The organism is Vibrio sonorensis (assembly GCF_001854765.1).
In the GTDB taxonomy this organism is placed as follows: domain Bacteria; phylum Pseudomonadota; class Gammaproteobacteria; order Enterobacterales; family Vibrionaceae; genus Vibrio; species Vibrio sonorensis.
Genome location: NZ_LJJE01000109.1, coordinates 1 through 49677, shown reverse-complemented (window position 1 = coordinate 49677; position 49677 = coordinate 1). Strand labels below are relative to the sequence as shown.

The following is a 49677-nucleotide window of genomic DNA, read 5'->3' as shown; positions in this document are numbered from 1 at the left end:
CCAGAGCAGCGGATTCCCCTGTATATCAAAAAGAAAGCGCGTGTTGGGGGTTCGAATCTCCGGAATGCCGGCCCAGTCCACCCCTGCCATCTTAAGTAGCCTCAGTCGAAAGACTGGGGCTTTTTTTATGGTTTTATGAGGGTAAATAGTAATTGGATCATAGTAGACCAATTACTATTTTGGACATTACAGGATGTTTTTGGGGACGACCCTTCTTACTTTTACTCTCAATTGTTTGGTCAATGTGACTTGGTCGTCCGGATTAAAGTCCTTAGTTACTCTCCAAGCATTTTCCGGTTCCATCTCTGCTAACATGCCCTCACGGACGTCTTTGGTAATCCCCTTGGATGGAATGATGGTAATACTCTCTGTATTAAGATTGGCACTTCTAGGGTCTAAATTGTAGGTACCTATAACAGTAATATCGTTATCGATCGTCATTGTTTTCGAGTGCAAACCGAAGATGGGAGTACTTGGTAAGCGCTTATACATTTGTTCGTTCATAACCCTCTGCCGTATTTTGGCGTTGGGGCGAAACTCGTAGATATCTACTCCTGTTGCCAACAGCGCTTTTCGGTCTCTCTGATAGCCACTAAAAGCCTCTAGGTTGTCATTAGAGGCAAGACTATTTGTTAATATTCTGATGTCGATTCCCTTGTTCACGAGAGCGGTGAGAAACTTCCTGTCCTCTTTTGTCGTGACTAGGTAAGGGGTTTGAATAATGATGCTTTTTTTAGCTTGGTTTGCTAGTTCTACTAAACGATCTTTAGTCACGCTTCCTCCCCCTAAGAAAGTGGTTTGATCGTTTTTACCTGGTTGGTCTGCGAGATATTCAACATCGTCAACAAAGTGAAGTTTGCCCTCTTTAATCAATTTATCGAACGTATGTGGTACTTGCTCTATTTCGTTTCTGATTTCTGGATGGAAGTTTTCTGGATCGCAGGCATATTGATGTAGGGGGGTGAAGTTAGGTTCTTTTTGATCTTTACCGGATTCGATCAGCTCTTCTACAGATACAGCGATCTCATGATTCCAGTATTCTTCAAACGATCTACTCATGCTGTCGATCACTTCCCCAGCTAAAAGTACATCTCTATCTCTAAAGTTATAAGTGTGGTCAAAGCCAAAATATTCGTCGGCGATGTTGCGTCCACCAGTGATGGCCACTTTGTTGTCGACTAAGAAAATTTTGTTGTGCATTCTTTGGTTTAAACCATGGAAGTCGGTGACTAAAGTAACGAGCTTTTGGGCAATGTTCTTTCCGACATTTGCATTGGGGTTGTACACCTTAATGTGTATGTTCTCATGAGAAGTAAGAGTGACTAACTCATCTCCACTGGCTTCTAACATGATGTCATCGACCAATACTCTTACTTGTACCCCGCGTTCAGCAGCTCTGACGAGGTAATCTGTTGCTATCAATCCGATGTTGTCGACAGAAAATATGAAGTATTGAATATCTATAGTTTTCTCAGCACGCTCTGTTAGCCATGCTCTTGACATCATTGCTTCTGTACCTTGCTCTAAAACGTATACTCCACTTTTCCCTTTGAGTTGCTCAGCATATGGAATAAGGTGCTTTGAGAGCGGTTGTCGGTCCAAAATGGGTACATCTGCGCAGTAGTCATGAGTAGGTAAAGGAACACTGTGTGATGTTGTTGCGCACCCTAATGACATAATGGGTAGTAGTAGCCATGAAAAATTGAGTTTCATTATTCAGTCCATATTTTTTATTAGCTATATCGTATTGACTTGTTTGCCTTTGGTGCAACTAGTGCCTTATATAGTTTTACTTTTCCATCTTTTTTCTTATGTTGTTGTGATCAGTATCTTTGCTGTTGTTAACAGGCTGCGTATTAGGTGGCTAACATGGTTTCTACTTCTTTCTGCATCTGATCTAGTCTTGGCTGTTGCATAGATTGACCAATGCGTATGTCTATCTTTGACCAAAATCTGCTTGGGAGTTTAAAGCCGAACTTCTTTTTTCTACTAAAAAACGAACCCCATAAGCCTTTCAGTACTACCGGATAGACAGGAACAGGTCTTTGGTTGAGTATTTTCATTACACCAGGCTTAAACTCGTTGAGCTCGCCGGTTTTAGTCAGTTTTCCTTCTGGAAAGATGCAAACGATCTCTTGTTTGAGCAATGCTTCATCAATTTTAACGAAGGCCTGTTTGTATGTGTCTGAGCAAATTTTTGGTGAGCAGATTGGTATCACGCCTACATGTCTAAACAGATGCTTAAGAAATGGAGTTTCACTAATCGCTTTGTCCATAACAAAACGAATTGGTCTAGGTGACGCACTCATCAGTAGGATTGCATCAACAAAGCTCACGTGATTAGCAATAACTAAGGCGCTTCCAGTTGTCGGCAAGTTGTCTTTCCCCTTTGTTTTTACTCGATACATGAGTTTGGCGAGTAAATGACAGATACAACGATGGGTGCTGCTTTTGGTCTTTTTATACACTAGATAGGCCATAACTAAGTTCATAATGGACACCCAAACAAACAGTTGAGTGACTGATAGGCTTATCACGTTTAGTACAACGATAGAAACGACGGCAGAAATTACCATAAAAAGTGCATTAACTATGTTGTTTGCTGCGACCATTTTTGCTCTATCGCCTTTGGGACTTTGGACTTGAAGGTAAGCATACAAAGGTACTATGTATAGCCCTCCACCAAAGCCAATCATGGTTAGATTGAGCATAAACCGGTAGTTGCTAGTATCAGAGAGGTAGTTCATCACATGGTTGAGCTGGTGTGAATCTATGGCAGATGCTGACCAAAGCATGTCTAAACCAAAATAGCTCATTACTAACAAAGCCAATGGCAGTGTGCCAAGTTCTACCCTCGAACCAGACAGCTTTTTTGACGCGATTGAACCCAACGCTATACCGATGGAAAACAAGGCCAGAAGAATGGATACAACACTAGGGTTAGCATTAAGAACGTTTTTAGTAAAATTCGGAAATTGAGTGAGATAGGTGGCGCCAACAAACCAAAACCAGCTAATTCCCAAAATGCTTAGCCATATACCTTTTTGCGATTTTGCTTGTTTTAGTATCGATGAAGTCGAGGTATAGGGTTCGTTCGATTGTTGAGCGGGCAATGAAGGGATAAGGGTGCTAGATAACCACCCTGTCAAAGCTATGATTACCAAGGTAGCAGCGGCCATGGATTCACTGTTTGGCAAGCTCACTATCAGGCCCGCAGAGAGTGTGCCGAGTAAAATGGAAAGAAAGGTGCCCATCTCTACCCAAGCATTTCCAGCTACCAGTTCCTTACTCTTGAGAGCTTGGGGTAGCAAAGCATACTTAACGGATCCAAAGTAGGCAGATTGTGTACCCATTAAAAATAGTAGAGCCAACATAGAAAGGTAACTTTGTGTAGTGATGGCGACCGCACCAGCCAGCATAATTACCATTTCACCTATTTTTAAGCGCCTGATAAGCACTGCCTTATCCATTCGATCGGCGATGTTACCCGCATGCGCTGAAAAGAGAAAAAACGGCAATATAAAAAGAGCGGCTGCGAGATTAATAAACAAGCTTTGCGAGACAGGCATAACGGAAGTCTGGCTGTAAGCCACCATCAGGATTAAAGCGTTTTTGTATAGGTTGTCATTCAGCGCTCCTAAACATTGAGTCGTAAAGTAAGGCAAAAAACGTCGGCTAAAAAACATGCTTATCTCCATATATCGCAATAGTAAGTAATGAGCCGATAATGCAAGTAAGCCCGTTAAAGTTCGATATGCAATGAATAAGTATCGTTTTATAAGACTTGAAGCGCTGTAGGATGAGACTTGTTGATGTGAGGAGAGCACTTGGAACAGTACCCTTACTTTCAAATTCTATTTTCCAACTAACGATGGCTCGTCTCGTGAAATACTGGTTTCTCCGCTATTCGTAAGGAGAGCTAGGTATGCATCAAACTTTCTATTTTGTCTGCGCTTGTTTCGCTTTGACTGCATGTCAATATGATGATAGTGAAGTGTCAAGTGATACGACAGGCAGCAATACCACCCCTGAATATAGCCAAAGTAATGTTATCGACGATTTACCGCCAGATCCCGGTTTAGAAGGGAAGTTAACCCTTGAAGGAATCGACTCAGATAATGACGGAGTTCGGGATGATATTCAGCGTTATATTGCCCAACAAGAGTACCCTTCTCAAGAATTCGAAAAGGCCGTCACAGCAGTGGCAAGGTCGATGCAATACGAAATCGTTAATTCTTTTGATAGAAACAAAATAGTTTCACAGGTGAAGGTTCAACCAACTCCAGTAGCCTGCCTCGTTTTCTATGATATAGGTAATCGCGCTTTTGTTGATCTGCAGCGCCTAAAGGCTCAGGTCTTTAATACCGAAGAAAGAATAAGGGCAAAACTTCGCTCAGACTCATATTTAGGCGGAATGACAATTTCGCTACCTAGTTTAGAAGTCAGACAAAAATATTGCTCTGAGCTGACTGCAGAATCCACATTCACTTACTAAAAGCCGGTTAGGAAAAAGGACGGGAACCATGAGGTATGTATTTATATTATTGCTCTGTAGTTTTGATGTTATAGGTAGCCAGTGTGACCCCCAATCAAATAAACAATCCATTTATTTTAGCAATGGTATGTTTAATGAAATAAATGACATTTCGATTTCTGTTTACCAACTGGAAAAAGAGCTTTCAGCCTTTATAAATCCATCTGCTATCAACTATGAAATTTCAGTTAACGATAGTGAGCAATGGTTACTACAGATTTTAGAAGTGGCCAAACAGAAACTAGGTGATGAACTTAGTATGTTTTTCATTTACTTAAGTAGCATTGATAAAGCTCCAGAATGGTTTTTGGAAGCGGTAGATGAAGTTGTTCGTAGTTCTTTTGGAAATGTTAATGACCAAGATCTTCGCCAACACGTAAGTGAATATCAGAGGGCGATAGATAATTGTAGTAAAGTGTTAGTGATTGCTCACTCTCAGGGGAACTTTTATGCAAATTCAGCATGGAGTCAAGTTTATAGTCGTAGTTTCGGTAATAGTATGTTTGAGCAAAGAAACTTTCGCTCTCTTGGTATACTTTCCGTTGCAACGCCTTCAAACTATGTAGGTCATCAACTTCTAGATGAAGGCGATCATTTAGACATTACGGATTATGTGACGCTTACAAACGATGCAATTATCAACATTGTACGTAACAGCTTTCCTGCTACATTAGCGGGAAATGTGACCAATAGTAACTCATCTCAAGATCCTCTTTATCACAACTTTGTGAGTGCTTATTTAGCAGGTGATGTATCAGGCTCAGTTATAGGTGTTAAAACACTGGCGATACTCGATGGATTAGAGCCAGGACCATTAAAAAGAGCACCAGTGGCTTCTAGTTCGTTAAAGTCTTTGGCTTATTTGCCAAACGAACAGATCCTTGAAGCTGAGTTCGTTAGTGATGGTAGTATTTATCGTTACTACGGTGTGCCCAAGTCAACATACGATGCTTTGATGACAGCAACTTCACTAGGTAGTTATTTTTACTTTAATGTTCGTTCATCATATAGGTACAAAAAAGTGTACGAGGGGAATCCTTGAGCTTTATTTGGAATTTTGGCGTTTCGCCCAATGAGTCGCGGTTATTACTTTCAAATAACAGAATTTGAATGGCATTTTTAATAAATACTTTAAACATTCCATTAAAAGTGACCCCTGTAACATTTTTAATTTCCTGTTATTCAAAGGCTTAGTACTTAACATTTTTTCTGTTTTTTTTGATGAAATCTCGACCTAATTCGTGTTCGAGTTACAATAACGATAAGAATTACTCGGAGGCGGATATGGGTCAGTTGTCCATTTTAGGTTTTATCGCACTAGGTGGTGCGTTTGGTGCGTGTTCTCGATACCTGATATCAGAACTGTGCGCCACTTTATTGGGGAGGGGATTTCCTTACGGAACGCTCACTGTTAACGTTGTTGGCTCGTTGGCGATGGGACTCTTAGTGGCGGCCTTCGAAAATGGTGCGCTTGCTACTGAGCCATGGCGGCAGATTATTGGGCTTGGTTTTCTTGGTGCCCTTACAACGTTCTCAACGTTTTCGATGGATAATGTTGTTCTTATGCAGCAGGGTGCGTTTGTAAAAATGGGCTTTAACGTTTTACTTAATGTGCTGCTGAGCATCTCAGCGTGTTGGGTTGGTTATCAATTGCTAATAAAAAGTTAACAAAATCCATCAGGTCGCTTGGTTTCACAATGCCGATTGCCTATAATCTAGTCCACTTGTCGGAGTGCCATTTGGCTGAGACCGTTAATTCGGGATCCGTTGAACCTGATCAGGTTAACACCTGCGAAGGGAACAAGAGAAAAGACCCTACACCTCATTCTGGTGATTGTCCTATTGCTGTTACTGTATCGCTCAACACAGTAGAAGCCCCTCTTGTAGCATAATTCCGTCAAGCATTTATCCAATAAATTATTTCTAAGGAAGAATGCTATGTCGAATCGTAAACAAGCCAGACTGGAAGCCAAGCAATTTATAGATACGCTTTCAGTACAACCATATCCAAACTCGCGTAAAGCATACATAGAGGGCTCTCGTCCTGATATTAAAGTGCCAGTACGTGAAATCGAGCTTTCAGACAGTTTAGTCGGCGGTACCAAAGAAGCGCCTATTTTTGAATCAAACGATCCTATTCACGTCTACGATACTTCAGGTCTATATACGGATCCTACTCACCAAATCGACCTTTACAACGGTCTACCAAAACTAAGAGAGCAATGGATTAGCGAACGAAGCGATACCGAAGTTCTTGATGATGTGAGTTCGGTCTACGCAAAAGAGAGACTAGAAGATGAAACATTAGATGAACTGAGTACGGAAACCTACCACGCATTAGACGTGCATCAGAAGGCAAATGTGTTACTCAATTGCACTATGCAAGAAAGGGAATCGTTACCCCTGAAATGGAATATATTGCGATTCGTGAAAACATGGGACGAGCTAAGTTTAAAGACGAAATGCTTAATCAACAGCACCCCGGCCAAAGCTTTGGCGCCAACTTACCAAAAGAAATTACACCTGAGTTCGTACGAAAAGAGGTCGCGGAGGGTCGCGCAATTATTCCTTCGAACATCAATCACCCTGAATCTGAACCTATGATTATCGGGCGAAATTTCCTAGTAAAAGTGAATGCTAACATAGGTAACTCTTCAGTAACGTCTTCTATTGAAGAAGAAGTAGAAAAGCTAGTGTGGTCTACTCGCTGGGGCGGGGATACCGTAATGGATCTATCGACGGGTCGAAACATTCACGAAACCCGTGAGTGGATACTTCGAAATAGTCCAGTGCCGATTGGTACGGTTCCTATGTATCAAGCGTTAGAGAAAGTAAACGGCATAGCGGAAAACCTTAACTGGGAAGTGATGCGTGATACGTTAATCGAACAAGCAGAGCAGGGTGTTGATTACTTTACCATTCACGCGGGCTTGTTGCTCCGTTACGTGCCTATGACGGCTAAACGCGTTACAGGCATTGTTTCTCGCGGTGGCTCGATTATCGCTAAATGGTGTCTTGCTCATCACCAAGAAAGTTTCTTGTATACACACTTCCGTGAGATCTGTGAAATCTGTGCAAAGTACGATGTTGCGCTTTCTCTCGGTGATGGCCTTCGCCCCGGTTCAATTGCCGATGCAAACGACGAAGCGCAGTTTGCGGAACTTCGTACCTTGGGCGAGCTTACCAAAATTGCTTGGGAGTACGATGTTCAAGTTATTATCGAAGGCCCGGGTCATGTTCCAATGCACATGATTAAAGAGAATATGGAAGAGCAGTTAGAGCATTGTCATGAAGCGCCTTTCTATACATTAGGCCCACTTACCACAGACATCGCTCCGGGTTATGACCATATAACTTCGGGTATTGGTGCCGCTATGATTGGTTGGTATGGGTGTGCGATGCTTTGTTACGTAACACCAAAAGAGCACCTAGGCCTTCCAAATAAAGAAGACGTTAAAACTGGCTTAATTACCTATAAGTTAGCTGCTCATGCCGCAGATTTAGCTAAGGGGCATCCAGGAGCTCAAGTTCGTGATAATGCTTTGTCAAAAGCACGATTTGAATTCCGTTGGGAAGATCAGTTTAACTTAGCATTAGACCCAGACACTGCACGTTCATTCCACGATGAGACACTTCCTCAGGAATCCGGAAAAGTCGCTCACTTTTGTTCTATGTGCGGGCCAAAATTCTGTTCTATGAAAATCTCTCAAGAGGTTAGAGAATACGCGAAAGACACTAAGCAAGTTGCCGCTGATCAGGCCATTCAAGTTAAAATGCTTGATGATCCATTAGAAGGGATGCGTCAGAAATCGAAAGAGTTTAGAGAAACTGGATCTGAACTCTATCACCCAGCTGTTGCAGCTGATGTGGAGGGTTAATGGCACAGTTATTAATACCTTCTTGCTTTGACGAGTTGCAACAACGAGTTGAACAAGTTCTAGAACTAGCAAAGAAGCACGGTTTTTCTGTAGATCATATAGAGTTGGGCGTAAGCCCAGCTCAAACAATTGTCTTACAGCAAGGTGAATCAAGCACATCTATTGCCATTAGTCGCTCAACTACTAGTATTGGTGATGTCGCTGCTGATATAGATGTCATTATTGGTTCGCTTGTTTCGATAGATGATATTGAGTTTAGCGAAGGCCAACTGTTCCTAAATGCTAGAGACGGGAATCATAGTGTTGATGTATGGCATGATGGGGAAATTAAAGCCATACGAAGTTCACGCGTTGATGACTACGATGAACTGACTCAGATTGGTACCATCGTTGCTTGATGGCTATAGATTTTCCTCTTGAAGATGCGGTTACCCTCTCAAGGGCTCTTGAAAATGTTTCACGTGAAACATGGCCGAGTGATTACACTTTATTCCCAATTCCAATTCTTGAAGATGAGCGTCTAGCTATCAAAGTCGGCTGGCATGTAGCGACAATGACATATCGTTTCCGGAAGTGGAAAACAAGTTTCTAGGGTTATATCCAGTTGTCCACTCTTCTGATTGGATCGAGAAAGTTCTCAAATCAGGTGTAAAAACTGTACAGTTACGAATCAAAGATACTACCGATCCTAACTTAGAGAATGAAGTCGCGCGATCCATCAAGCTGGGTCGCCAATATGATGCTCACGTTTATATTAATGACTATTGGCAACTTGCGATAAAACACGGTGCCTATGGTGTCCATTTGGGACAAGAAGATTTAGAAGAAAGTAACCTTATATCTTTGTCGCGTGCAGGCATTAAGTTGGGGCTATCTACTCATGGCTATTATGAGTTATTAAGAATCGTGCAAATTAACCCTAGTTACATAGCACTAGGACACATCTTCCCCACAACAACTAAAGATATGCCTTCTAAACCTCAAGGTTTGCTAAGACTAGAACTCTATCAAAACCTGATTAGTACTATTCCTTACGGTGACAGTTTGGGTGTCCCAACAGTTGCAATTGGCGGTATCGATTTAACCAACGCCGAACAAGTATGGGAGTGTGGCGTATCTAGCCTTGCCGTAGTTAGAGCTGTAACGCTTGCTACAGATCTGAACCGAGTGGTTTCTGAGTTCAACAAGATTATGTGTAAATAGATGATGTTAAGCGATAAAGATTTTTTGCGTTATCAACGTCAGGTAGCACTACCTGAGATTGCTGAACAAGGGCAAGAAAGGTTGTTGCGATCCACTGTTCTAATAATCGGCTGCGGCGGTCTTGGGAATATAGCTGCGCTTTATTTGGCCGCTAGTGGCGTAGGCAATTTGATTTTGGTTGATGATGACGTAGTTGAAGACTCTAACTTGCAACGACAAATCGCTTATCGAGAAACAGATTTGAACAAAACTAAGGTGTCTGCGCTTGCTGGTCAAATCGGAACTCTGAATAGTAGTATTCGTGTTCGGACTATAGGCAAACGTATTGGCGAGCAACAGCTTAGTATCGAGGTTATGTTGGCTGATGTTGTGCTCGATTGCACCGACAATTTTGAGTCACGACACCTAATAAACCGAATTTGCTTTGCGCAGAGCAAACCACTTATTTCTGGAGCTGCTGTTGGGTGGAGTGGCCAATTTGCTATTTACGACTATTCAGTTTCTGACAAAGAGAACTGCCCTTGTTATCAGTGTTTAGTACCTGAAGAAGAAAGCCCTAATGATAGAAACTGTTCAACATTAGGTGTGATGGGTCCGGTTGTCGGAACCATTGGTAACTATCAATCGATAGCGGCGATCCAGAAGTTAGCATTAGGTAAATTTTTGGCCTCGACCAATACGCTACATCTATTTGAAGCGAAAAATATGGTTTGGCAAACATTTGAGATTAACAAAGACAAGCAATGTCCAATCTGCTCGGGAGTAACCGAATGAGCAAAGTAACTATTTTACTGAATGACCTAGCACAGGAGGTTGATTCAGGGAGCACTCTACAAGGTATTATCGAAAAATTTGATTTACCAGAACTTGGTTGTGTTTTTTCAATAAATAATAGTGTTGTCCCAAAAAGCGAGTGGGGAAAAACAGTACTTTCAGATGGCGATAGCATTTCACTTTTCCAAGCTATTGCAGGAGGTTAACAGTGTTAAAAATAGCGAATAAAGAATTCAGTTCACGTTTGTTCACTGGTACTGGAAAGTTTTCTAATAGCGCAGTAATGGCAGATGCTATCAAAGCGTCTGGTTCGCAGTTAGCAACCATGGCTTTGAAGCGCGTAGATGTGAACGACAAGCAAGATGACATCCTTAAGCCAATTGTCGAAGCTGGTGTCGAGCTATTGCCCAATACGTCTGGTGCAAAGACTGCAAAAGACGCAATCTTTGCAGCACAACTGGCTCGTGAGGCTTTGGGAACAAATTGGCTAAAGCTAGAAATACATCCGGATCCAAAGTATTTAATGCCCGATCCTATCGAAACTCTTAAGGCTGCAGAAGAACTAGTAAGAGATGGTTTTATCGTTCTACCTTACTGCCATGCAGACCCAGTCCTTTGTAAGCATCTTGAAGAAGTTGGATGTGCGGCAGTAATGCCGTTAGCGCGCCGATTGGTTCAAACAAGGGGCTAGCGTCTAAGGATTTCTTAGAAATCATTATCGACCAAGCTAAAGTTCCCGTTGTTGTTGATGCGGGGATTGGCTCTCCGTCAGATGCGGCCCAAGCGCTGGAACTCGGAGCTGATGCGGTTTTGGTAAATACCGCAATAGCATCGGCTGCTGATCCTATTGCTATGGCTAAGGCATTCAAATATGCAGTTGATGCAGGTCGCCTCGCATACGAGGCTGGGCTGGCAGGGAAGGTTAACCACGCAGTTGCCTCAAGTCCGCTTACTAGTTTCCTTGATGATATGTAAGGGACGTGACGATGACATTTGCCAATGAGTATGAAAAGCTCGATTGGGACGATATATCTATGTCGATCTACTCAAAAACGTCCAAAGATGTTGAACGCGCGCTTTGCAAAGAAAAACGTAATTTGGAAGATTTTAAAGCTTTGATATCTCCAGCTGCTGAACCATACCTCGAAAAAATGGCTCAGATGTCGTACGCGTTGACGAGAAAACGATTTGGAAATACGGTCTCTTTATATATCCCACTTTACTTGTCTAACCTTTGCGCTAACGCGTGTACTTATTGTGGTTTTTCTATGGAAAATCGCATCAAAAGAAAAACACTTGATGTTAATGAAATCAAACTAGAAATTAAAGCGATCAAGGCGATGAAGTTCGACAGCGTTTTATTGGTTACGGGGGAGCACGAAACTAAAGTAGGGATGAAGTATTTTCGAGAGATGGTTCCAGTGATAAAAGAGCAGTTCAACTATCTTGCTATGGAAGTACAACCCTTAGATCAAGAGGAGTACGCTGAGCTCAAAACGCTAGGTTTAGATGCGGTTATGGTTTATCAAGAAACTTACCATCCTAAAACCTATGGGGAACATCATCTAAGAGGGAACAAAACCGATTTTCTATATCGATTGGAAACTCCAGATAGGTTAGCCTCCGCTGGTATCGATAAAATAGGTATTGGGGCTTTGATTGGTTTAGAAGAATGGAGAACAGACTGCTTTTACGTGGCTGCCCACCTTGATTATCTGGAACGCACCTATTGGAAAACACGATACTCGATTTCATTTCCAAGGTTAAGACCGTGTGAGGGAGCCCTTCAACCAAAATCAGTTATGACAGATAAACAGCTGGTTCAGCTAATTTGCGCCTATCGGTTATTGAATCCAGAGGTCGAACTGTCTCTTTCTACCAGAGAGTCAGAAAGTTTTAGGGACCATGTTTTTCCTATTGGAATTACGAGCATGTCGGCGGCTTCTAAAACACAGCCTGGTGGTTATGCAGAAGGTAAAGAAGAGCTAGAACAGTTTGAAATCAGCGATGAACGGAGCGCGCAATCCGTAGAGCAAATGATACGAAACCGTGGTTTTGACCCTGTTTGGCGCGATTGGCATAGTGCTTACTCAGGATAGAGAATGTTTCACGTGAAACATAAAAAAGGCTCCTTTTTGCAGGAGCCTTTTCTCTACCCGAAACTATCTATTTAGTGGGCTGGTGGCCTTCTGGAGCCAATCGAGAACTTCGCCTTCCAATGAAGGTTTAAGTTCATTGTAGACTTTTTCATGGTAGTCATTTAACCAAGCTAACTCGTTGTCTGTTAGCATGCCTACTTCAATAGCACGCTTGTCAATTGGGCAACGTGTCAGAGATTCGAAAGACAATAATGACAAATCCCCTTGAGATTTGGCTTCAACAACTAGTTCTAAGTTTTCAATGCGAATGCCAAATGCATTAGCACGGTAGTAGCCGGGTTCGTTGGACAACACCATTCCTTCTACCAAAGGAACATCAATTTGGCGTTTGGAAATGCTTTGCGGACCCTCGTGTACATTAAGGAAATGTCCAACTCCGTGGCCAGTTCCATGGTCATAATCGAAACCCTCTGCCCACAAGAATTGACGAGCAAGGGTGTCAATTTGGTAGCCTCTAGTACCTTTCGGGAATCGTGCTTGCGCAACGCTAATATGCCCTTTAAGTACCAGCGTAAACTGATGTTTCATTTCGTCTGTTGGATTTCCAACGGCGACGGTTCGTGTAATATCTGTTGTCCCATCCAGATATTGGCCGCCTGAATCTACTAAATAGAGGGAATTCATTGTTAGTTGGCCGGGTGTAGGCTCGTTTTCGTGATTGTAGTGACACATGGCCGCATTCCCACCGGCTGCTGAAATGGTATCGAAGCTCAAATCGCGTAGGCTAGGGTCGCGCTGACGAAAAGATTTAAGTTTGTCTGACAATACGGCTTCATTGTGGAGGTGACCAAGTTCGATCTCTTTGTCCAACCAATGAAGAAAGCTTGTCATAGCCAAGCCATCTCGAATATGGCATGCCTTCATTCCTTTAATTTCAGTTGCGTTCTTAGCAGCCTTTAACATTAAAGTCGGGTCATTCGAATTAACTACGTCAGCGCCTGTGTTTTGAAGCTGAAGTTTAAACCAAGCGTTACTGGTCGCTGGGTCAAGGGCTACACGTTTTGAGTTCAACGAACTGAGTGTGGATATTAGTTCGTTAGGGTGAAGTACTTTGATTCCTTCGCCAACGTGTTTATGGAAATCTGAAGGTAGAACAGCGGGATCTAAGAATAGGTCTAGGTTGCCTTCAGAATAAAGAATAGCGTGGCACAACACTACAGGTAGGCGAGCAATATCGCTTCCGCGAATATTGAGCAACCAGCAAACAGAATCTAAAGATGTAAGTAGTGCGCAATCTGTACGTGTATTGGTTAGCACCTGACTTGCCGCTAATCGCTTATCGGTACTCGACTGACCCGAATGTTCAAGTGGCATTAGATAGACATCTGAAGGTTTTGGTACTGGGCGATCTTCCCACAAGTTATCAATTGGTGTATCGATCATCACAAGCTGAAAGTCTGGGCTTAGCAAGGAAGTGGTAGATTCCAGCCAATTGGCACTGTGCATACGGGGATCAATTGCTATTTTACTGCCCTTGGGTAACGAGTTCGTTATCCAGCTTACTGGTGGCTCATCGATGAGGTGACGATACTCAAACAGCTCACTAGGCACCTGTTTAGTGACTTGCACTGTATATCTGCCATCGACAAACATCGCGGCGGTGTCTCGACACACTATTGCGGCTCCAGCTGAACCAGTAAATCCAGTTAACCACAGTAAACGTTCATTATGAGCGGGAACGTACTCGCCAAGAAACTCATCTTCGTGGGGTACTAATAATGCGTCGATGTCATTATTAGCAAGCCATTCTCTTACGGATTCGATTCGGCTAGCTACCGTCATAGTCATACTAATTTCCTTATTTTCGTTCTGGCGCATGGAATAATGATAGGAGATTAAACTACTCCTTTTACTCGATGCCTGCAATTATCTTAAAGATTCTGTTTTTTCTTGAATTATATTTTTTAGCCAAGTTAGGGCGGGATCACTAGCACGATTAGAGTGCCAAAACAGCGTATAAGCCATCTCAGGGAAGTGTAGCGGAAGATCTAAAACTACAAGATCCATTTGCTTAGCGGTTAAAGTGACAAAGTGGTTGGGCGCAGTAAAAACGAAGTCGGTATAAGTACAAAGACTTGCTGCGCTATTGAAGTCGGGAACGGAGATGGCGATATCTCTCTGTTTTCCAAGTTCAGCCAGTTTGTAATCGAGTAGCCATCTCTCATTACCATCACACCTTACCTGAACATGCCGCTGACGAAGGTAGGTATCTAAGCTCCAGTTTTCGCTTAGAACCGGGTGATCTCTGCGAACTAAACACATTTGTTTGTCTCGATAAATCTCTTGTTCGCAAATATCGGGGGGCGGAAGCATAGTCAATTTTGCATCGTTGATATCTATGTCCTTTCCGGTAATTCCTATGTCTATATCGCCAGATTGCATTTTCTTAAACGTATCTTCACTCCAAGCATGAGTAGATAAGGTTATCCCAGGAGCGTTAGAGAAAAGATGAGGCAAAAAGTGGGGAAGGATAAGTGGGTACACACTCTCTACCGCGGCGATATTAAAACGGTGCTGAGTCGTGGAAGGATCGAAGGTCTCAGGAAGGCTAAGTTGTTCAAGGTGATGGATTAACGAATCGAGTTTAGGACGTAAAAAAAGGGCTTTAGGTGTCGCTCTTAACCCGTGTGAGTGACGAACAAAAAGCCGGTCGTTGAACTGAACTCTAAGTTTCGCTAGGGATTTACTGACAGCAGATTGGCTCAAGCACAAGCGGTTGGCTGCTCTAGTCACATTGAGTTCCTCTAGCAATACACGCAGACAAATCAATTGGCTTAAATCGAGTCGAGCAAGATTCTCTATATTCATCTGTTTTTCCAATTTGGAATATCTTGAATGAGTATACATCATTAGCTCTCATATCGGGATTGTGTTTAGATATTGCTCAATAACACGATGTAGGACTGGAAACGTGATAAATAAAACGAGTAAGAATGAAGTGAGTATTCACAAACAACTGGTATTCTTATTGGTGTTGTTTAGTCCTCTCGCTATCGATATCTATCTACCGGCATTAACACAAATTGCGCACGCGTTTCACGTGGAACATGCTCTGGCACAAGATACTATCACTTGGTTTCTATTTTCTATGGGTGTCGGTCAGCTGTTTTCTGGACCATTAGCTGACCGTTATGGACGTCGAACTGTTGCATTGGTAGGGATTAGTATCTATTTAACGAGCTCTTTATTGGCGTGGAGTGCTCAGAACATTGAATGGATGTTGATTTCTCGTGTGCTACAAGGCTTAGGTGCTTGCGCAACATCTGTAGCAGCCTTTGCAACAGTTCGCGATATTTATGGACCAGAAAAAAGCGGCAAGATGATTAGCTACCTAAACGGAGCTATCTGTTTTATCCCAGCGTTAGCACCAATCTTAGGTAGCTGGTTAACCCAGCAGTTTGATTGGCGTGCTAACTTTAGTTTTATGGCTGCCTTTGCTTTTATTGTCGGTATACTTATGGTTTTTGGTTTTAAAGAAACCAACCCTAAACCTGAGACTAAAGCACTTTTTAAGCCCAGTCGTTATTGGGCGGTACTAAGCCACACTTCATTTCTATTTCACGCTTCACTTTGCATGATGGCAATGGCGGTGATCTTGGCTTATGTCACTTCTGCACCTGTTGTACTAATGGAAACAATGGGTCTTACCATGAATGAATTTACCTTTTGGTTTGCCATTAACGCAGTAGTTAACATTGTTGCATGTTTGAGCGCGCCAAAATGTATGGACCGATTGGGCACGCGATTAACATTAATCATTGGTATTTTTGTATTGTCATTGGGCGGAGTGATGATGCTCGTTAGTGAAAAGCAAGTACACGCCATTGAATTTATGTTGCCAATCTTCTTATCTTCTATCGGGTTTGCTTGGATCTTAGGGGCTGCTGCTGGGAAGGCATTGGCACCGTTCGGAGAAAAAGCAGGGACCGCGGCAGCCTTGCTAGGGTTGTTTCAAATGAGTGGTTCGGGCTTAGTCGTTGGAACTATGCAAAGATTACAGTGGGAGCCGCAGATGTTAATTGGTGTCCTTATGATTGCTTTGCTCCCCGGATTGATCGTTTTATTTAGCAAGATAGGAAAAGCGTGGCACGTCATGCCTCAAGAGGCTTAGAGGTGTTTACAAAAAGGCAAAAGGTTGTATATTCTACGCTTAATTAAAACCTGTAGCGGAATATACAATCAGAATGTCGATGACTACTTACGAAATGGCTCGTCTATTAGAGCAGTTGGACAAAGCACCTGAAAAGGTGATGTTTGGAAAAATTCTAATAGAGCTAGGCAGTCAAAGTGGTGAGCGAATTCGCAGTGCAGCAAAACAAGTTCCGCTAGATATGTTAAAGGATTTGATCTACCAGTTTCAGCAAGTGGCTGAATCTAGGAAAGATGAACAGGTTGAATCCTTAGCTCAGTTAGCAGCACAACAGGGCATCACAGCCGAAGAACTTAAGCAGTATCTTCTCGATCAAAAACAGAAATAAAAAAGGCTCCACTAGGAGCCTTTCTTATGGGTTTACATTCCTATTGATGGGGTTTTGAAGAGAAATCAGTGTTTCGGTTGATTGTACTTCGTCAATTGCCTGTAACTTGTCTATCAAAACATATTGCAGCTCTTCGATAGAGCGACACATAAGTTTTACAAAAATATTGTATGCCCCAGTGGTGTAATACGCTTCGACCACTTCTTCTAATGCGTTCAACTTTTCGAGTGCCGAATGGTAATCTCTCGCGGCGTTCAGGTTGATACCAATAAAACAACACACGTCATAGCCGAGCTTTTTGGTATCGACGATAACCTCAGTACGTTGAATCACCTCAGCGGCTTTCATTTTTTCTATGCGCACGTGAATGGTTGCGGGGCTGACGTCGAACTGTTTCGCCATTTCTGCATACGGCTTTCTCGCATCTTCCATCAGGGTTTTCAAAATAGCTCTGTCTAAGTCATCCAATTTAGCAGTTTGGGTATGCATCGCTTTACACTCATAGAGGTCGGTCTTTCTAGTAGTACAATTTAACATCAAGAGTGGTACTATTAATAGCACTAGTCGCTTAACTCTTCAGGACTTATATCAGTGCGCTTTTGTCTTGCTCTCCTTGCTGTATTTTGCAGTCTATTTGCGGTTGCAAAAGACCAAGATGTGCTCGTCGTTCACTCATATCATCAGGGTTTCTTTTGGACCGATGATTTTCAAACTGGGCTCGACCAAGTTTTAGATATAACCGACATTTCCTCGCGAGTCGTCTATTTGGATACCAAACGACTCCAGAGTGAAGACTATCTAAATCAGTTGTATTTACTGTATCAAACCAAATTCAGAGAAGAGCAATTTGGAGCCATTGTGGTCAGTGATAACAATGCGCTGCAGCTGATAGAGCAATTGGGAGATGTCATTGGAGACACTCCTGTCATCTTTGGCGGAATAAACGATTACACCCCCTCGCTACACAAAAATATCAAAGCGACAGGCGTCATTGAAGATATTGATCTTCTCAGTAATATTTCACTGATAGAGCGGCTGCAGCCCGACGTGAAAAAAATCGTCGTGGTCAGTGACTATTCTACGACAGGCGAGTCGGTTAGAAGACAAGTCGCTAAGTTTCTTGATAAGCATCCCGCTTACCGATCGTTAGTTACCAACCTCATCCCGAATAGCCACCAGCAGCTACTGCGTGAGGTGGCGTCATATGGTGCTGAAGAAGCCGTTTTGTTCTGGGTTTACTATCGCGATAAAGACGGAAAAGTAAATGGTCAAAAAGAGTGGATAGAGCTCAACCAAGTCGCGACGACACCCATCTACATGGTACATGACTTAGGGTTGGGCCACGGAGCGGTGGGAGGAGTGCTGCAAAGTGGGCAAGCTCAAGGAAAAGCGGCAGGTGAGTTACTTATCGAAGTCTTACAAAATCCACAATTAGCGCTACCCGAAGTCCAAATAGGTAGCTCAGAAGTGAAGCTCGATTACAAAGCGTTACTCAAATGGGGTTTGGGGGCAGAGAATGAACCTGCGTCGGTTTTTCTAAACAAACCAATGAGTTTTACTAGTCGTTACCAGAAAGAGCTGCAATGGCTTCTTGCCATTGCACTGAGCTTAGTTTCCGTCATTGTGTTTTTGGTTTACTACTTAAGCCGTTTGAAAAAGAGTGAACAAGTTGCGGTAGAAAGCCAAATGCTAACAGAAATGGTTTTCGACCAAAGCTATCACTTTATCGGCTTGTTGGACGAACACGGTTGCCTCGTCTCTAGCAACAATAAGCTTCAATCGCTTTTGCACTATCCAGAGATAAGTGAAGCACTACCCATTTGGAGTAACCAGCACTGGGAAAAAGAGACAGCATCAAACCTTAGAAAATATTTTGATAGTGATGACAAGCTGAAGACGGCTCATCTAGAAGCAGAAGTTTGGAGCCCAGAGCAAGGGTATATGCTTTTAGAAGTCTCGATAAAACCGTTGAGTATTGAGAGTGAGCGCTGGAAGTATTTGATTGAAGCAAGAGATATCACGCGGAGCAAAGAGACGGAAGAAAAGCTGTTCCAGCGAGAAGCTAACTTAAGTCACTATTACGATCAGCAGCCAGTGATGATGATTACATTAGATGATCAGAATCGAATCCAGCAAGTGAATGAGTTTGCGCAAATACAACTGGGCTACCAAACAGGAGAAATATTGGGGCATAAGATAAAAGATTATTATGTTCATCAAGATGCTCTTACACCCCGACAAGTTCTTTTACAGCCGGCCCAGTTAGCCAAAGGGGTATGGCAAAGAGAAGTAGAATATCGCCATGCAGATGGTGGCTATTTGTGGATTAGAGAGAACATTAGGCCCCTTGTCGAAACAGGGTATTTATTAGTGGTTGGTGAAGATATCACTGCCATGAAAACCCTATCTGCCCAGTTAGAGTTTCAGGCTAAACACGATTTGCTGACAGATACCTTTAACCGTAACCATTTTGAACTAGAGCTAGAGCGCGCACTAAAAGAAGTCGCAGGATATACACGAACTCATGCCATGTTGTACTTGGATATGGATCAGCTAAAAGTGCTCAATGATACGGCGGGTCACGAGGCAGGAGATGCGGCGATACAATTTTGTGCCAGCATGCTGCAAGATGTGTTGCCTTACAATACGACCTTAGCGCGTATGGGGGGCGATGAGTTTGCCATACTAGTACGCGACTGCACCGAGAGAGACGCCAAGTTAGTTGCAGAGGACATCTTACGTACGTTAGAAGAACACCCATTCATTTGGATGATATACGACTCCATCTTACCTGCTCTATTGGTATTAGGCTTATTGATCACACCGCGTCATCGCCCCAAATGGTGCATGCTCAAGCTGACACCGCTTGCCACGCAGCCAAGGAAGAGGGAAGAAACCGATTTAATCTCTACAGCTTGAATGACGAAGACTTGAAGCGCAGAGAGCAAGAAATGGAATCAGTGAACCTTGTTCACCATGCGCTGGCCAATGAAAGAGTAGAACTCTTTGCGCAAAGAATCGTATCTCTGCAATCGGACCGCAGAGAAATGTATTTTGAAATACTGGTAAGAATCAAAAATGCGCAAGGCCAATACATTTCGCCGGGTATTTTTATGCCAGCTTCGGAACGTTACAATATTGCACACTTGGTGGATAAGCGAGTGGTTTGTCAAACCCTTGACTGGTTAGAAGAGAATGAAGCGCACCTCACCAAGCTAGGCCGGTGCTCGATCAATCTGTCGGGCCATTCGATAGGGAATCCTGCTTTCTTTGATTTCTTACTTTCTAAGCTCGATAGCAGCCGAGTTCCTTGCAATAAAATTTGCTTTGAAATCACCGAAACTGCAGCGATACAAAACCTTTCACAAGCGATTGAAAAGTTTGAAAAGCTAAGATCACTGGGCTGTTTAATTGCTCTTGATGACTTTGGCTCCGGCTTGTCTTCGTTTGGGTATCTGAAAAAACTGCCTGTCGATATCGTCAAGATAGATGGACTCTTTGTTAAGGATATGAAAGACAATCCGGTGGATAAAGCCATGGTTAAAGCGATTAACGATTTAGCCAAGCAAATGGGCAAGGTAACAGTGGCCGAGTTTGTTGAAAATCATCAAATCATCGACCACTTAATCGACATGAACGTCGACTACGCGCAGGGCTATGCCATAGGAAAACCCAAACCTTTGGCTGAACTCGTTGAAGAGTTGGTAAATGAGCTGTAGTTTTTAGCAAAAAACATTACACTCGCAGCGTAAAAACGAAGACCAGAGGTTCATCAATGCAATTGCAACTATTGTGTGAAGATAATAATCAACAAGAAAAGCTCAATCAGTTAGCACAACGCTGGTCGTTGGATCACGATGACAAAAGTACTTTTGCTTTAGTCATGACAGCGCAAAGACTGGAACTGAGAAAGCTTGATGAGCCCAAGCTAGGGGCTATATTTGTAGACTTCGCTGGAGGTGCGGTCGCCCATCGCAGAAAGTTTGGTGGCGGTAAAGGGCAGGCAATAGCAAAGGCTGCTGGCCTTAATAAAGGGGCAGTACCAAGGGTGCTCGATGGCACGGCTGGTCTTGGTAGAGATGCATTTGTACTTGCCTCGCTGGGTTGCCACGTGCAAATGATAGAGCGAAATCCTGTCGTGGCGGCGCTGTTGGATGACGGTTTAGAGCGAGCGTACGCAGACATTGAAATTGGCGAGTGGATGAAAGAGAGGATGTCCCTTATCCACGCGTCTAGTCAAACCGCCCTAGAAGAGTTAGCGAACAACCCAGATTTCATCAAGCCCGATGTCGTTTATTTAGATCCTATGTATCCACATCCGACCAATAAAAAACAGACAGCACTGGTCAAAAAAGAGATGCGAGTGTTTCAGTCATTAGTTGGTGCTGATGATGACGCTGATCTTTTGTATCATCCAGCCATATCTCTGGCTAAGAAGCGCGTCGTCGTTAAAAGACCAGACTATGCAGAGTGGCTTTGCGGCGAAAAACCCTCCATGTCGATAGAGACGAAAAAAAATCGTTTTGACGTCTATGTAAAGGCATCAATGACTTAGCTTATGCGAACATTATGTGTTGCAAATTAGCACTTGCGAAAGCGCACAAGCGTAGGTATATCTAAGTAAGAATTATTGCCTTTTAGCTGGTGGAGCTGTTGCATGGCTAAGCGTTTTTGCAAACTAAATCGTAGAGATATCATCGCCAATCTTGGAGAAATCCATAGCTTGGTGACTGAGCCCAAATACTTATGCCGTTCATGCGCGCGCTCGTCATCATCAAAAAGCTCTCTTTGTAAACCCGCTGCTATTCCACCAGCATCTTGCCAGAACAAGCCTCTTGAACAGCAGAAAGAGTGTGGTTTGTTAGCCGAAGCGTTAGCGCTATCGGCGACCGAAAATCAGGTGAAAGAGGAGAGTATTGTTGTAGAGAGCTTGGCAGTCGATCCACAAGAGTCGCTAACTCAGCAAGCGGCACCAGTGAATAAAAAGGTACTGAAAAAAGCCAAGAAGACAGCGAAGAAGCAGAAGAAGCACCTTAAAAAACTCAATAAGGTATTTAAGAAGCAACGCAAACTACTGAACAAACAGAAAAAGCTCGAAGGTAAGTTTCAGGCCATCAATCAACGCATTGCCTTTCTACAACAGAATGGTGTTGATGTAAGCACTTCCCAACCTTCCGTTCATTAATTATTCTTGGTTCGTGGATAAGCGAGTCGAAAGATAAAAGTAGGGCGGTTCACCTTTCACTTTCGACAGACGCAAAGAAGCAGCACCATCTAAAGGCACTGTTTCTCTGTTGAGCTCTTCCCTAATCCGCCAAAGGAACAACGAGCATGTCGACCGGTGAGCAGTTAATTAACTGACGAGTCGAAGAAAGCAACTTGCTCCAAAAATCCTGATGATGACCACAAACCACCATGTCGATATTGTACTCAGCAATGGTTTCACAGAGTTCACTACTCAAATCACCCGCGCCAACTAAGGTGTGCTTAATCGGGTAGTTGGCGTGTTCGGCGTAGCTTTGCAACTGACGTTGAGAAGATTCGAGAGCCTGATGTTGGGTCTCTGCAAGATTAATATCGATTAAGCCTGTATAGAGTTCTGCGTAGTTAATATCGATATGAATGAAAGAGACTTCCGCACCAAGCGGTTTGGCTAAAGCAACGGCTTTATCGACCAATTGCTTACTGTCTTCAGACAAATCAACCGCCACCAGAATATGTTGATAACTCATAATGCTATCTCCTTTTTAACGGGCTACTTAAAGGTTAGCACTGCCCACAGAGTTTTTATGTTGTTGTGATCCCATATCCACATCCAGAGTACAAAGTGTTATGGTGTCTAAACGGATACAGTAGATTCAAATACATACAATAATTAGGAGTAGTAAATGTTGTCTCAAGCGATGATCGACCAACTGAATGAGCAAATTAATCTCGAATTCTTCTCATCCAATCTATACTTACAAATGAGTGCTTGGTGTGAAGATAAAGGTTTCGACGGTGCAGCCGAGTTTTTAAGAGCTCACGCAGTGGAAGAAATGGAACATATGCAACGCCTATTCACTTATGTGAGCGAGACAGGAGCAATGCCTATTTTGGGTGCGATTGATGCTCCGCAGCACCAGTATGAAAGCTTAGGTCACGTATTTCGCGAAACCTATGAGCACGAGCAGATGATCACGGAAAAGATCAACAAGCTGGCTCATGTAGCCTTCACTTCACAAGATTACTCAACGTTCAACTTCTTGCAGTGGTACGTGGCAGAACAGCACGAAGAAGAGAAGTTATTTAAAGGGATTTTGGACAAGCTAGAGTTGGTTGGTGAAGATGGTAAAGCACTATTCTTTATCGACAAGGACCTAGCAGTAATGGCAAAAGAAGGTTCATCTTCTATCATGGATGCCCCGGCTGAATAATTTTTAGCCACAAGACTTCATCGATCGTCTTTTCTTTCGGGCATGTTGGAAGATGTAGGGAGGAAAAGATGATCAATGCAGACACCATTCTTTTTGTGCTAATGCTGGTAACTGGCGTCAATATGCTACGTTATTTAACGGCACTTCGTTCTCTGATACACATCATGCGAGAAGCACATCCGTTGCTTTATCAACAAGTCGACGGCGGCGGTTTCTTTACCACCCACGGCAATGTCACCAAACAAGTTAGATTGTATTACTATCTGAAAAGCAAAGAGTATCATCACCACCACGACCCAGTGTTTACGGGGAAATGCGATCGAGTCAGAGAGCTCTTTATTCTGTGCACTTCGCTGCTTGGTGTTACCTTGTTTGCAGCCATCATCCTCTGATTGGCTTTAGCGGCAATAGTCGGTAAAATGTCGACCTGTTAGGTAAGGATGTGCATCGGCACATCCTTTTTTATTGCATTAGTTAGTGGTCGTCATGAAAGAAAAATTTGATGTAGTGATTATAGGTGCGGGTGCTGCTGGCTTAATGTGTGCAGCAGAGGCTGGACGCAGAAACCGGAAAGTCCTCGTACTCGATCACGCCAAAAAGCCCGGTAGAAAAATCCTGATTTCGGGAGGCGGCCGCTGCAATTTTACTAACTACGATGTTTCCGCGCATAACTATCTTTGCCAAAACCCCCATTTCGTTAAGTCGGCACTGTCTCAATACACAAACTGGGACTTTATCGCCTTAGTCAGTAAGTATCAGATTGAGTTTGAAGAGCGCAGTCACGGACAGTTATTCTGCTTAGATTCGGCAAAAGATATCGTCAATATGCTGCTATCTGAGTGCGACCAAAAAAACATCACTCAGCGCTATCAGCAAGATATTCACATTATCGAGAAGACAGACAGCGGCTTTACTTTGATGGCCAATACCACTGACATCGAGTGCGAATCCTTAGTGGTGGCAACGGGGGGGTTATCCATGCCTAAGCTAGGTGCGACACCGTTTGGCTACAAGGTTGCAGAACAGTTTGGCCTGCCTGTAATCACAACCACGGCGGGTTTGGTTCCCTTTACCCTTCACTCAGAAGACAAAAAAGATTTTGCTGAACTCTCGGGTATCGCTGTTCCCGCTGAAATTACCACGCAAGATGGCACAAGTTTTAAAGAAGCATTGCTGTTTACTCACCGAGGTCTATCAGGTCCTTCGGTTTTGCAAGTTTCTTCCTACTGGAAAGCGGGACAAACAGTGTCGGTGAACTTGGTCCCTGAAACTGACATTCAGACCTTGCTGGAAAGGTCGTTAGAAAAACACCCCAATCAGACTTTGAAGAATACACTGAGTAAAGTACTGCCAAAGCGTTTGATAGAAGTGCTCATAGAGCGCAAACTTATAGTCGATAAGCCGTTAAAACAGCTGACACCGAAAGAGCTTAAACAAGTCGAAGAAAATTTGGAAAACTGGCAAGTGTTGCCAAACGGAACCGAAGGATACCGAACGGCTGAGGTTACGCTGGGTGGCGTCGACACCGATACCTTGTCATCTAAAACTATGGAGTGCAAAACCGTATCAGGGCTGTACTTTGTGGGAGAGGTAATGGATGTAACAGGTTGGCTAGGCGGCTATAACTTCCAATGGGCTTGGAGTTCTGGTTACGTGGCTGGTCAATGGGTGTAGCTATACTCACTTTTCTCCTCTGTTAAACTCTTTATGGTTTTTACTGAAAACGTTTGAACAACTCGGTTTTGAACGTGAGAACAGGCGACACTAACCAAGTGTCGCCAAGTCGATAGTTAAAGTATTTTCTTTGCTGGTAATGCCCTAGTTGCTGAAGCATTCCAAATCAGCTCGGTGACGTCTCCCTTTTCATCTTTCACAAAGGTGAAGTAGTCATCGATATGTTTAAAGAAGAAGCGCTCTTCACCCTCGTAGTGCAGGTGGCTATTCTCCATTACTGGAATGACGTCCTTGGGAAATTCCATTTTTAAGCGTTCACCGTCCAACTTGACCTCGACATCATAGTTGGGAAACACATTGTACTTTCCTATGTAAGCCTGCAGTTGCTCTTGAGTGGCTGCTTGCTCTTTGCGCTCGGTGGGAATGGTAACAGGCTGGTCATAAATGAGCTTTTCGATACCTAGGCTGATCACACCAGAACTTCCGCCAAATACGTTACTCAGAATAATGATAGTGACATCGTCTTCAACCACTCGCGTCATATACGTTTGAAAGCCATTGACCATACCGTCATGCGCAATCATGGTTTTGTCGTAAGCTGGGAATAAAAACAACCCATAAGCATTGTTTTTATCCGCAGGAGTCTGCATTTTTTCTGTTAGTTCCTTAGGAATTAACACGCTGTCTTTGACAGCTCGATCCCATTTGTAGAGATCTGTGATGGTCGATACTAAAGAGCCGTCTGAGTAAAAACTTGAGGGGTGGATATAGTCATCATTGATTAAGCCTTCAGGTGTGGCAAGGTAGCCATCGGCTCGGTGTTTGATGATCTTGTTAAACGAATCTCTACCTGTCTGTTGCATATCGAGCTTATCAAAAATATTTTTTTGCAATACTTGTTCATAAGCCTCACCAGTAACAACTTCGATGATTTTCCCCAATAAAACATAACCAGAGTTACTGTAAGAAAAACCTTCACCGGGTTCAAAGAACAGCGGCATATCTTTAAACCGACTGATTTTTTCGTCGATAGACACCGGTATATGAACGGTCGATAGGTAGTTGGCTAAGCTTGGGTTTCTGAGGTAATCAGGAATACCAGAGGTATGATTTAAAAGCTGGTGGATGGTGATTTTATTTGCGTTGGGGTAATCGGGTAAGAATTTATCTATTGTGTCGTCAACGTGCAATTTTTGCTCGGCTTGTAGCTGCATTATCGCCATGGCAGTGAATTGTTTGGTCAATGATGCTAGGCGGAAAACAGTGTGATCACCGTTTTTTATATCTAGCTCTAGGTTGGCGTAACCATACCCTCGGCTTAATAATACCTTGCCTTTTTCAGCGACTAATACTGAGCCACTAAAATAATTAAGGTCGGTGTAACTTTGGATGTAGTGATCAACTTGTTCGATTTTATCTTCGGTTAGTAGGGCATTGGCTTGGGTAAAACAAGAGATAGGCCATGCGGCAAAAATCAAAAATTTGTTTAAGCATTTCATCTTAGTACTCCTTTTCAGCCTCTAATATTAACCGTTTGATAGCTATGAAAAGTTTCAAAGAGTAACCATATTGTAAGTAATGGCTTATGTGAGTGAACGCATATTAAAGCCCATCACCAATACTTTGCTGTTTTATCGCTAGGTGAATAAAAAATAAGGAAATCTAGAGAGAGAAAGCCCAATTGACGCGATTGAGCGATAAAAAAATAGCGCTTGTTTGCCTGCTCCTTCCCATTGAATCTGTCCTATATTAAATGAGAGCAAAGGTAGATTGGAGTAGTGGTATGAGTCATGAGTCCCTGATTTCCCGCATTAATGAACTTCCCCGAATAGAAAGTGTTCTGCAAGAGCTTCTCGAAATGGTCAACAGAGAAACCATAGATTTTAGTGAGCTGGCAAAAAAAATGTCTATGGATCAGGTGCTTTCTGCCAGGGTGCTGAGGATGGCAAATTCGGCTCAGTTCGGTGGTGTAAAAGGGGTGTCCAATATTAATGACGCCATAATTCGCGTTGGTGCAGGGGCCATTAGAACGCTGGTTTCGTCCTCCATTCTTGCCACGTCCTTTCCTCGGCTTCAGACATTAAACGTCAAAGATTACTGGGCGAACACCTTTGAAATCGCCACCATTGCCAGTTTGATAGCAAAGGAAGTTAAACTCGATCCCAACGAAACTTTCACAACAGGTGTGTTACACAATATTGGGGAGTTGATGATTCACTCTCTAGTACCAGATAAAGCACTGCTGATTGCGAGAAGAGTCGAAGAGGGAGAAGATCCAGTAAAAGTGCAACGAGATGTCTTATCGACTGACTCTCAGCAGTTAGGAGCCGTGCTGGCAGAGTCTTGGAAATTTCCTTCCGAGATGATCGATGCCATTGCCAATATCAACCATCCCGGAAAAGCAGTTGAGTCTAAAAAGCTTGCTTGCGTACTATTTCTAGCAAGGGATGTCCATCAAAGGTGGGACTACATGCTGGGTAGTGAAGAGAAGGCTGCCTTTATTGAATCCCATCCGGCAGCAAAAGCGATACGAGTTCCAAGTACCATTGTTTCAAAGGTCGATGGGGTTCGTGGGCAGGGCAGTGAACTGGCGTATCAACTGTTTTAAGTCGACGGTACTTTTTTGCCAATTTGGATTTGTTGAATGGCTAAGCCAGCGATAATCAGTACCAACCCAATCAGTGTTGATGGGTGTATTGCTTCACCAATGATGTTGGCAAGCAGAATGAGAGAGATAAACGGAGAAGCAAAGATCAAGTTGCTCACACGAGCGGTGTTGTTGGTTAGCTTTAACGCGGTTAGCCAAAGTACGAAAGTCACACCCATCTCAAATAAGCCAACATAGGTGACGGCAAGCCAACCTTTTACAGTGATGTCTTGCATGATGCCCCTTCAATTACACAAAGTGCTATTGCAAACGGTGTAGCAATCAAGAAACCTAATAGCACGCCTACAACAGGATCGGCCTTACTCTTGGTGTTCAGTATCCAGTACCCCGCCCAAAGTAGCGTAGAAAGCAACGCAAGCCCAACGCCTAAGGGGCTTTCAAATTCTAGCGCGAGCAAGTTCCCTCTGGTAGCGATGACAATGACACCAAAGTAGCTCAACGTACAGGCTAGCCAGTCTTGCTTACGGATTTTTTGTCCGAGAAATACGGCAGCCATCATAGTTAAGGTGATGGCCCAACTGTAATTAATGGCTTGAGCTTGTGAGGCGGGAAGCAGGTCATAAGCTTTAAACAAAATAACGTAATAGGCAAATGGATTAATCAGACCTAATAGAAAGAAATACCAAGGATTGGCCGTCAAGGTAGGAAGAATCGTGGCTAACTTTCCTTGGTAATAGCAGATCGCAATCAAAGCCAGTGTGGAAACGATGCTGGCAACGGTGAGCATTTGGATCGGAGTAAACTCAGCTAAGGTTAACTTGAATGCTGTCGCAACGGTGGACCACAGAAGTACAGCGCTGACAGCAAATCCTAACGCTCGACGTTCATTCATTATTTTACCTATCCATCACATTGCACAACTAGGCTGTCAAACGTAAACCATGTGTAAGAAATCATCAAGCTGATAATTTTACGGCGCTAGAGTGTCTTTATGGACTGGACATTTATCCAGTATGTAAATACCATAAATCTATCATTTCTTTCGAGTTTAGGCTGAGATTATGCAGTGGATTTTGGAACACCAATCCTATTTAATTATCGCGTTTGCGGGTTTGGGTACGGGTGTTATAGCAACTTCGCTATGGGCCAAGCAAAAACTGAGCTTGCATAGACAGTTGGCTGAGCAGCAGGCTGCGGCTCAAACCCAACTGAGTGACACGCAAATAAACCAAATGAAGCGACAACTCGACGAAGCCGAGTCTGAGCTGGAGCAGCTAGATCAAGACAAAGACAAAGCGGCGTATGAGTTGAAACAAGCGCACGGCAAGCTTATGGCAGTCATGGAAAAGCTGCGTTATTTCGAGGCGATTAAACAAGAAAGGCAACAGTATTTAGACGAACTCAATGCTTTGAGGGAAAGCAAATCTCAATTGGAAGCACAGATCCGAGAACAAGAAGCTAGGCATAGTGAAGAGAACCGAGCTAGTGAAGACAAACTCGCCTTGTTGGAAAATGCCGAGCAGCGGTTGAAAGAACAGTTTGAATACTTGGCCAACCAGCTATTTGAAGCTAAAACGGCCAAGGTAGATCAGCAAAACAAGCAAAGCTTAGAAGGTTTGCTGAACCCTCTTAAAGATCAGTTAGAAGGCTTTAAAAAGCAGGTCAATGATAGCTTTAGCGTTGAAGCTAAAGAGCGTCATACCTTAGTTCACGAGCTGAAAAACCTTCAGCGCTTGAATGAACAGATGGCAAAAGAAGCATTAAGCCTGACACAAGCATTAAAGGGAGATAATAAGCAGCAAGGCAACTGGGGAGAGGTAGTTCTGGCCAGAGTGCTTGCTGAGTCCGGTTTAAGAGAGGGGCATGAATACCATACACAAGTAAGCCTTCAAAATGAGGCCGGCAAACGCTTTCAACCAGATGTTGTCGTACACCTTCCCAACGATAAACAAGTGGTCGTCGATTCAAAAATGACCTTAGTGGCCTATGAAAAATACTTTAACGCTGAGACAGAGCAAGAAAAAGCTACGGCACTGAGTGAGCATTTACTTTCAGTGAAAAGTCATATTAAAGGTCTTAGCCAAAAGGATTATCAGCAGCTTAAAGGGATCCAGTCGCTCGATTACGTATTGATGTTTATTCCCGTAGAACCCGCTTTTCAGTTGGCAATTCAAGCCGATCCGTCATTGGTTAAAGAGGCATTAGAGCAAAATATAATTCTAGTGAGTCCCACAACGTTGCTGGTGGCGCTTAGAACGATAGATAACCTTTGGCGAAATGACCGACAAAATCAAAATGCTCAGATCATAGCGGATCGAGCCAGCAAGCTTTACGACAAACTGAGATTGTTTGTTGATGATATGCAAGGAGTAGGGGCGGCCTTAGATAAGGCTAACCAGAATTATCAAGGGGCGATGAATAAGCTTGCTACTGGGAGAGGCAACCTCATTCGCCAAGCGGAGAGCTTTAAACAGCTCGGAGTCGAAGTAAAGCGTCCAATTTCCCCGGAACTGACTGAAATAGCACTAAATGACGCTTTCTCAGAAAATGCTTCGTTAGTAGAAAGACATCTAGGTGAGGATAAAGTAAACTAATCGCCCGCGGAGCACATATTGCAATCAATAAATACAATGGAGTTGAGTGAAACCGATATCGGCCTCAGCCCTTGTGCCAGCGTTGTCCAAGAGGAAACAGAATGACGGATATCAGCGTGCAATCGACTACAGAAGTAGAATCATCGGAAACCACTCACTTTGGGTTTAGTACGGTGTCGACCGACCAAAAAGCAGAAAAGGTAGCAGAAGTATTCCATTCGGTTGCTACCAAATACGACATTATGAATGACCTACTATCTGGTGGTATTCATCGCTTGTGGAAACGATTCACCATAGATTGCAGTGGTGCTCGCCCGGGGCAAAAGGTTCTCGACCTTGGCGGTGGTACCGGCGACCTCGCCGCTAAGTTCTCACGTATAGTTGGTGACAAAGGTGAAGTGGTTCTCGCGGATATTAACAACTCAATGCTGAATGTTGGGCGAGATAAACTGCGCGATTCTGGAATTGTTGGCAATGTTCACTACGTACAAGCAAACGCAGAAGAACTGCCATTTCCCGACGACCATTTTGATGTGATCACCATTAGTTTCTGTCTGCGCAATGTGACCGATAAAGACAAAGCGCTGCGCTCAATGTTCCGAGTACTAAAGCCAGGTGGTCGTCTATTGGTTCTAGAGTTTTCAAAACCGCTACTCGCTCCCCTATCAAAGATCTACGATGCTTACTCATTCCACTTATTACCTAAGATTGGTGAACTAGTAGTAAATGATGGAGACAGCTATCGTTACTTGGCAGAGTCCATTCGCATGCATCCAGACCAAGATACATTGGAAGGCATGATGCAAGAGGCGGGATTTGAGCAGACCAAATACTATAATTTGACCGGCGGCATTGTTGCACTTCACCGCGGTTACAAGTTTTAGCCTTAGGGAAAACTATGCCGTTTGAACCATTAGTTACCGCAGTGATAGAAACATCGCTCAACACTTTGATTAAAGACAACCCAGACCTCCTTGCTCGCTTAATGCGTTTGAAAGGACAGTCTGTACAGGTTCACATCAAAGAGATAGATAAGACGCTTACCTTTATTTTTAGCCAGCAAGTTGATGTGTTGGCCAATTATGAAGGCAAGCCTGATTGTTATCTTTCCCTGAACTTATCGGTACTCCCAGAACTAAGAGAGCAAGCCAATATCACTCGCTTGATCAAGCAAGATAAGCTAGAGCTAGAGGGTGACATTCAACTGGCGCAACGCTTTGCGGCTTTGATGACTGACAGCAAGCCCGATATCGAAGAGTGGCTTTCTCGTTTAACCGGTGATGTTGTCGCTCACACGATAGTCAAAGGCGCAAGTAACCTTGGCGGTTTTGTAAAAGAAGAAGCTAAGCGTCACCAAGATCATCTAGGCCAAGTGCTTACCGAAGAGTGGAAAATAGCGCCAGCACCTTTGGAAATTGCCCATTTCTGCGATCAGGTGGATGATGTAAAAAGTCAGGCTTCCCGCATCGAAGTGAGATTAAATAAGTTACTGGAGAAAATATGACTCCAGCAGAAATTCGCCGACTATATCGAATTATCAAGGTCCAGTTAGAGTACGGCCTTGATGAACTGCTTCCAGAGCACGAACTCACCCGTGCTCCACTTTTGGCCCGCAAGTCACTGTTTTGGATTAAAAATAAACACCCAGAAAAACCTTTAGGTGAAAGACTAAGGCTGGCGCTGCAAACCCTTGGCCCAGTTTGGATTAAGTTTGGACAGATGATGTCCACGCGTCGCGACTTATTTCCTGATCATATCGCCGACCCTTTAGCTCTATTACAAGACCAAGTTTCACCATTTGATGGAAATCTTGCTAAACAGCAGATGGAAGAAGCGTTAGGTGTTCCACTAGAAGAGTGGTTTACCGATTTTGAGGTTGAGCCGCTAGCGTCAGCTTCTATCGCTCAAGTGCATACGGCGAAGTTAAAAGAGAGTGGGCAAGAAGTCGTATTAAAGGTGATTAGACCGGATATCCGACCGGTTATTGATGCAGATCTAAAACTCATGTACCGCATGGCGAATATAGTTGCCAAGGCACTTCCTGAAGCACGTCGTTTGAAACCCGTGGAAGTGGTGCGCGAGTATGAAAAAACCTTACTTGATGAGCTAGACCTCCGCCGTGAAGCGGCGAATGCCATTCAATTACGCCGAAACTTTGAAGGAAGTGAAGAACTTTATGTTCCTCAGGTATTTCCTGATCTTAGTAATGAAACTGTCATGGTTTCTGAGCGAATATACGGCATTCAAGTATCGGACATCGACGGGTTGAAAGCGAACGGCACCGATATGAAGTTGCTGTCTGAGCGCGCGGTAAACGTATTCTTTAAACAGGTTTTTAGGGATAGCTTCTTCCACGCAGATATGCATCCGGGCAATGTTTTTGTGAGCCCAGAGCACCCAGATAACCCTTTGTGGATAGGGTTAGACTGCGGCATAGTTGGTACACTAAACAGCGAAGATAAACGCTATTTGGCAGAAAACTTGCTCGCATTCTTTAACCGAGATTACCGAAGGGTCGCAGAACTGCATGTCGAGTCAGGCTGGGTTCCCCGCGATACCAATGTGGATGAGTTTGAGTTCGCGATTCGCATGGTGTGTGAGCCGATATTTGCCAAGCCCCTAGGTGAAATTTCATTTGGGCATGTACTGCTTAACCTGTTTAATACGGCGCGCGGTTTAATATGGAAGTGCAACCTCAACTAGTATTACTACAGAAGACGTTGCTCTATGTAGAAGGCTTGGGGCGTCAGTTGTATCCACAACTGGATCTTTGGCAAACAGCAAAACCATTCTTGGAAGAGTGGATGATGAACCAAGTTGGGCCAAAGGCACTGATTAATGCAGTGAAAGACCGAGCGCCTTTCTGGGCAGAAAAATTACCAGAGCTGCCTGAGTTGCTGTACGACAGCTTGCGCCAAGGTAAAGCGATGAATGAGAGAATGGATCAGCTTTATCAAGGTTATAGGTCGACCAAAAAGCAGCAAGCAACAGGACGTTTTTTATTTGGTGTTGGTGCCACTATGGTAGTTTGCTCTGCCATATTGTTCACCAGCAGCTATGAACAGCTAGCTTCGTTAAGTGCGTTTACCGGAGTCACATTTTGGCTGTTCAGTTGGCGAGCTTACCGTCAATAGACGTTAAACTCTTGTAACTATTGTGCAATAAGACCCGAGGTAAAAAGCATGGGTGGTATTAGTATTTGGCAACTGTTGATCATCGCAGTCATTGTTATTCTCCTATTTGGCACGAAGAAGCTTCGCAATTTAGGTGGCGATCTTGGTGGCGCTGTAAAAGGCTTCAAAAAGGCGATGAACGACGAAGATGCGAAGAAAGACGCAGACTTTGAGCAGGAGCCAAAAAACTTAGAGCAGCAGAAATCTGAAGCTGCAACTGAGAACAAAAAAGACAAAGAGCAGGCATAATCCGTGTTTGATATCGGTTTTTGGGAACTGGTATTGATCTCTGTCGTCGGGTTAGTAGTCCTTGGGCCAGAGCGTCTACCGCATGCCATTCGCAGCGTTTCACGCTTTGTCAGTGGTGCCAAGAAGATGGCCAACAGTGTGAAAGATGAGATTTCGCACGAGCTGAAGGTTCAGGAACTACAAGAGAACTTGCGAAAAGCTGAGCAGATGGGAATGGAAGATTTATCCCCAGAACTCAAAGCTTCAGTTGAAGAGCTCAAGCAAGCGGCGGCAGATGTTCAACATCCTTATTCTGAAGGAAAGCAGAGTAAAGCAGAGCCTGTCGCGGAAACAGAAACGCTTGAAACTGCGCCTATTTCTGATGAGAAATCAGAAAAGAAAACAGATTAAAGTGTCTAACTAGGAGTTGGCTTTGCGGCGGCTCCTTTTTGATCTATGTGTAATGAGGCTTCTTTATGTCTTCTGTTGAGCAGACACAACCACTGATTAGCCATTTGCTTGAGTTGCGCAATCGACTTTTAAGAGCGCTATTGGCGGTATTGGTCGTGTTTGTCGGGCTGATTTATTTCTCCAACGACATTTACGAGTTTATCTCGAAACCTTTGGTAGACCGTCTACCGGAAGGCGCAACCATGATCGCAACGGATGTGGCTTCACCTTTTTTCACCCCCCTTAAATTAACGTTGATCGCTTCGGTGTTTGTCGCCGTGCCTTTTATTCTTTATCAGGTATGGGCGTTTGTTGCGCCTGGGCTATACAAGCATGAGCGCCGTTTGATTATGCCGCTGTTGTTTTCAAGTTCACTGCTGTTTTACTGTGGTGTCGCTTTTGCTTATTTTGTGGTCTTTCCGTTAGTTTTTGGGTTTTTCACCGCGATTTCATTAGGCGGAGTGGAGTTTGCTACAGATATTTCTAGCTATCTCGATTTTGTCTTGGCGCTATTTTTGGCATTTGGTATCGCCTTTGAAGTGCCCGTCGCGATCATTTTGCTTTGTTGGACGGGGGCGACGGATCCAAAAACACTTTCTCAAAAGCGGCCGTATATTGTCGTGGCGGCTTTTGTTGTCGGCATGTTGCTTACACCACCTGATATGATTTCACAAACCCTATTAGCGATACCAATGTGTTTGCTGTTTGAAGTCGGTTTGTTCTTCGCGCGCTTTTACACCCGTAAAAAACCGGACGAAGAGATAGAAGAGTAGAAAAGTAAAAAGGTTGGCGTGTGCCAACCTTTTCTTTAGCTGCGAGCCAGTGGGTTAAAGTGCAAAAAGCGTCTTTGCGTTTTGAGTTGTGATAGCATCGATCTCTTCAATCGATTTCTCGGTTAATTCAGCAACGCGTTTTGCGACTAATTGAGTATAGGCGGGCTCATTGCGCTTACCGCGGTGAGGTACCGGAGCAAGGTAAGGGCAGTCGGTTTCTAGTAGGACCTTGCTTAGATCTAGATGTGGAATGACTTTGTCCATACCACCGTTTTTAAAAGTAGATACGCCACCTAAACCTAAGTGAAAACCAAGGTCATTAATGGCTTTTGCTTCTTCGACAGAACCACCAAAGCAGTGAAAAACACCACTTAAAGAGCCGTCTTGTTCCTGTTTTAGCAGCTTTAAAGTCTCTTCTATTGAATCTCTAGTGTGGATGACAACCGGAAGGTCAAGTTCCTTTGCCCAGTTGAGTTGAGTAACAAACGCCATTTCTTGCTCTGCGCGATAGGTTTTGTCCCAATACAGATCGATACCGACTTCGCCCACGGCAATAAAGGAATGTTTGCTAAACCATGAATAGATAGTATCGAGAACCTGATTTACGTCGTCCTTTACGTAACAAGGGTGCAAACCCATCATTGAGCGGCAAACGTCAGGAAACTGAGCCTCAGTTTTCAGCATGGGTTCAATCGACTCTAGGTCTATATTGGGCAGTAAAATAGTATTGATGCCTTGCTCTAGAGCACGAGCGACAACTTGCTCGCGATCTTGATTAAATTCTTCGGCATAGATATGGGCGTGGGTATCAATCATAGTTCAGCTCAGTCAGATTCGAATGGCGTGAGTATACGGCAGTGTGAGCGTCAGGTCATTTTTTCATATTTCTATACCGAGACTCAAAGCGAGAGTGATATGATTCTGGTCGATAATAATCCCAAAGAAGGAGAACAAGGTGTCAGTATCGATTCAAGGTCAGTTTCCAGAACGCCGCATGCGTCGTATGCGCAAGCATGATTTTAGTCGTCGCCTAATGGCAGAGAATCAATTGTCGGTAAACGACCTTATCTACCCTATGTTTATTCTTATGGGGAAAGACCGTCGTGAGCCTGTTGAATCAATGCCGGGTATTGAGCGTCTTTCAATAGACTTAATGCTAGAAGAAGCACTTTACTTAGCCAATCTTGGCGTCCCTGCGATCGCACTTTTCCCAGTGGTGAACCAAGACGCTAAAAGCCTATGTGCTACGGAGGCCTATAACTCGGAAGGCTTGGTCCAGCGAGCAGTTCGTGCTTTAAAGGAACACGTACCTCAAATTGGCGTGATTACCGATGTTGCACTGGATCCGTTCACTACACATGGTCAAGACGGAATCATCGATGAAGATGGTTACGTGATGAATGACGAAACGACAGAAGTACTAATCAAGCAAGCGATCTCACATGCCGAGGCTGGCGCTGATGTGGTTGCGCCATCGGATATGATGGACGGTCGTATTGGTAAGATCCGCGAAGCACTAGAAGAAGCAGGTCACATTCACACCCAAATAATGGCGTACTCTGCCAAATATGCATCTAGCTATTACGGACCATTCCGAGATGCGGTCGGAAGTGCATCAAACCTAAAAGGTGGTAACAAAAAGAACTACCAGATGGATCCTGCCAACAGCGATGAAGCGATCCAAGAAGTGGCGATGGATATTAATGAAGGCGCGGATATGGTGATGGTGAAACCAGGTATGCCTTATCTCGATATTGTGCGTCGAGTTAAAACGGAACTGGAAGTCCCCACGTTTGCTTATCAGGTCTCTGGTGAATACGCTATGCACAAAGCAGCGATCGAAAATGGCTGGTTAAGCGAGAAAGAGATCGTGCTGGAATCTTTGCTGTGTTTTAAACGAGCAGGCGCAGATGGCATTCTTACCTATTTTGCCAAAGATGTTGCTGAGTGGCTGGCGAAAGACAACGCAGAAGCGGCTCAATACTTACCAGAGTAATTGCAGCTTCTATCTATTTATAAGAGGTCAGCTTTACGCTGGCCTTTATTTTTTGGGAGGTTCGGGTGTTAACCATTCGCAAAGGTACTTTAGATGAAGCAGTGATCGCCGTCGATCAGATTGCGGAGTTTATCAACAAAGAGACGGTAGCAAGTTTATCCAAAAGAGTTGAAGGAAAGAAAAACCTTGTTCTGGTCGCCGAAGACAATGGAAAAATTCTAGGATTTAAAATTGGTTATCAACTGGATGAAAAAACGTTTTACAGTTGGTTTGGAGGCGTAGTTCCCAAAGGGAGACAACACGGGATCGCACAAAAATTATTGGATGCGCAAGAGAAGTGGATCTCAGAACAGGGCTATCAAGCGATTAGAGTTAAGTCTCGCAATCAGTTTCCGGCCATGGTGCGATTACTGTTTAGGAATGGCTATGTCATTGAAAAATTTGAAGAAAAAATCCCTTTGCTAGAATCTAGATTGCATTTCATTAAGCAAGTTTAAGTGGTCAAAAAAAATTAAATGAGATTTTTTCTCATTTAGGTGTTGACGAACTAAATGAGAATAATTATTATTAACCTCGTCTTAGGGAATGAAGGAAAGTTCACAGGGACGTTGAGTTACCAAGCATTACTTAGTGATGTGAAGTAATAAAGCCGAACAACACGAACTTGCACGAGTTCTTTTTGACACGACATTGCTCACATTGCTTCCAGTGTAATTTATAGCTTTATGGCAAAGCATCTATATTCACCTGAATGTGCTTTGACCCCTTTTATGCTAGGCGACATCATTAGATGTCGCTTTTTTTCTGCCTGAAATTTACCGGTAAAAAGAACAGTGCGCAAAAGGGCACCAATAGCCTTTTCCACAATGCACGATCGCTAAAAGATCGTGGTAAACCTAAACGATCATTAATATACTTCTTTATAAACAATATCTTATGTATTGATAATGGTATCTCTTAACACTTTTTTTGATTGGGTGTATAAAAATATAAACAGAGTTATCCACAGCTGTAAGGGTGGCAGTAGAGCAAAACCCCGCTATTGTGTGAAAACGAGCAAATCACAGGCATGGATCGACTAACTCAGTCGTGGCATTCTAGGCAGATAATTTTTCCTCTAGCTTGGATACACAATAACTATGGCTCAGATCCCAGATAATCCATTGATTCTGATCGATGGCTCTTCTTATCTTTACCGCGCATTCCATGCCTACCCAGGTACAATGAGCAACGGCACGATTCCTACCAATGCGGTATACGGTGTCGTCAATATGCTGCGCAGCATGATGCGTCAATTTGCGAGCGAGCGAATCGCGGTGGTTTTTGATGCCAAGGGCAAAACTTTTCGCGACGACATGTACCCAGAGTACAAAGCTAACCGCCCCCCAATGCCCGACGATTTGCGCTGTCAGATCGAACCATTGCATCAGGTTATTAAGGCGATGGGACTTCCTTTGATCTCAATTCCAGGAGTAGAGGCAGACGACGTAATAGGTACTTTAGCTCATCAGGCATCAAAGGCGGGAATGCCGGTATTGATCAGTACTGGTGATAAAGACATGGCGCAGTTGGTGGATGAAAATGTCACTTTGATCAACACCATGACCAACGTTGTTATGGATCGCGAAGGAGTGATTGAGAAGTTTGGTATTCCTCCAGAGCTAATCATCGATTACCTAGCATTGATGGGTGATAAGGTGGACAACATTCCTGGTGTTCCGGGAGTTGGTGATAAAACGGCGACGGCACTTTTACAAGGCATAGGCGGATTGAGCAGCTTTATGAAAAGCTTGATGAGATAGCGCCACTAGGGTTCCGCGGATCAAAAACCATGGCGAAAAAGCTAGAGGAAAACCGCGATAACGCTTACCTCTCTTACGAGTTAGCGACCATTAAGCTGGATGTAGAACTGGAAGAAACACCAGAGTCATTAGTTAAAGCCACCCCAGATAAAGATGCGCTCATTAAACTGTACGGCGAACTCGTGTTCAAATCGTGGCTAAATGAACTTCTCGATGGTGCGACAGGAGTGGTTGAGGCTGATGGTCAACGCGCAACAGGAGAATCTTCAAGCTCAGCAACAGCGTTAGAAACCTCGGCGGTTAATATCGATCGCAGCCAATATGAAACGATTCTTGATGAAACGTCATTTGCCAAGTGGTTAGAAAAAATCGAAGCCGCTAGCGTTGTCGCATTCGACACCGAAACTGACAGCTTGGACTATATGCAGGCAAATTTAGTTGGTATTTCATTTGCGGTAGATGCTGGCATAGCTGCTTATGTACCTGTTGCTCATGATTACCTAGACGCACCACAGCAGCTATCGCGCGATTGGGTATTAGACCAACTGAAACCTTGGCTAGAGAACCCAAATAAAGCGAAGGTAGGCCAGAACCTTAAGTATGACGCCAGTGTTCTAGCGCGATATGATATCGAAATGCAGGGTATAGAACACGATACCATGTTAGCGTCCTACGTGTTTAACAGTGTAGGTGGCAAACACGATATGGATAGTTTGGCCCTTCGCTTCCTGCAGCACAGCTGTATCTCTTTTGAACAAATTGCTGGCAAGGGTAAAAAACAGTTAACTTTTAACCAAATCGAATTAGGTGAAGCATCACCTTACGCTGCTGAGGATGCCGACGTGACTTTGCGTCTGCACGAGAGACTTTTCAGCAATATTGAACAAGATGAAAAGCTATTAAGCATCTATAAAGATATAGAGATGCCACTGGTTCCCGTGCTATCGCGAATCGAGCGCACGGGTGTTTTGATCGACGATATGAAGCTATCAGCGCAGTCTCAAGAAATAGCAGTGAGACTCGATGAGCTTGAGAAAAAAGCGTTTGAAATTGCCGAACAAGAATTCAATATGAATTCACCCAAGCAGCTACAAGCGTTGCTGTTTGAAAAGATGGGCTTGCCGGTTATTAAGAAAACCCCTTCAGGAACACCTTCTACCAATGAAGAAGTGTTGCAAGAACTGGCCCTTGATTACCCATTGCCGAAACTGATTTTGGAATATCGCGGTTTAGCCAAGCTGAAATCCACGTATACAGATAAACTGCCTAAGATGATTAACCCTCACACTGGTCGAGTACATACTTCGTATCATCAGGCTGTTACGGCAACTGGGCGTTTGTCGTCAACGGATCCAAACTTGCAAAACATCCCAATCCGAAATGAAGAAGGTCGCCGTATTCGACAGGCATTTGTCGCGCCATCTGGTTATAAAATTATGGCGGTGGATTACTCGCAAATTGAACTAAGAATTATGGCTCACCTCTCTGGCGATAAAGCGCTTTTAGAAGCTTTCCAACAAGGAAAAGACATTCACGCGGCAACGGCAGCGGAAATCATTGGTGTCGACATTGATCAGGTAACCAGCGAACAACGTCGCCGCGCTAAAGCGTGAACTTTGGTTTGATCTACGGAATGAGTGCATTTGGTCTTGCCAAGCAGTTAGGCATTCCAAGAGCGGAAGCGCAGCAATATATGGACAAGTATTTCGAGCGTTACCCTGGTGTCATGCAGTACATGGAAGACACGCGTAGCGCAGCGTCTGACCAAGGATACGTAGAGACCATTTTCGGTCGACGCTTACACTTGCCTGAAATCAAGTCGAGAAATGGCATGCGCAGAAAAGCGGCCGAACGTGCAGCCATCAATGCGCCGATGCAGGGAACAGCAGCTGATATCATCAAAAAAGCCATGCTGCTGGTGGCGAATTGGATAGAAGCGGAAGGAGATGGTCGAGTTAAACTGCTGATGCAAGTACACGATGAATTAGTGTTCGAAGTACAAGAGTCTTGTTTGGCCGAAATTGAAAGTAAAGTACAAGAATTGATGGAATCTGCAGCAGACCTAGATGTACCTCTCGTGGCCGATGCGGGCCATGGTGACAACTGGGATCAGGCACACTAGACAGTTTTTATTCAATAATGAGCTAAAATCATGAGCCAGTGCACAAACACTGGCTTTTTATCGATAAAAAAGATAGGAATTTGTAGGGCCTGTTGTAGTTAAATAAAAGTTTAATGAAAAAAAACTACAAAAATGGTTTCCATTTCTGACCAATTGTTGTACATTAAACGACGTAGGGTACAGAGGTAAGATGTTCTATCTTTCAGACCTTTTGTTTCACGTTATTGGATTAGGCTGATTCAGCCGCCCCAGTCAGCTTTTGACTGGGGCGTTTTTTATTGTGCGAAAGAAAACTTCTAAACTTAACATGTGGTTATGTGATGATTGACTCTTCGATTTCTCAACTTTTTTCTGCAAAGATAATCAAAACAATCATTTAAGTTGATTTTGTAACTAAAGTTAACTTTGTAAATAATCTCCAGTCACATTTTTGTTATTTCATCCCATAAATAAACCCTGTTTAAGAGTCTACGTACTTCGTTGTTATTTGGGTTAAGTGTTTGATTTTTAAGAGTTAGTTTCTTTTTGGTTAGGTGGGGTTTGAATAACTTGTGATATTTCAAGAGGTTGCAAAGTTTCGGAGAGTCAATAATGCTTATTGCATAATAACTACTAACTATGATTTCTCTCCCGTTGCCCCGTCTTGATGGCGGGGTTTTTATACCCGTTGTTTGGCCATTAACAGGCATAAAAAAGCCCGACCAGAGTCGAGCTAATTGAATGTTTGGGCGCTTAAACTTGCTCGTTTCCGCCTAGTGTTTCCTCGTCCTGTTGCTCAAAAGCAGGGGCAAACCACGAGTCCAGTTTGTTGCGCAGAGCATCAACCCCAAGTCCTTTTAAAGAAGAGAAAGCATCGACTTTGACGTCGCCGCCAAACGCAAGGGCTTCTTCCTTAATTTTTAATACTTGAGCTTTGCGTGCGCCGCTTTTCAGCTTATCTGCTTTTGTCAGTAACACCTGAACGGGGATACCGCTGTCGACAGCCCAGTAGATAAGCTGTTGGTCGAGATCTTTCATGGGGTGGCGGATATCCATAAGTACCACCAATCCTTTCAAACATTGACGCTTTTGAAGATACTCACCCAGCGACTTTTGCCATTTTTTCTTCATCTCTAAAGGAACTTGGGCAAAGCCGTATCCCGGCAAGTCGACGATATGGCATCCATCAGCTACCTTAAAAAGGTTAATAAGCTGAGTTCGGCCAGGGGTCTTACTGGTTTTTGCCAGACTCTTTTGGTTCGTGAGTCGGTTCAGCGAGCTCGATTTTCCGGCATTAGAACGGCCGGCGAACGCGATTTCTATCCCTTCGTCTTCCGGTAAATGGCGAATGTCGGGTGCGCTGGTGATGAAATGCGTGTTTTGATAACTAATTTTTACGCTCACTGTTAACTCCATCTCGACTTTGTGTAGTCGATTGATTACTTTTTCGTTAAATTGTGTAAAATAACCGTGCTCGGCATAAGGTCACCTATTGTACCAATTGTACCATGAGTGAAGCCACAAAGTGGTACTGGAAGCTTGATAATTATAATGGAATGTCATGAAGAAATTAGCGCTAATCTTGAGTCTTTTAGCCAGCTGTTCTGTGTGGGCCCAAGGCAGCATCGAAGCTGGTAAAGCAAAATCCGTAACATGTGCGGCCTGCCACGGTGCAGACGGCAATGCTGCACTACTTAACTATCCATCTTTAGCGGGTCAGCACGCTAAGTATATTGAAAAGCAGTTAAGAGATTTCAAACTGGCTGTCGATACAGGTAACAAGCAAGGTCGTGTTGATCCTGTAATGGCTGGTATGGTTCTTACACTCACTGAGCAAGATATGGCTGATCTAGCGGCGTATTATGCGTCATTGCCAATTGCACACAATACCACACCTGAAAACGTTGTAGAGCAAGGTAAAGTTCTCTATACCGCTGGTGATATGGAACGTGGTTTAACGGCTTGTATTGCGTGTCACGGCCCTCGTGGTAACGGCACTGAACTATCGGGGTTCCCGAAAATTTCGGGCCAACGAGCTGAATACATTAAATCGAGTCTAGAGAAGTTTCGCGACGGCTCACGTGGCAATGATATGAACGCCATGATGCGCGATATCGCCAAGAAGCTGACCGACGAAGACATCGAAGTGTTGTCAAAATACGTTGGCGGTTTGCATTAATCAAACCCTATAGCTCGAGCAACAATGTCTTTAAACACCTCGGTATTCCCGGGGTGTTTTTATTTGTGCAGCATCACATAGGATTTTTAGGTCTGTAGAGTAAAGTTGCTCGTTGTCTTGTGAGACATCTGCCATAGTGAAATTGGGTCGAATGAGGTAACTGGCTGATAGATAAAACTTTGCGACTTTTCTGATGATTTTTTCTTAAAATTTTGCTGTAGCACACTTGAGCAAAGTCGGTTTCAGGATACATTATCTGGGTTGGCACGAAGCAGCATGACATGGATGGTCGCTTGGTCTAAAGGTATAGACGCGGGGAAGGGACCCAGCTCAGGATGAGCAGTATGACATGGGTGTCGCAAGGAAAGTAAGAACTCATCAGGACGATGAAAAACGACACATTTTGCAGGGAAAGCGCAAAAAACAAATGGATTATTGATGCGCAATTTATTGTGCAACACAGTTTGCCCCTTAAAGGGGAATTAGAGAGCGATGAGAGATCATCGCTTTTTTATTATCTAGATTTTAGCTCCAACATCGAATATCCGAAGCACATTGAGTAATAAACATCTATTTGGCTATCATTTAAACAATAGTACTCCACTCCAAGGCAAGTTTCTGGTATGTTTCGCATCCCCGTAAGAGGAAGTCGAAATGCATACGTGCCCGCTATGCTCATCTGAGCACACACAAGACTATTTTTCTGATAAGCGTCGTGACTATTTGCAATGTCAACAATGCGAACTTGTCTTTGTTCCTGCGGAGCAAAGACTGGATGCAAAGTCAGAGAAAGCTCACTATGATCTACATGAAAATGATCCTAGTGACCAAGGGTATCGTAGATTTCTTTCTCGAATAGCGGATCCTGTTGTGGATCGCATTGAACCTGAATCAAATGGGCTTGATTTTGGCTGCGGGCCGGGGCCGACACTTTCACTGATGCTGGAAGAGCGTGGGCACCACATGTCGTTGTATGATATCTACTATCACCCAGATGAACGGGTACTAGACGCAACGTATGATTTTTTAACTGCCACTGAAGTGATAGAGCACTTATATGAGCCGAACAAAGTGTGGCAGCAATGGTTAAATTTGGTTAAGCCAAACGGCTGGATAGGCCTGATGACCAAAATGGTTATCGACGTGGAAGCGTTTGCAAATTGGCACTATAAAAACGACCAGACGCATGTGGTCTTTTTTAGCCGACAAACGTTTCGATATTTGGCAGAGCGGGACCAGCTCGAACTAGAATTTATTGGCAATGATGTAATTTTACTGAGGAAAACCCGGTAATGAGTCGTAGTAAAAAAAGCCGCTCTGGCGGTAATACCGACGTAATCGTAGTACGCAACCGAACTCAATCGGATGTAGAAGGCAGGTTGCGTAAAAAAGATAAAAAGCGCAAAGGTCTGAAAACCGGCACTAGAAACTCTGAAGCGAAAGAGCAAAAACTCAGAGCAGCGGGTGAAAAACGCGACCCGCGTATCGGTAGCAAAAAGAAAATTCCGCTTGTCGTTGAAACACCAAAGAAGGCAAGCAAACAAGAACGTCGTCTTTCTGCTGAAAAAGAGCTAGAAATACTGGAAAATGATGCTCAATTATTAGTGCTGTTAGAGCGTATCGAAAACGGTGAGAAGTTAGGTGCAGGCCTACAACGCACGGTAGATGAGAAGCTTGACCGCATTGAAGTGTTGATGAAGCAACTGGGCATCTACGAAGAGGAAGTCGAAGAAGAGCAGGAAGAAATTGAAGTTCAACCTGTAAAGAAAGCAAAAAAAGCACCAGCGAGTGAAGATGAGCTACTTTCTCAGTTTGAAAACCTAGATCTGAACGACTTTAAAGGGTAGGTGTTGATATGAATGTAACCTTATTGGCTATAGCAGGCGTAGTGATCATCGTTGCTCTGGCGAGTTATGCAGGTTACCTTCTGCTCAAGCTTAAGAAGCAAAAGGAGTTACTGCTCACCAATCAAAAGCGAGCAATAGATAAACGCAATGCGAATATCTATGAAAACGTAAGCGTGCTGTGTTTAGCGGGGATCCAAGGTCAGTGTGACCTTTCAGAAATCAGTATTCGCGTTTATTGCATTATGGATTATGTCCAAGGCGATGACCGCGTTGATTTCGACAAAGAGTATCCGGCGATATCTGAGCTTTATCATATCGTGAAAGATATGGCGCGTGGTGAAGAACGTCAGGAACTGGCGAAGAAAGAGCGCATGCAACAAAACCTAACTCGCCACAAGGCTGAGTCACGACTGCAAGATGCCGTTATTGAAGAGCTAAAAGCCCTTAGGCAGAAAGTCGAACCCCTCAACAGTCAAATCTCTATACAGATGGTTTAACCTTCCTATACTCACTAAGTGTGAGTGATCGAGTTATCAGTTCTGAACATTTGTAACTATTTTAACTTTTCGCTACCGACGGCTAAGGCCGTCGTGTGGCAAAATACTTGCTCTAAAGAGAAAGTAACCAGAGTCTTTGTACTTTTCGATTAAAAATAATCATAACGAAAAGATCATTGGCTTAACCGAAATTGGAATGAGCACCATGTCGCAGCAAGTCGTCGCCAGTCAACAGATCGAATGGGATCAGGCGGTTCTCGAAAAGTATAACTATTCGGGGCCAAGATATACCTCTTACCCAACCGCAGTCGAGTTTCACGAAGCTTTCACTGTAGCGGATTACGATATGGCCTGTACCGAATACCCTCAGCGCCCTCTATCTCTCTACATTCACATCCCGTTTTGTCATCAGCTCTGTTACTACTGTGGCTGTAATAAGGTGATCACTAGGCACGCTCACAAGGCCGATCATTACTTAGATGCGTTAGAGTTAGAGATCCGCACGCGAGCCAGCCTGTTGCAAGGTAGAAGGGTGACTCAACTGCACTTTGGTGGCGGTACTCCCACTTTCTTGTCGAATGATCAGATCTCTCGATTAATGGCGATTCTGCGTGGTGAATTTAACTTTGAACCAACGGCAGAAATCAGTATCGAGGTCGATCCGCGCGAGATTGAGCTCGACATGCTTGATCACTTGCGCTCAGAAGGCTTTAACCGCTTAAGTATCGGTGTTCAAGACTTTAACAAAGAAGTGCAAAAGCTGGTGAATCGCGAGCAAGACGAAGCGTTTATTGTCGATATGGTTAAGCGGGCTAAAGAGCTAGGTTTTCGCTCTACTAACCTAGATCTTATCTACGGCTTGCCTAAACAGACCAAAGATTCTTTCTCAGACACGTTAAAGCAAGTGCTGGAAATGCAACCGGGCAGACTATCGATATTTAACTACGCCCACATGCCACAGCTATTTGCCGCGCAGCGAAAGATTAAAGATGACGATTTGCCGCAAGCTGACGAAAAGATGGCCATCTTGCAAGATACCATTACAACGTTGACCGGTGCGGGATACCAGTTTATCGGTATGGATCACTTCGCTTTACCTGAAGACGAACTCGCTGTTGCTCAGCGAAATGAAGTGCTGCACCGAAATTTCCAAGGTTATACCACTCAAGGTGAATGTGACTTAGTCGGTTTTGGTGTCTCCGCCATTTCTATGATTGGAGACGCTTACGCACAAAACCAAAAAGAGCTCAAGAAGTACTACGCGCAAGTAGGGGAGCATCATCACGCGTTGTGGAAAGGTGTTTCCTTAGATAGTGATGACTTGCTGAGAAGAGAAGTTATCAAGCAACTGATTTGCAACTTTAAACTCGATAAGACTCGCATAGAAAAAGAGTTCAATGTGGTTTTCAACGACTATTTCAAACAAGATTTAGAGTTGCTGCAAACCTTCATTAATGACGAACTGGTGCAGGTGGATGACACACATATCAAAGTGACCTTGCGCGGTCGACTGCTGATTCGAAATATCTGTATGTGTTTTGACAAATACTTGCGAGAGAGAGCTCGTCAGCAACAGTTCTCAAGAGTTATTTAAACCAATAGACAGAGCCACTTTTAAAAAGTGGCTCTACTTTTTTTGCTAAAGAGTGAGGTAAGTTCCTTCTGCAACTTGCCAAAGCGCTTTGACAAGAGGGTTGTTTAACTGGGCGCGTTTACAGCAAACCCCTAGTTTGAAAGGCTTAATCGGGTCGACGTCTAAACGCTGAATCTTTTCTCGCACTGGGCTATTGTTTATCACCACATCTGGAGCAATACCCACTCCACACCCCAGGGCCACCATACTGACAATCGCTTCGTGACCAGATACCTGAGCATAGATATTGGGTTTGATTTTCATCGATTTAAACCAAGTATTGGCGCGATCTCTTGCCGTTCCGGCCTCTGGGACAATAAAAGGGATTTTAGACCAGTCTGGTTTTTCTAGTTGCAGCTCTTGGGCGAAACTACTTATACCCACAGGGGCAATAACTGAAAGTGGGATGTCACTAATGGTTTCAAACTCTATTCGCGCGGGCAGTTGGTCGGGCATCGCAGAGATAGCGATATCCACTTCATCGCTCATCACCTTATCAATGGCCTGAGCGGGGTCACCTGTCGACAGTTTAAATTCAATTAGAGGATGCTGAATCCTGAAGTCAGACAGTAGTTCAGGCAAGTGGCTGTAGCTTGCAGTCACGGAACAATACAGGCGAATTTCCCCTTGCAGTTCTTTTTCCTGTCCAGTGAGTTGTGCTTGATATTGCTGCCATTCGCTGACAATACCTATGGCGACGGGCAAAAGTTTTTTTCCGGCAGGTGTTAGATCGACACTGCGATTGTCACGAGCGAAAAGGCTCTGTCCAACGTCTTGTTCCAGCTTTTGTATCTGTCGGCTGAGTGCCGATGGACTTACGTGCATGGCAGAGGCGGTTTTACTGAAGTTTTTACTATCACACAAATGAATAAACATCTGCAGACTTTTAATATTCATCAATAGGTCACTTAATGTTGCATAAATTGCAATTACTAATTGTGAATATATCACTTTAAGCAACCTGATGTCTGCTTTAGTATGAAACTATTCAGCGAAAGAGCTGACCGATACGGAAGAATATTAAGGAGTGCCCAATGTCTAACTATTTCAATACTTTGAATTTGCGCGAGCAACTAGACCAACTAGGTCGTTGTCGTTTTATGGACCGTGAAGAGTTTGCAACAGAAGCAGACTTCCTGAAAGGTAAAAAAGTAGTGATCGTCGGTTGTGGTGCTCAAGGCCTTAACCAAGGTCTAAACATGCGTGATTCAGGTCTAGACGTTGCGTATGCTCTGCGTCAGGCAGCGATTGACGAGCAGCGTCAATCGTTCAAAAACGCAAAAGAAAACGGTTTTGAAGTAGGTAGCTATGAAACGCTTATCCCACAAGCAGATCTTGTGGTTAACCTCACTCCAGACAAACAGCACACTAACGTTGTAGAAACGGTAATGCCGCTAATGAAACAAGGTGCTGCGCTAGGTTACTCTCATGGCTTCAACGTGGTTGAAGAAGGTATGCAAATCCGTAAAGACATCACTGTTGTTATGGTGGCGCCTAAATGTCCAGGTACGGAAGTACGCGAAGAGTACAAACGTGGTTTTGGTGTACCAACACTAATTGCGGTTCACCCAGAAAACGACCCTAAAGGCGAAGGTTGGGACATCGCTAAAGCTTGGGCTGCTGCAACTGGTGGTCACCGTGCTGGCTGTCTAGAGTCCTCTTTCGTTGCAGAGGTAAAATCTGACCTTATGGGTGAACAAACCATCCTATGTGGCATGCTTCAAGCGGGTTCTATCGTTTGTTACGAAAAGATGGTTGCCGACGGCATCGACCCAGGTTACGCAGGTAAGCTACTTCAATACGGTTGGGAAACCGTAACTGAAGCACTTAAGTTTGGTGGTATCACACATATGATGGACCGCCTATCAAACCCAGCTAAAATTCGTGCTTTCGAGCTTTCTGAAGAGCTAAAAGATCTCATGCGTCCGCTATACAACAAGCACATGGATGACATTATCCAAGGCGAGTTCTCTAGCACCATGATGGCTGACTGGGCAAACAACGACAAAAATCTTCTAGGTTGGCGTGAAGAGACAGGTGAAACTGCTTTTGAGAACTACCCAGAAACTAACGTAGAGATCGACGAGCAAGAATACTTTGACAACGGTATCCTAATGGTTGCTATGGTTCGTGCCGGTGTTGAGCTAGCGTTCGAAGCAATGACAGCTTCTGGCATCATTGATGAATCAGCTTACTACGAGTCTTTGCACGAGTTACCGCTGATTGCAAACACCATCGCTCGTAAGCGTCTATACGAAATGAACGTGGTTATTTCAGACACAGCAGAATACGGTAACTACCTATTCGCGAACGTAGCGACGCCATTGCTACGTGAGAAGTTTATGCCTTCAGTATCGACTGATGTGATTGGTAAAGGCCTTGGTGAAACCTCTAACAAGGTTGATAACCAAACACTTATCGAAGTAAACGAAGCAATTCGCAATCACCCAGTTGAGTACATCGGTGAAGAGCTTCGTGGCTACATGACGGACATGAAGCACATCGCGGTAGGCGGCTAAGCAAGTTATAGAAAAAGCAGTGTGCCTGTACGACAGGCACCCATCCCAACGGAAGTTGGGGTGATACTGAACCTCACGACAAGATGAGGTCAAAAAAATAAAGCAAACACACAATAAGCAAAAAGGCAGAAACCTAGGTTTCTGCCTTTTTTATTAATACT

40 protein-coding genes, 7 pseudogenes and 1 riboswitch are annotated in these 49677 nt (G+C 43.8%); of the genes and pseudogenes, 36 read left to right on the top strand and 11 right to left on the bottom strand.

Features of this window, described 5'->3' with window-relative positions; all coding sequences use genetic code 11:
- Positions 1–186: 186 nt before the first annotated feature.
- Positions 187–1713, bottom strand: a complete 1527-nt coding sequence (locus BLO31_RS19920) for a phospholipase D-like domain-containing protein (RefSeq protein ID WP_070970955.1) — start codon at positions 1711–1713, stop codon at positions 187–189.
- Between the two features lie 143 nt (positions 1714–1856).
- Complete coding sequence (locus BLO31_RS19915; protein ID WP_070970953.1) at positions 1857–3686, bottom strand: MFS transporter; 1830 nt, start codon at positions 3684–3686, stop codon at positions 1857–1859.
- Positions 3687–3925: 239 nt separating this feature from the next.
- Here BLO31_RS19915 and BLO31_RS19910 point away from each other — a divergent pair, with 239 nt between their 5' ends.
- The 9 genes and pseudogenes from BLO31_RS19910 to thiH all read left to right on the top strand — a co-directional run bounded on the left by BLO31_RS19910 (position 3926) and on the right by thiH (position 12488).
- Complete coding sequence (locus BLO31_RS19910; RefSeq protein ID WP_070970951.1) at positions 3926–4495, top strand: hypothetical protein; 570 nt, start codon at positions 3926–3928, stop codon at positions 4493–4495.
- 28 nt (positions 4496–4523) lie between these two features.
- Positions 4524–5576, top strand: a complete 1053-nt coding sequence (locus tag BLO31_RS24105; protein WP_217495140.1) for a KTSC domain-containing protein — start codon at positions 4524–4526, stop codon at positions 5574–5576.
- Positions 5577–5818: 242 nt separating this feature from the next.
- Positions 5819–6202, top strand: a complete 384-nt coding sequence (gene crcB / locus BLO31_RS19900; protein ID WP_070970948.1) for a fluoride efflux transporter CrcB — start codon at positions 5819–5821, stop codon at positions 6200–6202.
- Positions 6203–6252: 50 nt separating this feature from the next.
- Positions 6253–6351: riboswitch (TPP riboswitch) on the top strand.
- A gap of 121 nt (positions 6352–6472) precedes the next feature.
- Positions 6473–8412, top strand: a pseudogene (thiC, locus tag BLO31_RS19895) (phosphomethylpyrimidine synthase ThiC).
- A pseudogene (locus tag BLO31_RS19890) lies at positions 8412–9615 on the top strand (thiamine phosphate synthase). The pseudogenes thiC and BLO31_RS19890 overlap by 1 nt, the downstream one beginning before the upstream one ends.
- 3 nt (positions 9616–9618) lie before the next feature.
- A complete protein-coding gene (locus tag BLO31_RS19885) occupies positions 9619–10389 on the top strand; it encodes a HesA/MoeB/ThiF family protein (RefSeq protein WP_070970963.1) in 771 nt (256 codons plus the stop codon).
- Positions 10386–10595, top strand: a complete 210-nt coding sequence (gene thiS / locus BLO31_RS19880) for a sulfur carrier protein ThiS (RefSeq protein WP_084659945.1) — start codon at positions 10386–10388, stop codon at positions 10593–10595. The genes BLO31_RS19885 and thiS overlap by 4 nt, the downstream gene beginning before the upstream one ends.
- A gap of 2 nt (positions 10596–10597) precedes the next feature.
- Positions 10598–11364: pseudogene (locus tag BLO31_RS19875) on the top strand (HisA/HisF-related TIM barrel protein).
- Positions 11365–11375: 11 nt separating this feature from the next.
- Positions 11376–12488 (top strand): 2-iminoacetate synthase ThiH, encoded by a 1113-nt coding sequence (thiH, locus tag BLO31_RS19870; protein ID WP_070970943.1) that lies wholly within the window; start codon positions 11376–11378, stop codon positions 12486–12488.
- Positions 12489–12551: 63 nt separating this feature from the next.
- On the opposite strand, the gene BLO31_RS19865 is transcribed toward thiH, so the two are convergent.
- Positions 12552–14336: an aminopeptidase P family protein gene (locus BLO31_RS19865; RefSeq protein ID WP_070970940.1), complete on the bottom strand. Its 1785-nt coding sequence runs from the start codon at positions 14334–14336 to the stop codon at positions 12552–12554.
- A gap of 78 nt (positions 14337–14414) precedes the next feature.
- A complete protein-coding gene (locus BLO31_RS19860) occupies positions 14415–15356 on the bottom strand; it encodes a LysR family transcriptional regulator (RefSeq protein WP_070970937.1) in 942 nt (313 codons plus the stop codon).
- Positions 15357–15459: 103 nt separating this feature from the next.
- Here BLO31_RS19860 and BLO31_RS19855 point away from each other — a divergent pair, with 103 nt between their 5' ends.
- Together BLO31_RS19855 and tsrA are read left to right on the top strand one after the other, a co-directional pair.
- Complete coding sequence (locus tag BLO31_RS19855) at positions 15460–16659, top strand: multidrug effflux MFS transporter (RefSeq protein WP_139159074.1); 1200 nt, start codon at positions 15460–15462, stop codon at positions 16657–16659.
- A gap of 73 nt (positions 16660–16732) precedes the next feature.
- A complete protein-coding gene (gene tsrA / locus BLO31_RS19850) occupies positions 16733–17026 on the top strand; it encodes an H-NS-like global regulator TsrA (protein ID WP_070970934.1) in 294 nt (97 codons plus the stop codon).
- A 24-nt stretch (positions 17027–17050) separates the two neighbouring features.
- Here tsrA and asnC read toward each other — a convergent pair whose 3' ends face one another.
- Positions 17051–17515, bottom strand: a complete 465-nt coding sequence (gene asnC, locus BLO31_RS19845; RefSeq protein WP_070970931.1) for a transcriptional regulator AsnC — start codon at positions 17513–17515, stop codon at positions 17051–17053.
- 828 nt (positions 17516–18343) lie between these two features.
- Between asnC and BLO31_RS25260 the strand changes: the two are divergent.
- From BLO31_RS25260 to BLO31_RS19830, 4 genes and pseudogenes are all read left to right on the top strand, one after another.
- A pseudogene (locus BLO31_RS25260) lies at positions 18344–19866 on the top strand (sensor domain-containing diguanylate cyclase); the annotation flags it as partial.
- Positions 19867–19977: 111 nt separating this feature from the next.
- Complete coding sequence (locus BLO31_RS25255; protein WP_425425314.1) at positions 19978–20745, top strand: EAL domain-containing protein; 768 nt, start codon at positions 19978–19980, stop codon at positions 20743–20745.
- Positions 20746–20801: 56 nt separating this feature from the next.
- Positions 20802–21581, top strand: a complete 780-nt coding sequence (locus tag BLO31_RS19835; RefSeq protein WP_070970928.1) for a class I SAM-dependent methyltransferase — start codon at positions 20802–20804, stop codon at positions 21579–21581.
- A 102-nt stretch (positions 21582–21683) separates the two neighbouring features.
- On the top strand, positions 21684–22211 hold the full coding sequence (locus tag BLO31_RS19830) for a hypothetical protein (protein WP_070970925.1): 528 nt from the start codon (positions 21684–21686) through the stop codon (positions 22209–22211).
- A gap of 121 nt (positions 22212–22332) precedes the next feature.
- Here BLO31_RS19830 and BLO31_RS19825 read toward each other — a convergent pair whose 3' ends face one another.
- Positions 22333–22758 carry a universal stress protein gene (locus BLO31_RS19825; protein WP_070970922.1) on the bottom strand — a complete coding sequence of 142 codons (426 nt, stop codon included), beginning with the start codon at positions 22756–22758 and terminating at the stop codon, positions 22333–22335.
- A gap of 156 nt (positions 22759–22914) precedes the next feature.
- Between BLO31_RS19825 and ftnA the strand changes: the two genes are divergently transcribed.
- From ftnA to BLO31_RS19810, 3 genes are all read left to right on the top strand, one after another.
- Positions 22915–23442: a non-heme ferritin gene (ftnA, locus tag BLO31_RS19820; protein WP_070970919.1), complete on the top strand. Its 528-nt coding sequence runs from the start codon at positions 22915–22917 to the stop codon at positions 23440–23442.
- A 68-nt stretch (positions 23443–23510) separates the two neighbouring features.
- The gene (gene uspB / locus BLO31_RS19815; protein ID WP_070970915.1) at positions 23511–23834 is read left to right on the top strand and encodes a universal stress protein UspB; all 324 of its coding nucleotides are present in this window, start codon (positions 23511–23513) and stop codon (positions 23832–23834) included.
- Positions 23835–23928: 94 nt separating this feature from the next.
- Entirely contained in the window at positions 23929–25116 is a 1188-nt protein-coding gene (locus BLO31_RS19810) for a BaiN/RdsA family NAD(P)/FAD-dependent oxidoreductase (RefSeq protein ID WP_070970911.1), read from the top strand.
- A 116-nt stretch (positions 25117–25232) separates the two neighbouring features.
- Here the strand turns inward: BLO31_RS19810 and BLO31_RS19805 are convergent, their stop codons facing one another.
- The gene (locus BLO31_RS19805; protein ID WP_070970908.1) at positions 25233–26615 is read right to left on the bottom strand and encodes a serine hydrolase; all 1383 of its coding nucleotides are present in this window, start codon (positions 26613–26615) and stop codon (positions 25233–25235) included.
- Positions 26616–26899: 284 nt separating this feature from the next.
- Between BLO31_RS19805 and BLO31_RS19800 the strand changes: the two genes are divergently transcribed.
- On the top strand, positions 26900–27724 hold the full coding sequence (locus BLO31_RS19800) for an HDOD domain-containing protein (RefSeq protein ID WP_070970905.1): 825 nt from the start codon (positions 26900–26902) through the stop codon (positions 27722–27724).
- On the opposite strand, the pseudogene BLO31_RS19795 reads toward BLO31_RS19800, so the two are convergent.
- Positions 27721–28616 (bottom strand): annotated as a pseudogene (locus tag BLO31_RS19795) (DMT family transporter). The gene BLO31_RS19800 and the pseudogene BLO31_RS19795 sit on opposite strands and share 4 nt — an antisense overlap.
- Positions 28617–28785: 169 nt before the next feature.
- Here BLO31_RS19795 and rmuC point away from each other — a divergent pair.
- The 7 genes and pseudogenes from rmuC to tatC all read left to right on the top strand — a co-directional run bounded on the left by rmuC (position 28786) and on the right by tatC (position 34942).
- Positions 28786–30318 (top strand): DNA recombination protein RmuC, encoded by a 1533-nt coding sequence (gene rmuC / locus BLO31_RS19790; RefSeq protein ID WP_070970902.1) that lies wholly within the window; start codon positions 28786–28788, stop codon positions 30316–30318.
- Positions 30319–30419: 101 nt separating this feature from the next.
- The gene (gene ubiE, locus BLO31_RS19785; protein WP_070970899.1) at positions 30420–31202 is read left to right on the top strand and encodes a bifunctional demethylmenaquinone methyltransferase/2-methoxy-6-polyprenyl-1,4-benzoquinol methylase UbiE; all 783 of its coding nucleotides are present in this window, start codon (positions 30420–30422) and stop codon (positions 31200–31202) included.
- A gap of 14 nt (positions 31203–31216) precedes the next feature.
- A complete protein-coding gene (locus BLO31_RS19780; RefSeq protein WP_070970895.1) occupies positions 31217–31822 on the top strand; it encodes a ubiquinone biosynthesis accessory factor UbiJ in 606 nt (201 codons plus the stop codon).
- Positions 31819–33452: pseudogene (gene ubiB, locus BLO31_RS19775) on the top strand (ubiquinone biosynthesis regulatory protein kinase UbiB). Before BLO31_RS19780 ends, ubiB begins: the two are co-directional and overlap by 4 nt.
- Before the next feature lie 48 nt (positions 33453–33500).
- Positions 33501–33740: a Sec-independent protein translocase subunit TatA gene (gene tatA / locus BLO31_RS19770; RefSeq protein ID WP_070970892.1), complete on the top strand. Its 240-nt coding sequence runs from the start codon at positions 33501–33503 to the stop codon at positions 33738–33740.
- Between the two features lie 3 nt (positions 33741–33743).
- Positions 33744–34130 (top strand): Sec-independent protein translocase protein TatB, encoded by a 387-nt coding sequence (gene tatB, locus BLO31_RS19765; RefSeq protein ID WP_070970890.1) that lies wholly within the window; start codon positions 33744–33746, stop codon positions 34128–34130.
- A 65-nt stretch (positions 34131–34195) separates the two neighbouring features.
- Positions 34196–34942, top strand: coding sequence for a twin-arginine translocase subunit TatC (gene tatC, locus BLO31_RS19760; RefSeq protein WP_070970887.1), 747 nt, complete (start codon positions 34196–34198; stop codon positions 34940–34942).
- 54 nt (positions 34943–34996) lie between these two features.
- Here the strand turns inward: tatC and BLO31_RS19755 are convergent, their stop codons facing one another.
- Complete coding sequence (locus tag BLO31_RS19755) at positions 34997–35758, bottom strand: TatD family hydrolase (protein ID WP_070970883.1); 762 nt, start codon at positions 35756–35758, stop codon at positions 34997–34999.
- 139 nt (positions 35759–35897) lie between these two features.
- Here BLO31_RS19755 and hemB point away from each other — a divergent pair, with 139 nt between their 5' ends.
- From hemB to spfP, 4 genes and pseudogenes are all read left to right on the top strand, one after another.
- Positions 35898–36938: a porphobilinogen synthase gene (gene hemB / locus BLO31_RS19750; RefSeq protein WP_070970880.1), complete on the top strand. Its 1041-nt coding sequence runs from the start codon at positions 35898–35900 to the stop codon at positions 36936–36938.
- A gap of 65 nt (positions 36939–37003) precedes the next feature.
- A complete protein-coding gene (locus BLO31_RS19745) occupies positions 37004–37435 on the top strand; it encodes a GNAT family N-acetyltransferase (protein WP_070970877.1) in 432 nt (143 codons plus the stop codon).
- Between the two features lie 642 nt (positions 37436–38077).
- Positions 38078–40862: pseudogene (gene polA, locus BLO31_RS19740) on the top strand (DNA polymerase I).
- A 190-nt stretch (positions 40863–41052) separates the two neighbouring features.
- Entirely contained in the window at positions 41053–41100 is a 48-nt protein-coding gene (gene spfP / locus BLO31_RS25310; RefSeq protein WP_438356636.1) for a small protein SpfP, read from the top strand.
- Positions 41101–41594: 494 nt separating this feature from the next.
- Here the strand turns inward: spfP and yihA are convergent, their stop codons facing one another.
- The gene (gene yihA / locus BLO31_RS19735) at positions 41595–42245 is read right to left on the bottom strand and encodes a ribosome biogenesis GTP-binding protein YihA/YsxC (protein WP_070970874.1); all 651 of its coding nucleotides are present in this window, start codon (positions 42243–42245) and stop codon (positions 41595–41597) included.
- A 157-nt stretch (positions 42246–42402) separates the two neighbouring features.
- Between yihA and BLO31_RS19730 the strand changes: the two genes are divergently transcribed.
- The 5 genes from BLO31_RS19730 (at position 42403) to hemN (ending at position 46958) form a co-directional block, all read left to right on the top strand.
- The gene (locus BLO31_RS19730) at positions 42403–43020 is read left to right on the top strand and encodes a c-type cytochrome (RefSeq protein WP_070970871.1); all 618 of its coding nucleotides are present in this window, start codon (positions 42403–42405) and stop codon (positions 43018–43020) included.
- A gap of 654 nt (positions 43021–43674) precedes the next feature.
- Positions 43675–44313 carry a class I SAM-dependent methyltransferase gene (locus BLO31_RS19725; protein WP_070970868.1) on the top strand — a complete coding sequence of 213 codons (639 nt, stop codon included), beginning with the start codon at positions 43675–43677 and terminating at the stop codon, positions 44311–44313.
- Positions 44313–44867 (top strand): Der GTPase-activating protein YihI, encoded by a 555-nt coding sequence (gene yihI, locus BLO31_RS19720; RefSeq protein ID WP_070970864.1) that lies wholly within the window; start codon positions 44313–44315, stop codon positions 44865–44867. Before BLO31_RS19725 ends, yihI begins: the two co-directional genes overlap by 1 nt.
- Before the next feature lie 8 nt (positions 44868–44875).
- Positions 44876–45364 (top strand): DUF2489 domain-containing protein, encoded by a 489-nt coding sequence (locus BLO31_RS19715; RefSeq protein ID WP_070970861.1) that lies wholly within the window; start codon positions 44876–44878, stop codon positions 45362–45364.
- A 205-nt stretch (positions 45365–45569) separates the two neighbouring features.
- A complete protein-coding gene (gene hemN / locus BLO31_RS19710; RefSeq protein WP_070970957.1) occupies positions 45570–46958 on the top strand; it encodes an oxygen-independent coproporphyrinogen III oxidase in 1389 nt (462 codons plus the stop codon).
- A 45-nt stretch (positions 46959–47003) separates the two neighbouring features.
- On the opposite strand, the gene ilvY is transcribed toward hemN, so the two are convergent.
- Positions 47004–47894 carry an HTH-type transcriptional activator IlvY gene (gene ilvY / locus BLO31_RS19705; protein ID WP_070970858.1) on the bottom strand — a complete coding sequence of 297 codons (891 nt, stop codon included), beginning with the start codon at positions 47892–47894 and terminating at the stop codon, positions 47004–47006.
- A 137-nt stretch (positions 47895–48031) separates the two neighbouring features.
- Between ilvY and ilvC the strand changes: the two genes are divergently transcribed.
- Positions 48032–49516, top strand: a complete 1485-nt coding sequence (ilvC, locus tag BLO31_RS19700; RefSeq protein WP_070970853.1) for a ketol-acid reductoisomerase — start codon at positions 48032–48034, stop codon at positions 49514–49516.
- Positions 49517–49677 lie beyond the last annotated feature (161 nt).

Coding starts and splice junctions, on each gene's coding strand:
- BLO31_RS19920 (WP_070970955.1), bottom strand. CDS start 1,713: ATGAAACTCAATTTTTCATGGCTACTACTACCCATTATGTCATTAGGG.
- BLO31_RS19915 (WP_070970953.1), bottom strand. CDS start 3,686: ATGTTTTTTAGCCGACGTTTTTTGCCTTACTTTACGACTCAATGTTTA.
- BLO31_RS19910 (WP_070970951.1), top strand. CDS start 3,926: ATGCATCAAACTTTCTATTTTGTCTGCGCTTGTTTCGCTTTGACTGCA.
- BLO31_RS24105 (WP_217495140.1), top strand. CDS start 4,524: ATGAGGTATGTATTTATATTATTGCTCTGTAGTTTTGATGTTATAGGT.
- crcB (WP_070970948.1), top strand. CDS start 5,819: ATGGGTCAGTTGTCCATTTTAGGTTTTATCGCACTAGGTGGTGCGTTT.
- BLO31_RS19885 (WP_070970963.1), top strand. CDS start 9,619: ATGTTAAGCGATAAAGATTTTTTGCGTTATCAACGTCAGGTAGCACTA.
- thiS (WP_084659945.1), top strand. CDS start 10,386: ATGAGCAAAGTAACTATTTTACTGAATGACCTAGCACAGGAGGTTGAT.
- thiH (WP_070970943.1), top strand. CDS start 11,376: ATGACATTTGCCAATGAGTATGAAAAGCTCGATTGGGACGATATATCT.
- BLO31_RS19865 (WP_070970940.1), bottom strand. CDS start 14,336: ATGACTATGACGGTAGCTAGCCGAATCGAATCCGTAAGAGAATGGCTT.
- BLO31_RS19860 (WP_070970937.1), bottom strand. CDS start 15,356: ATGAATATAGAGAATCTTGCTCGACTCGATTTAAGCCAATTGATTTGT.
- tsrA (WP_070970934.1), top strand. CDS start 16,733: ATGTCGATGACTACTTACGAAATGGCTCGTCTATTAGAGCAGTTGGAC.
- asnC (WP_070970931.1), bottom strand. CDS start 17,515: ATGCATACCCAAACTGCTAAATTGGATGACTTAGACAGAGCTATTTTG.
- BLO31_RS25255 (WP_425425314.1), top strand. CDS start 19,978: ATGGAATCAGTGAACCTTGTTCACCATGCGCTGGCCAATGAAAGAGTA.
- BLO31_RS19835 (WP_070970928.1), top strand. CDS start 20,802: ATGCAATTGCAACTATTGTGTGAAGATAATAATCAACAAGAAAAGCTC.
- BLO31_RS19830 (WP_070970925.1), top strand. CDS start 21,684: ATGGCTAAGCGTTTTTGCAAACTAAATCGTAGAGATATCATCGCCAAT.
- BLO31_RS19825 (WP_070970922.1), bottom strand. CDS start 22,758: ATGAGTTATCAACATATTCTGGTGGCGGTTGATTTGTCTGAAGACAGT.
- ftnA (WP_070970919.1), top strand. CDS start 22,915: ATGTTGTCTCAAGCGATGATCGACCAACTGAATGAGCAAATTAATCTC.
- uspB (WP_070970915.1), top strand. CDS start 23,511: ATGATCAATGCAGACACCATTCTTTTTGTGCTAATGCTGGTAACTGGC.
- BLO31_RS19810 (WP_070970911.1), top strand. CDS start 23,929: ATGAAAGAAAAATTTGATGTAGTGATTATAGGTGCGGGTGCTGCTGGC.
- BLO31_RS19805 (WP_070970908.1), bottom strand. CDS start 26,615: ATGAAATGCTTAAACAAATTTTTGATTTTTGCCGCATGGCCTATCTCT.
- BLO31_RS19800 (WP_070970905.1), top strand. CDS start 26,900: ATGAGTCATGAGTCCCTGATTTCCCGCATTAATGAACTTCCCCGAATA.
- rmuC (WP_070970902.1), top strand. CDS start 28,786: ATGCAGTGGATTTTGGAACACCAATCCTATTTAATTATCGCGTTTGCG.
- ubiE (WP_070970899.1), top strand. CDS start 30,420: ATGACGGATATCAGCGTGCAATCGACTACAGAAGTAGAATCATCGGAA.
- BLO31_RS19780 (WP_070970895.1), top strand. CDS start 31,217: ATGCCGTTTGAACCATTAGTTACCGCAGTGATAGAAACATCGCTCAAC.
- tatA (WP_070970892.1), top strand. CDS start 33,501: ATGGGTGGTATTAGTATTTGGCAACTGTTGATCATCGCAGTCATTGTT.
- tatC (WP_070970887.1), top strand. CDS start 34,196: ATGTCTTCTGTTGAGCAGACACAACCACTGATTAGCCATTTGCTTGAG.
- BLO31_RS19755 (WP_070970883.1), bottom strand. CDS start 35,758: ATGATTGATACCCACGCCCATATCTATGCCGAAGAATTTAATCAAGAT.
- BLO31_RS19730 (WP_070970871.1), top strand. CDS start 42,403: ATGAAGAAATTAGCGCTAATCTTGAGTCTTTTAGCCAGCTGTTCTGTG.
- BLO31_RS19725 (WP_070970868.1), top strand. CDS start 43,675: ATGCATACGTGCCCGCTATGCTCATCTGAGCACACACAAGACTATTTT.
- yihI (WP_070970864.1), top strand. CDS start 44,313: ATGAGTCGTAGTAAAAAAAGCCGCTCTGGCGGTAATACCGACGTAATC.
- BLO31_RS19715 (WP_070970861.1), top strand. CDS start 44,876: ATGAATGTAACCTTATTGGCTATAGCAGGCGTAGTGATCATCGTTGCT.
- hemN (WP_070970957.1), top strand. CDS start 45,570: ATGTCGCAGCAAGTCGTCGCCAGTCAACAGATCGAATGGGATCAGGCG.
- ilvY (WP_070970858.1), bottom strand. CDS start 47,894: ATGAATATTAAAAGTCTGCAGATGTTTATTCATTTGTGTGATAGTAAA.
- ilvC (WP_070970853.1), top strand. CDS start 48,032: ATGTCTAACTATTTCAATACTTTGAATTTGCGCGAGCAACTAGACCAA.